Source organism: Aquificaceae bacterium, assembly GCA_037722135.1.
Taxonomy (GTDB): domain Bacteria; phylum Aquificota; class Aquificia; order Aquificales; family Aquificaceae; genus Pampinifervens; species Pampinifervens sericum.
This window is the reverse complement of the sequence record JBBKAW010000044.1, coordinates 1-41223: the sequence shown is the minus strand read 5'-3', so window position 1 is coordinate 41223 and position 41223 is coordinate 1. Positions and strand designations below refer to the sequence as shown.

Genomic DNA, 41223 nt, shown 5'->3' with positions numbered 1-41223 from the left:
AGCTTTTCCAGGATTTCAAGTTCCATTGGAATAAATATAGGATTTTTCCCAGTCTAAGGCGGTTTTTATGATGAACTCCAAGTTATCATATTGAGGTTTCCAACCAAGAATTTGTCTTGCCTTTTGACTATCCGCTACGAGCATGGGTGGGTCTCCTTCGCGCCTTGGTGCGTATCTCACCTCAAAATCCACACCAGAGACCTCTTTTACCTTTTGCACTACTTCAAGCACCGAGTATCCTCTACCATATCCCACATTAAAGACGTCGCTTTGCCCTCCACTCCTTAGATAGTCTAACGCCTTTAAATGAGCCTCGCATAGGTCCATAACATGCACGTAGTCTCTTATGCACGTCCCGTCAGGTGTTGGATAATCTGTTCCAAAGACCTCCATGTAGGGAAACTGCCCAGTTGCAGTCTTTACTGCTCTTAGAATGAGATGTGTTGGTTCTTTGCTTACTTGTCCTATCTTTCCCTCTGGGTCTGCACCCGCTACGTTGAAATACCTGAGGATGGCATACTTTAAGCCTGTGGTATAGGAGAAGTCTTTTATTGCCTGCTCTGTAAATAGCTTGCTCCAGCCGTAGGGATTAATAGGCTTTGTTGGGTCATCCTCTTTTACTGGGACTTTATCTGGTATGCCATAAACTGCAGCGGTGGATGAAAATATGAGATACTGCGTCCCAGCTCTTTGCATAGCCTGAAGAAGGTTGAGAGTTCCCAGAAAGTTGTTCTCGTAATATAGCAGTGGCTTTCTAACGCTTTCTGGGACTTTTACCTTTGCAGCAAAGTGAATAACCGCTTCCGGCTTAAACTCAAGCAGGACTTCCTCAAGGGCTTTGTAGTTGAGAAGGTCTACCACCTTGAGGTCTCCGTATAGCACCGCCCAAGGGTTGCCATCTGAGAGGTTGTCTACAGTAAGGACTTGGTATCCCCTCTCACCTAAGAGCTTTACCATATGAGAGCCTATATAGCCTGCTCCTCCCGTTACTAATATTCGCATAGTGCAATTATATATCAATCCTCAAGGTTTTGTGCCAGATAGTCCGCCAAATGCAAGACCTCCTGTCCAGTTTTGTGTTTTTTAACTCCATCCTTTAAATTAAGCACACAGCCTGGGCAGGTGGTAAGCACCACATCCGCTTGAGTTTTCTGAAGGTCTTGGACCTTTTCCTTCTGTATTTGGTCTGACATTTTGGGGTTTGTTATGGAAAAGAGCCCTGCAAAGCCACAGCAAGACTTGTCCTTTTCCGCCTTTCTCACTTCGTCACCTTCAATCCTTTCCATTACACCGTAGAAGACCTTGTCGCTTGTTTTCATGGCACTATAAGAGTGGCAGGGCACGTGGAAGGTAAGCCTTTTTCCAGAGCCTTTGAATTTCAAAGGGCTTTTGAAGACTATTTCCGCAAAGTCGTAGACGGGTTTTTGCAGTTTATAGTCTTCCTGCAAAGCTCCACCACATGTGGGACAGGCAACCACCACTGCGTCAAACTCATACTTTTCCATCTCTTTGAGGTTATGGTCTCTTAATCTCTCAAAGGCAGGAAGGTTTCCAGAGTAGTAATGGGGTGCACCACAGCACTTTATATCCTCTGGGACAACCACCGTGTAGCCTGCTTTGTTCATTAGCCTTATGACGTTCTCACCCGTCTTTCCATAAAAGGCATCTATCATACAGCCTGTGAAAAAAAGGAGCTTTCCCTTTTCTTCCTGAGCCTTAAAGACCTTACCTCTTAGTCCAAAAGCCTCTGCAGTAGGCTTTGGCATAAACTTCACCGCACCGGTGGGAAAGGGCGTTTTTATCTCTCCAAAAGGCAAGGGACTAAGAAGTTTACCAGCCAGTTTTAACACCTTTCTACCTGCCTTTGACTGCAAGAGCTCCAAAGACTTCAGACCAAGACTTTTTACCATTCCCTGTCCCAAATTTTCCCTTTGCATATCTCTTGCATGGACCAAAATCTCCTTATATTCCACGTTATTGGGACATATCCACTCACATCTTCTACACATGGCACACTGGTCCCATTGCTTGGCAACCTCTTCAGAGAGGGGTAGCTCTCCCTTTACCACCATCTCCGCAAGGGCAAGCCTTCCACGTGCAAAGCCAGCCTCCTCTTGTATGTATGGATATGTGGGGCATACGGACTTACAAAGTCCACATTTTACGCACTTTTGAGCAAGGTCAAGAGGCATCTCTATAAACTTCTCCATAGTCCATGTAAATATAGGGCTTTTGTAAAAGGTTGAATTGACCAAAAGCAGGTTATAATTTTGTATTCTTGAGCGGGTGTGGCGGAACTGGCAGACGCGCAGGACTTAGGATCCTGTGGGCTTACGCCCGTGAGGGTTCGACTCCCTCCACCCGCACCAAAAAAAATAGGAGGTGTGTATGAAGGTAAGCGTAGAGGATAGACAAGGACTTTTTAAAAACCTTAAAGTGGAAGTGGAAGGTGATGTGGTAAAGTCCGCACTTGATGAGGTATACAACTACCTTAAAGAGAATGCGGAAGTGGAAGGCTTTAGAAAAGGTAAAGCACCCCTTTGGATTATAAGAGCCAAGTTTAGGGAATACATAAAAGAAGAGGTAGGTAAAAAGGTAGCAAACGCCACTTTGGCAAGTGCAATACAAGCAAGTGGACTAAAGCCTGTGGCGGACATATACCTTGAAAAGGTGGAGTTAGAAGAAAAAGAGCAAAGACTAAGCTACAGCGTATACTTTGAAGTGCCTCCTGAGTTTGAATTGCAAAAAGTAGAAGGTCTTGAGGTGGAGATAAAAAAGCTTGAGTTCAGTGAAGACCTCGTAAAGCAGAGGATAGAGGAAATAAGGCAAGAGCACGTAGTTTGGGAACCCGTGGAAAGAGAGGTAAAGGAAGGAGACTTAGTAGTTGTGGAATACAAGGTTCAAGAGTTAGAGAGTGGAGAATCCACAGAAGGAGAAACTTCTGGAGTTATCGGCACAAAGACCTTTAGGGAAGAGATAGAGAAGGAGCTTATAGGCAAAAGGGAAGGCGATAGCTTTGTGCTTGAGGATTTAACCCTTTACGATGTGGAAGGTAAACCCGCTGGAAAGGCAAGGGTAGAAATCACCGTGAAGAGTGTAAAGGAAAAAGTGCTTCCAGAGTTAAACGATGACTTTGCGAAGGAGCTCGGACTTGGTGAGACCTGGACAGAAGCGGAGGAGAAGATAAGGCAAGAGGTAAAAGCCAACTTAGAAAACTTAAAAAAGGCTATGATATCGGATGCGGTAGCCATAAAGTTAGTTCAGCTCCACGAGTTTGAGATACCTCAAACACTCCTTCAAAGGGAGCTATCACACCTTGTGGAAAGAAGGGTAAGGGAGCTATCTCAATGGGGTATAGACCCTAAGTATCTGGATTACAGAGCTATAGCTCAAGAGCTAACACCACAAGCGGTCTTTAACATAAAGCTAAGATACATCTTAGATAAATACGCTCAACAAAAAAACATAGAGGTTAGCAATGAAGAAATCCAGCAAAGGATAGAAGCCTTGGCACAAGCTTATGAACGCACGGCAGAAGAAATGAGGGAGTTTTTGGAAAGGGAAAACCTACTGCCAGTCCTTGAGGAGGACATAAAGAGAGAAAAGGCGTTTGAAGACATAATTTCAAAGGCGGTAGTAAAGGAGATAGAAGAGAAGAAGGAGGAGAAAAATGAGAATACTTGACCAGCTTGTTCCTATAGTAATTGAGCAAACTCCGAGAGGTGAAAGGGCTTACGATATATACTCAAGGCTCCTGCAAGATAGAATAGTTTTGCTCGGTTTCCCCATAGATGACCATGTGGCTAACCTCATTGTTGCTCAGCTTCTTTTTCTTGAAGCTCAAGACCCAGAAAAGGACATATACATGTATATAAACTCACCCGGTGGGTCTGTCACTGCAGGCATGGCAATATACGACACCATGCAATACATAAAGCCTGACGTGGTTACCATATGCCTTGGTCAAGCAGCATCTATGGGTGCGGTTTTGCTCGCTGCGGGTGCAAAGGGTAAAAGATATGCACTGCCTCACGCAAGGATAATGATACACCAACCTCTCGGAGGCATATCGGGTCAAGCAACGGATATAATAATCCATGCGGAGGAGATAAGAAGGATAAAGAACATGCTCAATGAAATCCTTGCAAAACACACAGGACAGCCCTTAGAGAAGATAGAAAGGGATGTGGAAAGGGACTATTTTATGTCCGCATATGAGGCTATGGAATACGGTATAGTGGACAAAGTTATAGAAAAAAGGAGCTAAAATGTCAAGGAAAAGGCAAGTAAACCACTGCTCTTTTTGTGGAAGGTCTCAGAGCGAAGTTTTGGTGCTGATAGCAGGACCAAACGACACCTTTATATGCGACCGGTGTGTAGAGGTATGCAACAACATAATAAAGGAGCAGAAAAAGCACCTCAGCTACAGCTTTTCAAGGGAAATTCCAACACCTGAAGAAATAAAGAGACAGCTTGACCAATATGTTATAGGTCAAGAAAGAGCCAAAAAGGTTCTCTCTGTGGCGGTATACAATCACTACAAGAGAATAAGGGCGAAGGAACTCGGTCTCAATCTTGACGACGTGGAAGTGGAAAAAAGCAATATATTACTGATAGGTCCCACTGGCTCTGGAAAAACTCTACTGGCAAAGACTCTGGCAAAGATATTAGACGTGCCCTTTGCCATATCCGATGCAACCACCCTTACAGAAGCAGGCTATGTGGGTGAGGATGTGGAAAACGTCCTTGTAAGGCTTTTGCAAAATTGCGGATATGACGTAAAAGCTGCACAAAGAGGCATTGTATACATAGACGAAATAGACAAGATAGCAAAAAAGACAGGTATAAACCCTTCTATAACGAGAGACGTTTCTGGCGAAGGCGTTCAACAAGCCCTCTTGAAGATAATAGAGGGGACCATCTCCAACGTGCCACCACAGGGAGGAAGAAAGCACCCTCACCAAGAGTTCATACAGGTAGACACCACAGACATTCTCTTTATCTGCGGTGGTGCCTTTGTGGGGCTTGAAGACATAATAAAAAGAAGACTTGGAAAGTCTGTGGTAGGCTTTGAGGCGGAGATAAGAAAGTTTGACAAGGGAGAAAACCCACTCCACTTTGTGGAAGTAGATGACCTTATACACTATGGGCTCATACCAGAGTTTGTGGGCAGGCTTCCTGTAATTGCGGTCCTTGATGAGCTAACAGAGGAAGAGCTAATAAGGGTGCTTGTTGAACCAAGAAATGCACTTGTTAAGCAGTATAAGAAGCTTTTTGAAATGGAAGGTGTAGAACTTGAGTTTACAGAGGATGCACTGGTGGAAATAGCAAGAGAAGCTATAAGACGGAAAACTGGTGCAAGAGGTCTTAGGGCTATCATGGAAGAGATAATGCTTGATGTGATGTTTGAAATACCCTCTAAGCGTGATGTGAAAAAGGTGCTTGTAAATGCACAAGTAGTAAAAGACAAGCTAAAGCCTATATACATAATGAAAGAAGCGGTATAAAGGAGATGAGTCATGAGGTATATGGAGCTTACTCCAGACTTGTATACGGGCGTAAAGGAAATGGATGACCAGCATCAAGGCATAGTGGACAGGATAAACACTCTTGCAAACCTTTTTACCAAATTGGATAAGGAGATGCAGGATAAAAAGCAGGCAAGACAAGCCTTAGCAATACTTACAGGATGGCTTTATGGTCATGTGGGTAGGGTAGACAAAAGATACGGAGAGTTCCATTCAAAACTTTACACGTCTGCCTAATTTAGTGGTATGCTTTTTAGTAAGGAGGTTATGGTTATGAAAAAAGCTCTTCTTGTAGTTGCCCTCTTTTCTGGTTTTAGCTTTGCCCAGCAAAAGTTTGCTTGCATTGACCCAAATAGGATTCTTTCAGAATCCCAGCTTGTAAAGGACAAGGAATCTCAGCTAAGAGCCAAAGTGGAAGAGTATCAAAAACAGCTTGACCAGATAAACAAGAGGCTTGAAGACCTTCGAAAACAGATAGAAAGCAGGGGAATAGCTCAAAATGTAAGAGAACAGAGGATAAGGGAATATCAGAGAGTGGAAGCTGAAGGAATAGAACTACAGCAAAAGGCACAAAGAGAAATTGCGGAGATGAGGGAAAAGTTAGAAGGAGAGATAGTATCAAGAGTAAGGAAAATATCCGAAGACATAGCAAAGAGGGAAGGCTTTACAGGTGTTATTGACTGCACTGTATTCATATACAGGTCTGCGGAGATAGACATAACTGCGGAGGTAATCCAAAGGTTAGACCAGCAAAGATGAAGCTCTTAGACCTTGCAAAGCTTTTAGAGGGTGAAGTTGTTGGAAACCCTCATATGGAGGTAGAGGGTATATCATCACCAGAAAATCCAAAAAAGGGGACGCTTGTCTTTCTGCAAGACGTAAAGGTTTTGGAGGATTTAAAGGGTATGCAAATAGTCCCAGTGGTATCTCAGAGCATTGACTTTCCCACATACATAAGGGTTAAAAACGTGAGGCTTGCCCTTGCACGCTTTTTGTCTTACTTCTACCAAGAGAGACATCCCTCTGGCATATCCGATAAGGCTTACATAGAAGAGGGTGTAAAGTTAGGGAAGGATGTGTATGTGGCACCCTTCGTTTATTTGGGGAAGAATGTGGTGCTTGAGGATGGGGTAAAGGTTTATCCCTTTTGCTACATAGGGGAAGGTGTGAGGATAGGCAAAAACAGCGTGCTTTTCAGCGGAGTTCATGTGTATCCCTACTGTGTGATAGGTGAGGGTGTGAGGATTCATAGTGGTTCTGTTATAGGTGCGGACGGCTTTGGCTACTATGTGGGTCCAGAGGGCGTTTTTAAGCTAAACCACATAGGTAAAGTAGTCATCCAAGACCGTGTGGAGATAGGTGCAAACACCTGCATAGATAGGGCTCTTATAGACCAGACAATTATAGGCGAAAATACCAAGATAGATAACTTGGTGCAGATAGGACACAACTGCAAGATAGGTGAGGGTAATATTATAGTGTCCCAAGTGGGACTTTCTGGTAGTGTAAGGACAGGCAAGGGAGTAGTCTTGGCAGGACAGGTGGGTGTGGCAGACCATGTGGAGATAGGAGATGGTGCTGTTGTATCTGCAAAGGCGGGGGTATCAAAGAGCCTTGAAGGTGGAAAGGTATACGGTGGAAGTATTCCAGCTATGGAGTGGTCTAAATGGAAAAGAATTTACGCCTATATTTTAAAACTGCCAGAACTCTTTAAGGAGAAAAGGCATGAGGATAAGGATAGCCCACAGCCCTGACTCGGACGATGCCTTTATGTTTTATGCTCTGACCGCTGGCAAGATAGACACAGAGGGTTTGGAGATTGAGCATGTGCTTGCGGACATTGAAACCCTTAATAGGGAAGCTCTAAAAGGGACTTATGAGGTCTCCGCCATATCCTTTCATGCCTATCCTTATGTGGCAGACAAATATCTGGTGCTACCCAGTGGTGGAAGTGTGGGAGAAGGCTACGGACCTATAGTGGTCGCCAAGGAGCATTTAGAAGACTTAAGGGGTAAAAGGGTCGCAATTCCAGGAAGGCTTACCACTGCATATCTTGTCCTAAAGCTCTACGAACCAGACTTCGAGGAAGTCCTTTTCCCTTTTGACAAGGTCTTAGATGCGGTTGCGGAGGGTATAGTGGACGCAGGGCTTGTTATACATGAAGGACAGCTTAGTTATCAAGATAGGGGTCTAAAAAAGGTTGTTGACCTGGGTCAATGGTGGATGGAGAAGACCAATCTTGTGCTTCCTCTTGGTGGCAATATTATAAGAAAAGACCTCGGTGTTGAGATAATAAGGAAGATGGAGAGGTTAATGAGAAGGAGTATAGAGTATGCATTACAGCATAGGGAAGAAGCCCTAAGCTTTGCCAGAGAGTATGCAAGGGATATAAAAGAAGACACAGAAAGAACCAACAGGTTTGTAAGCATGTATGTAAACCACAGAACCTTAGATTATGGAGAGGATGGCAGGCGTGCGGTAAGACTTTTGCTACAGATGGGAATAGAAAGGAATATAATAGAAGCTAATATGCCAGAAGTGATATTCAGCGACGAGGTGAAAGACTAATGAGTGTCTTGCCACAGGAACTAATGGAAAAGCTAAGGGAACATGTGGAGTATTTTCCAAGAAAGGAACAGGCGGTGTTGCTTTGTCTCCATGAAGTCCAAGACTACTACGGACATATACCCTTTTTTGCCTTGGAGGAGGTGGCAAAACTCTTGGAAGTGCCACTAAGCCACGTGGAAAATGTGGTCTCCTTCTACGATATGTTTGACAGGGGAGAACCTGCAAGACATAGGATAAGGGTTTGTGTAAGCGTTGTGTGTAATCTTATGAACTCTAACAAGGTGCTAAATGCCTTAAGGGAGCTACTTGGCATCTCCTTAGGTGAGACCACAAGGGATGGAAGGTTTAAGCTCATAGGGGTGCAATGCATAGGTGCATGCTCAGAGGCACCTTGTTTCATGGTAGATAACGACACCTATAAATTTGAATCAAAGGAGAAGCTACATGAGATCCTATCCCGTTATACCTGAAATATACGCAGAAACAACGCTTAACCTTTTGTTAAAAAGGGCTAAAAAGCCAAGAGTTCACACCATAGAGGATTATCTAAAAGACGGTGGCTATCAGGCTTTGGAAAAAGCACTTAACATGAAACCTGAGGAGATAATAGACTGGGTGGACAAAAGCCAGCTCAGGGGCAGAGGAGGTGCAGGCTTTCCCACAGGTAGAAAGTGGAAGTTTGCGGTTCAAAACCCAGCACCGAGATATCTCATATGCAATGCGGACGAATCTGAACCCGGCACCTTCAAGGACAGAATACTCATAGAAAGAGACCCACACCTTCTCATAGAAGGTATGATAATCTCTGCCTACGCCATAGGGGCAAATGAGGCTTTCATATACATAAGGGGTGAGTATCCTGCGGGATACTATATCCTCAGGGATGCCATAGAGGAGGCAAAGAAGAAGGGTTTTCTTGGGAAAAACATACTGGGCTCTGGCTTTGACCTTGAGATTTATGTGGCAAGAGGTGCAGGTGCCTACATATGCGGAGAAGAGAGTGCACTCATTGAATCTCTTGAAGGTAAGAGAGGCTTTCCAAGGATAAAACCACCCTTTCCTGTTCAATATGGTCTTTGGGGAAGACCTACTGTGGTAAACAACGTGGAAACCCTTTGCAACATTCCTCTCATAGTGGGTATGGGTTGGGAAGAGTATCGCTACATAGGACCAAGCGACTATCCGGGTCCCAAGCTCTTTCCTGTAAGTGGAAAAGTGAAAAAGCCAGGGGTCTATGAGCTCCCCATGAACACCACCCTCAGAGAAGTTATCTTCAAGTATGCGGGAGGAACTATTGGAAACAAGAAGATTAAGGCAGTATTCTCCGGAGCCCTTGACTGTTTTTCCGCAGAGGAGTTAGACACACCCATGGACTACTCGCCCTTTGGCTTTGGCGGGACGGGAACGGTTATAGTCCTGACAGAAGAAGACGATATAGTCCAAGCTTGCCTGTGGGTAGCAGAGTTTTACGCTCATGAGAGCTGTGGTCAATGCACGCCCTGTAGGGTTGGCACTTATGAACAGGCTAATCTCCTTGAGAAGATAGTGCACTACGAAGCGGATGAAAGAGAATGGGTAGGCTTTGAGTTTGTGAACTCACACATACAGCCCACTTCTATCTGTGGTCTTGGTGCAGTTGCAGGTAGGCTAATTCGTCAAGCTATGCAGAAGTTTCCACAAGAATGGGAAAAATACAGAAAGCAAGTAAAATTAGGAGCATGAGGCTCTTTCTCTTGTCTTTCTTTGCCATTTACCTTGCTTACGCCTCAGAAGGGCGAAAGTGCGAAAGCAATCCTTTAAAGGATAAGGAATACTGTAGATACTTTTGGAGTATATGCAAAAATCTTGGTTTAAAGAGGCTTGATGGTATAAGAAGCTGTTTAGAAAAGAGCCAAAGTTATGAAGAAGGCGTAAAGTGCTTTGAAAGGTCTTGGCTTGAAGACCTCTTTAAAAGATGAAGACTTTGAAGCATACTATAAGGTCTCTTATAGAAATTGGCTTTGACGTTTTGTATATAGAAAAAGAAGCTCCGCAAAGTCAGGTAGAGCCTTCACAAAAGCTCAAAGAACCTACCCAGAGCAAAGAGGAAATGTTGAAGGCTTTGTATAGAAAACTTGAGGAAGAGAGAAAGTGCATCCTCTACGAGGGGGCAAGCGGTTATGTCTTTGGGGAAGGGAATCCCTATTCGCCTGTGGTCTTTGTAGGCGAAGCACCGGGAGAAGAAGAAGACCAACAGAAAAGACCCTTTGTGGGTAGAGCGGGAAGGTATTTAAATCAAAAACTCCAAGAGGTGGGTCTAAGACGAGAGGAAGTATACATAACCAACGTGGTAAAGTCCAGACCGCCCGGCAATAGAAAGCCTACTCCAAAGGAAATGCAAACCTGCCTACCCTACCTTAGAAAGGAGATAGAGATAATAAACCCAAAGCTGATAGTTTGTCTTGGTGCGACCGCCCTTGAGGGAATATTAGGAAAATCTCTACCCATATCCAAGTATAGAGGTCAATTTTTTGAATATCCATACAACAGAAGAATAAAAGTCTTCCTTACATACCATCCCGCTTACATCCTTAGAAACCCCAGTGGAGAAAAGGAGTTTGTGGAGGACCTAAAAAGAATAAAGGAATTTCTAAGTAGCCTTTGAGAGAAAGACCTTCAAATAGCCTTCTTCAATCTTTGCACCCACTGGCTCGTAGTCTCTGAGCTTTCTTGGTAGGAGTATGTGGCTCTTGAAGTTTCTCCACCGGATAACTATCTCACCTTCGCTTTTAAGGACAGACAAACCATCCTTTGTGAGGAAGGGTGCCTTAAGTTTTATCATATAATCTCCATTTTGCTCTATAAACTCATAGGGCTTTTCCTTGTGGAAAACTCTTATGGGGTCTGTATCACCATATATAAGGTCAGAGAGTATTTTCAATCTTTCTTCACCTACTATTTCATCCTCCATAAGTGGAACTGTAAAGACTGGAACTGGATGAAAGAGGGCATGCATATCCTCAAGATGTTTTTTCTGTGTTAGCACCCATTTTGAAAAGTGCTCGCAGTCTTCCACAAAAGGTGGTAAAACCTTGTTGACCACCACCGCATCCACGTTTACCCCAAACAGGTTAAAATACATAAAGGCTCTCTGGCTTTCTTTGAGAACCATCTTTTCTGGGTTTGCCACAAGCCTTACAGAGGTTATCTCGGGGTCAACAAGAAGCTCGTCCACTCCCTTTAGCTTTTCGTAGAAATTTTCAAGGGCTTTGAAGTATTCGTCATCGGGTATGGGGACATCGGTAAGGCGTCGTGCTACAGGTCTTGCCACTTTGAGTATAGTCCTTTCCACGTTAAATATCTTTCTCATATACCACTTAAGCACTGTAGGCATGGACACAAAGCGCAAGGACTCGCCAGTAGGCGGTAGGTCAAGCACCAAGGCGTCAAACTCTCCATCTTTGTAGTATTTGTTTACATATAGAAGGCTGGTGACCTCCTCCATACCCGGCAGTATGGCAAGCTCCTCGGATACTACTTGGTCAAGCCCGGTGGTATTGAAAAGAAGCTCCAAAAACCTATAAACATCTCCCCAATATCTGTCCACCTCTTCCTGTATGTCTATCTCCTGTATGTATAGGTTTTCAGAAATCTTTATAGGTAGTCCCTTTGCTTTGGTCTTTTCTTCCTCTGGAATATCAAAGGCATCTCCCAGACTGTGAGCTGGGTCAAGAGAAACCACTATAGTCTTATAGCCAAGAGTTGACAGCTTATAGGCGGTTGCTGCGGAAATTGTAGTCTTGCCTACTCCACCCTTGCCGGAAAAGAGGATAACTCTCATAACCTATAAGTATAATACTCAACAAAGAACTTTTAGGGCTTTTCTTAGCCATTCGTGCCTTTATTTTACCTCTTGACAAAAAGCTATAATTTAGGTTAAAATGGTAAGCCTTAGCTGGAAGTCCCATAAGTAGGGGCTAACTTGTTGTATAATTCTTAGATTGTAGTAGAGGTGGAAACCATGTTGCAGAGGCAGAGTTATGCAAACGTGGCGGATAATTCAGGAGCTAAAAAGGTTCAGATAATAGGTATACCCTATGCACCAAGAAAGTATGCAACCTTGGGTGATGTAGTGACTGTTACTGTAAAAGTGGCAGCACCCAATAGCCCTGCAAAGAAAGGCAAGGTATACAGAGCTGTAGTGGTTAGAACGAAAAAGGAAGTGAGGCGCCCAGACGGTAGCTATATAAAGTTTGACGACAATGCGGTAGTCCTTCTAAACCAGTATGGAGAACCTCTTGGGACCCGTATACTTGGACCCATAGCCAGAGAGGTTAGAAACAGAGGTTTTACCAAATTGGCATCTCTTGCTCCGGAGGTAGTGTGATGGCTCATAAGATAAAGAAGGGTGATACAGTGGTTGTCCTAAGAGGAAAGGAAAGGGGTAAAACAGGAGAAGTAATAAAAGTCCTCAGAGAAGAAAACAGGGTTATAGTAAAGAATGTAAACCTTGTGAAAAAACATGTAAAGGGAATTCCCAACGTAAGAGAAGGTGGAATATACGAAATAGAAGCTCCTATACACATCAGCAACGTTATGCTTATCTGTCCAAAATGTGGGAAACCTACAAGGGTTGGAATAAGGACGGTGGTGGAAGGAGAGGTCCTAAGAAAATACAGATACTGTAAGAAATGCAACGAAAATATTGACCTCATAAGAGAAAAAGCGAGGGTTAGAGCATGAGCGTAGAAACCAAGTATGTTCCAAGACTTTACAGAAAGTATAAGGAAGAAGTTGTTCCACAGCTCATAAACCGCTTTGGCTACAAAAACCCAATGGAAGTGCCAAAGATAGTCAAGATAGTGGTTAACATGGGTGTTGGTGAAGCGGTTAACGACATAAAATACCTTGAAAGGGCTATAGAGGACCTCAGGGCTATAACTGGTCAGCATCCTGCAATTAGAAGGGCAAAGAAATCTGAGGCTGGTTTTAAGCTTAGAAAGGGTATGCCGGTGGGTCTAAAGGTAACCCTCAGAAAGGAAAGGATGTGGGACTTTTTAGATAAGCTTATATGTGTTGCACTGCCAAGGGTGAAGGACTTTAAAGGTCTCAATCCAAGGTCCTTTGATGGCAGAGGAAACTACGCCTTTGGTATTGCAGAGCAGATAGTCTTTCCGGAGATAGACTATGAGAAGGTGGATGCCATAAGGGGTATGGATATTATAATTCATACCACAGCAGAAACAGACGAGGAAGCCTTTTGGCTTCTTTCTTTGCTGGGGCTTCCCATAAGAAGTGTAGGAGGTTAATATGGCAAGGAAAGCAAAAGTTGCAAAGGATGTGCTTCACTTCCCTAAATATGTGGTAAGACAGAAAAACAGATGTCCTTTGTGTGGTAGACCAAGAGGTTTTATAAGACAATTTGGTATGTGTAGGCTTTGCTTTAGAGAGCTCGCCCTTAGGGGTGAAATCCCAGGTATTAGAAAAGCAAGTTGGTAAGGAGGTAGAAGATGGACCCAGTAGCGGATATGTTTTCTGCGATAAAGAACGCCATAAGAAGAAGGAAAGACTACGTGGATACACCCTCCTCAAAACTAAAAGAGGCTATTTTGGAGCTCCTTAAAAAGGAGGGTTATATAAGGGACTGGGAAAGGCTTGAGGAAAACAAAAAAGGCACACAGTACACACTAAGGATACACCTTAAATACCTTGACCCTAAAAAGGAGAAAAGTGTCATTTCTGAAATCAAGAAGGTTTCCAAACCTGGAAGGAGGGTATACGTTCCAAAGCATAAGATACCTTACGTGCAAAAGGGTCTTGGTATAGCTATACTTTCCACAGACGCTGGCATTATTACAGACCACGATGCAAGGAAACTTGGTAAAGGTGGAGAATTAATAGCATATGTTTGGTGAGGTGCGGACATGTCAAGAATAGGCAAGAAACCAATTGAAATTCCCGCAGGTGTTAAGGTAAGCATCCAAGAGGGTGAAATTAGGGTTGAAGGACCAAAGGGCAAGCTGTCTATGAAGCTCCATCCGGACATAAGTGTAAGGCTGGAAGGCAACACCATAAGGGTAGAAAGACCCACAGACCTACCCTTTCATCGGGCTATGCATGGCACCACTGCAGCACTTATCAGAAACATGATAAAAGGGGTTACTGAAGGCTACACAAAGGTGCTTGAGGTGGTGGGTCTTGGTTATAGGGCTGCGGTCAAGGGTAATAACTTAGAGCTTAATCTTGGATTTTCTCACCCTGTGATTTACCCTATTCCCCCAGACGTGAAGATAGAGGTCAAGGAAAACAAAATATATGTAAGTGGTATAGACAAAGCCAGGGTAGGTCAGGTGTGTGCTCAAATAAGAGCCTTCAAAAAACCCGATGCATATAAGGGTAAAGGTATAAGGTACGAAGGTGAAGTTCTCAGACTAAAGGCAGGAAAGGCTGCTGGAAAGGGTAAGGGTGGTAAAAAGTAAGGAGGTGAAATATGGCAAAGCTAAATAGACATGAGAAAAGGGAAAGGAGACACAAAAGAATAAGGAAGAAGATATCTGGAACTCCTGAAAGACCAAGGTTGTGTGTCTACAGAAGTCTTAATGCCTTCTACGCACAGATTATTGATGATTCTGGAGGACAATCAAGGACTTTAGTCTCCGCTTCCTCTATAGACCGTGAGTATGTTCAACTAACAGGCAAAAGGGGTGGAAAGTCTATACAGGACGTGCAAAAGGTTGCGGAGCTCCTTGTCAAAAGGGCTATGGAGAAGGGTATAAAAAAGGTGGTTTTTGATAGAGGTGGTTTCCTTTACCACGGAAAGATAAAGGCTTTTGCAGATAAATGCAGAGAACTTGGTCTTGAATTCTAAAGGAGGCAAAGATGGGTGGCGTATCTATTGAAAGTTTAATTGACAAGAAAAGAAAAGAGCAGGGTATAGCGGAGCTTGAAGACCAGCTCCAAATAGAAGAGAGACTCATTTATGCAAGGAGGACCACGAGGGTTACAAAGGGTGGAAAGAGGTTCTCCTTTAGTGCCCTGGTGATAGTAGGAGACAGGAGAGGTTTTGTAGGCTTTGGGCTCGGAAAGGCAAGGGAAGTGCCAATAGCAATAGCCAAAGCTATAGAGGATGGGAAAAAGCACATAATAAGAGTGCCAATAGAAAACGGCACTGTCCCACACGACGTGATAGGACATTATGGTCCTACTATGATAAAGGTTATGCCTGCAAGGCGTGGAACGGGTATAGTGGCTGGTGGTGCTGCAAAACCCATCTTTGAATTAGCAGGCTACACAGACGTGCTTACCAAGCTCCAAGGAAGCACAAACCCCAACAATGTGGTAAGGGCAGTCTTTGACGCACTTCTCAAGCTAAGGTCCATAGAAGAAGTGGCAAAAGCAAGGGGCATAGATATAGAAGTGCTAAGAAAGCGATATAACATCTACGCAAGAGACCTGCGTATCCCATAAGGAGGCAAACCATGGCAAAGCTCAGAGTAAAGCTTGTTAGAGGTCTTGCGGGAAAGTCAGAAGCTCAAATAAAGGCGGTAAAAAGCCTTGGGCTAAGGAAGGTGGGTCAAGTGGTTTTGCTTGAGGACAATCCTATGGTAAGAGGCAATATACGTAAAGCAATTCATCTTCTTCAGGTAGAGGAGGTAGAGGAATGAAACTGCACGAGCTTGCACCCAACGAAGGAGCGGTAAGGGAAAGAAAAAGGGTAGGAAGGGGTATAGGCTCTGGACGTGGTAAAACCTGTGGAAGGGGTCATAAGGGTCAGAAGTCAAGGTCTGGAGACAGAAAGCTCCCTTCATGGTTTGAAGGTGGACAAACACCGCTTCACAAAAGGGTGCCAAAAAGAGGTTTCAAACCTGTAAACAGGGTGGAGTATACGGTAGTAAACCTCAAGACCTTAGAGAAATACTTTGATGCAGGTCAAGAGATAACTCCAGAGCTTCTCCTTCAAAAGGGGCTTGTGAAGAAGGGTATGCCAGTAAAAGTGCTCGGAGACGGAGAACTCACCAAGCCACTCAAAGTAAAAGCTCACGCCTTCTCTCAGTCCGCAAGGCAGAAGATAGAAGCAGTTGGTGGAAGCTGTGAGGAGATAAAGTGGTAGAGTATATAAAACAGCTTCTTTCCATTGAGGATTTTAGGAAGAAGTTTCTATACACCTTGTTTATGTTAGCCATATACAGGTTTGGTAGTCATATACCCTTACCTGGCATAGACACCGACGCTCTTCAGGAGTTTTTCAAGAGCTTTGAGGGAACACTTTTCTACCTCTATGACATATTTTCGGGTGGAAATCTAAGTAGGATGACCCTCTTTGCCCTTGGAGTTATGCCTTACATATCTGCCTCCATAATGATGCAACTTCTTACTGTGGCTGTGCCAGAACTCCAAAGGCTCGCAAAGGAGGAGGGAGATTACGGAAGGTATAAGATAAACCAATATACAAGGTATCTGACTCTTTTTGTTGCTTTTGTTCAATCCATAGGTATTGCAATATGGCTTCAAGGTCAAGTTTCACCAAGAGGAACACCTATAGTATTAGATGCGGGTTTCCTCTTTTCCATAACCACAGTAATAGCCCTTGTTTCTTCCACCATGTTTCTTGTATGGGTGGGTGATAGGATAACTGAAAAGGGTATTGGCAACGGCATGTCCTTGCTTATCTTTGCGGGTATAGTGGCAGGCTTTCCCAGTGCAGGCATAAGACTGTGGGATATGCTAAGGAACGGAGATATCTCACCCTTTGCCTTTGTGGGTGCTATACTTTTTATCTTGGCTGTGGTTGTTGCTATCGTATTCATACAAGAGGCAGAAAGAAGGGTGCCAATCCAGTATCCAAGAAGGCAGGTAGGTAGGCAGGAAATTGTTGGCACTTCCAGCTATCTCCCTATAAAGATAAACCCTGCAGGTGTTATACCAATCATCTTTGCCCAGTCTCTTCTTATAATACCTTCAACTATTTTAGGCTTCATACAGCACCCTATTGCGAAAGCTCTACACGACGCCTTTAATCCAACCACACTGCCTTACAACATACTATACGTAGCCTTCATAATCTTTTTCACCTATTTCTACACTGCAGTGCTTATAAACCCTGTGGATGTGGCGGATAATCTAAGAAAGGCAGGTGCCTTTATCCCAGGGGTGAGACCTGGTCAAGATACACAGAGATACCTTGAATACATAATAAACAGGCTCGTCTTTGTAGGTGCCCTTTTCCTCAGTGTGGTGGCGGTTGTGCCCATCTTTGTAAGTCTTTGGCTTAATGTGCCCTTCTATTTTGGAGGAACAACAGCACTTATAGTGGTAGGTGTTGCCCTTGATACCATAAATAAACTTGAAGCACAGCTCCTTCAACAGAAATATACCAAATACAGGAGGAAGGTAAGGTGATAGTGGTCTTTTTAGGACCTCCTGGGTCTGGTAAGGGGACGCAGGCAAAAAAGCTCTCTCAGGAGCTTGGTCTTTTGCACATATCCACAGGAGACCTACTAAGGGAAGCGGTGAAAAACCAAACTCCTTTGGGCTTGAAGGCAAGGGAATACATGGAAAGGGGAGAGCTTGTCCCAGATAGTATTATGATATCCTTAATAGAAGAGGTTATGCCTAAGGAGGGTGGTTTTATACTTGACGGCTTTCCAAGAACTGTGCCACAAGCTCTCGCTCTTGAGGAAATGCTAAAAGCTTACAACAAACAGGTGGATAGGGTCTTCCTTTTTGACATTTCTGAAGAGGTGGTAGTGGAGAGACTCTCTGGAAGGCTTACCTGCTCTCAATGTGGCGCGGTATACCACAAGAAATACAATCCACCAAAGCAAGAAGGTATATGCGACCTGTGTGGTGGAAAGCTTATCCAGAGAGAGGATGACAAGGAAGAAGTCATAAGGAAAAGATATAGGGTATACGTGGAACAGACAAAACCTCTTGTTGAATTTTACCAAGAAAGGAATAAATTAACAAGATTGGACGCAGAGCAGGATATACAGGAAGTAAACAGAAGGCTTTTAGAGGTATTAAAGAATGGCGGTTGAGCTATATTCCTTTAAGGAGATTGAAAGGATAAAGAAGGCGTGCGCTGTAGTAGTTGAGGTCCTGCAGGAAGTTGTAAAAGCGGTAAGACCGGGCATATCTACCTATGAGTTGGAGTTGATAGCGAGAGAGGAAGTAAAGAAGAGGGGTGCAAAGCCTGCCTTTCTCAACTACAAGCCACCCTTTAGCGACGAAAGGTTTCCAGCCTGCCTGTGCGTTTCTGTAAACGAGGCGGTGGTTCATGGCTTACCAAAGAAGGAGCAAATAATAAGAGACGGTGATATCGTGAGCCTGGACTTTGGAGCTTATGTGGAAGGCTATGCAGGTGATTCAGCCATCACCGTAGCGGTAGGAGAAATAAGCAAGGAAAAGGCATTGCTTATGAAGGCAACGAAGGAAGCCCTTGAAGAGGCGGTCAAGGTATGCGTGCCTGGCAATTGGGTCTCAGATATAGTGGAAACTATCTACAAGGTAGCAAGAAAGTATGGTGTATATCCGCTTAAGAACCTCGGAGGTCATGGCATAGGTAGAAAGGTGCACGAAGACCCCTTCATACCAAACCATCCTGAAACTCTAAAAAGGGAAAAAAAGGACTACAAGCTAAGACAGGGTATGGTATTGGCTATTGAGCCCATGTTTTCTCTCGGAACAGAGGAGATATCTCATGATGGCGACCGTTGGACTGTTATAACCGCAGACAGAAGCCCCGCAGCACACTATGAATATGTGGTTGCGGTAACAAAACAAGGACCTATAATATTGACGGAGTTTAAAGATGGCTAAGAAGAAGGGAGAAGAAAAACAAAAGGAAAAGGGTATAGTGCTTGAGGGTGAGGTCATAGAGGCTCTGCCTAATGCCATGTTTAAAGTAAGGTTGGAAACGGGACATGAAGTGCTTGCCCATGTGTCTGGTAAAATGAGGATACACTTTATCAGGATACTACCCGGCGACAAGGTTAAGGTGGAGCTATCCCCCTATGACCTCACAAGAGGAAGAATAATATACAGAGGATGATTTTGTGCTATAATTTTTAGCTTACAAGGAGGTAAGCATGAAGGTAAAGCCCTCTGTTAAACCCATATGCGACAAGTGTAAGGTGATAAGGAGAAAGGGAAGAGTTATGGTAATATGCGAAAACCCAAAGCACAAACAAAGACAGGGTAATTGAGGAGGTAGAAGATGGCAAGGATAGCGGGTGTTGACCTTCCTGATGGAAAAAAGTTAGAGGTTGCCCTTACATACCTTTATGGCATAGGATGGTCAAGGGCAAGGGAGATATGTGAGAAAACCGGTATACCCTGCACCAAAAGGCTTGGAGAGTTAACACCAGAAGAGTTAAATACCATAAGGAAGTTTATAGAGCAAAACTACACCGTGGAAGGTGACCTCAGAAGGGAAGTTCAAATGAACATTAAAAAGCTCATAGACATGGGATGTTATAGAGGTATAAGGCATGCAAAGGGTTTGCCAGTAAGAGGTCAGCAAACAAGGACCAATGCAAGAACCAGAAAGGGTAAAAGAAAAACCGTTGGTGGAACTAAGAAAAAGATAGTAAAGTAAGGAGGTAATTGATGGCGAGAAGGCAACAACCTAAAAAACAAAAAAGAACCGTAACAGAAGGTATAGTTCACATACTTAGCACTTTTAACAACACCATAGTAACCATAACCGATAAGCAGGGCAACGTCCTTGTTTGGGAAAGCGGTGGCACTGTAGGTTTTAAGGGAACGAGGAAGAGCACGCCCTATGCAGCACAGCTTGCAGCACAAAAGGCGGCAAAGAGGGCTATGCAAGAGTATGGACTTCAAGAAGCGGAAGTTAGGATAAAAGGAGCAGGTGCAGGAAGAGAGTCCGCTCTCAGAGCCATATACGCCGCTGGTATAAAGATAAAAGCAATAAGGGATGTGACGCCCATACCTCATAATGGATGCAGACCACCAGCCAAGAGGAGGGTTTAAGGCATGGGTAGGTATATAGGACCTCTGGTAAGGATAGATAGAAGATTTGGGGTGGTTGTATCGGGTAAAAAGAGTGCACCAAAAATCTTAGCCAGAAGAAACTTTCCACCCGGTCAGCACGGAAGGATAAAGGGTAGAAGAAGAAAGCTTACCGAATACGGCATAAGACTTATGGAAAAACAAAAGCTCAAGTTTCTTTATGGAGGTCTAAGAGAGAAGCAGTTCAAAAGATATTTTGACGAGGCATCCCGCTCCAAAGGGAACACAGGACAGGTTCTTCTCCAACTCTTGGAAAGAAGACTTGATAATGTAGTCTATAGGTTAGGTTTTGCCTGCACCAGAAGGCAGGCAAGACAATGGATAGTGCATGGGCACTTTTTAGTAAATGGTAAGAAGGTGGACATACCCTCCTACAGGGTTGAGGTGGGAGACGTAATAGAGGTAAAGCCCTCCTCAAGGGATATACCACAGCTTTTGGAAAACCTACAAAACGTGGACCCAAGAAGCATACCACCTTGGCTTGAATTAGATAAGGAGAACTTCAGAGGGAAAGTGGTAGACCTTCCAAGAGACATTCAGTTGGAAGTTCCTATAAATCTCCAATACGTAATAGAGTTCTATTCAAGAGTTTAAGGAGGTTAAGAGTATGCTTAGAGAGTTTCTTTTTCCTTCTAAGGTCTATTGGGAAGAGAGGACAAAGACATATGGTCGCTTTGTTGTGGAACCATTAGAAAGAGGCTTTGGTATAACCATAGGCAATTCCCTTAGAAGGACCTTGCTCTCTTCCATACAAGGGGTTGCCTTAACTGCGGTAAAGATATACGGTGTTTATCATGAGTTTTCCGCCATAGAAGGTGTTCAAGAGGATACCATTGAAATAATAGCAAACCTCAAAAGGATTAGATTTAAGCTCCACAATTCTGACGTGGAAGTCCTATATCTTAAAAAGAAGGGAGAGGGTGTGGTATACGCAAAGGATATAAGCCTTCCCCCCAACGTAGAGATAGTAAACCCCGAGCAAAAGATACTAACTATAACAAGCCCAGATAAGGAGATAAATATAGAGCTAAGGATTGAAAGGGGCTTTGGATACGTCCCCACTGAGGAAATGGAAGTTCTTGGAGAAACTGGATGGATATTGGTGGATGCGGACTTTTCACCAGTTCGCCAAGTTGCCTTTAGGGTGGAAAAAACAAGGGTAGAAAAAAGGAGTGACTACGACAGACTTATAATGGAAGTTTACACAGATGGCACAAAGACACCTGATGAAGTCATAAAAGAGGCGGTAGGTTTAATAGTGAAAAACTTCACACTGCTTGAGAATATATCCTTTGAAATTCCAGTTGTGGAAGAGCCTGTGGGTGTAACAGAAGAGTTTGTAGAAAAGCTGAGCCTTCCCATAGAAGAGCTTGATATTTCTCAAAGGGCGCTCAATTCCATAAAGAGGATGGGCATATCCACTATAGGAGACCTGGTAAAGCTTACAGAAGAAGACCTAAAGGCTACAAAGAATGTGGGTAGAAAAGCGATAAACGAGATTAAAGAAGCATTAAAACAAATGGGACTTCACTTGGGTATGGACATAGAAAGCAGGAGGTAAAGGAGATGAGGCACAGGGTAAAGAAAAAACACTTTGATAGAACAAAGGAACAAAGGCTTGCACTTTACAGGTCTCTTGCAAGGGCACTCATAATGGAAGAGAGAGTAGAAACTTCCCTCCAAAAGGCTAAGGCGGTAAGACCCTTTGTGGAAAAGCTTATAAGCCTTGGTAAAAGGGGAGATCTATCCGCCAGAAGGCACGCTCTTTCCCTCCTACCTGATAGAAAGGTGATTAAAAGGCTTTTTGAGGAAGTTGCTCCAAGGTTTGAAAACAGGAATGGAGGCTACACAAGGATAATAAAACTGCCTGAAAGAAGAAAAGGTGATGGATGCGAGCTTGCTATCCTTGAGCTTGTAGAATGATAAAGGGATTTTTATCTTTCCTCATAAACTTGCTTATACTGTTGGTTTTTATCCATGCCATAGGTTCGTGGATACCAAAGGTTAGAGAAAGCAAACTTTACGAAATGTTAGACAGTCTCATATCGCCCCTTCTTGAGCCTATAAGAAGAGTTCTTCCACCCATTGGTGGCTTTGACTTTTCTCCTCTTGTTCTTCTCTTTATACTCTATTTCATAAAGCATCTTTTTAGACTTTGAGGCTTGACCAGTATTTGGTTGAAAAGGGCTATGTCTCCAGTAGAGAAAAGGCTCAAGCCATAATAATGGCAGGGCTTGTGTATGTGGATGGCAGACCTATTACAAAACCCGGGACAAGGATAAAAGAAGGACAGACCGTAGAAGTTAAAGAGCCTCCTAAGTATGTATCCAGAGGTGGCTATAAGTTAGAGTGGGCTATTCAGAGATTTGGACTTGATGTAAAAGATGCGGTAGCACTTGATGTTGGCTCTTCTACGGGAGGCTTTACCCAGTGCCTTCTTATGCATGGTGCAAAAAAGGTATACGCAGTGGACGTGGGAAAGGGTCAAATGGACCCAAAGCTAAGGTCAGACCCAAGAGTGGTGCTTTATGAACAAACAGATGCGAGAGAACTTACAGAAAGGCATATACCAGAGCTTGTAGACATAATAGTGATGGACGTTTCCTTCATATCTGCAACAAAGTTGATTCCTCACGTGATAAAATTCTTAAAGGAAGAGGGAGTTTTTCTGGTATTAGTAAAGCCACAGTTTGAAGTTGGTCCTGAGAAGGTAAAGAAAGGAATAGTTAGAGAAGAGGAGGAGAAAAAGAAGGCTGTGCTAAAGGTTGCAAAGTTCCTAACTTCCTTAGGTTTTAATATAGCTGGAATAATAAAGTCAAAGCCAAAAGGTGCGAAAGGTAATGAAGAGTTTTTTCTTCTTTCAGGAAAGCATCTAAAAGCTATAGAAAACTTAGAGGAGGTGGTAGAAGGTGCACTCAAGGAAGTTGTTTGAGGAAAATTGTCTGCAGGGGAAAGTGGGACTATTCCCCTTTACTCCAGAAAACCTCATGAGAGTTGGTCTTGCACTTTGCACTTACCTTAAGGTAAGCAGGAATATTGAAAAACCCAAGATGAAAGTGGATACTTTGAGCTTTGTTACGCTTTCTGTAGCGGTGGGCTTTATGGCGGGTGGTGGTGATGTATATACGCAAGAAAATGGTGATATAATTCTAAAACATACCATCGAAGAAGGAAAGGCGAGACTATGGATAGAGAACCTGCAGGACTATGAGCTTAAAATGGTTGAATCTATACTATTTAGTAGGTATAATATGCCAAGGTCAGAAGGAGAGGAGGTAGGTAATATATGGATACAAAAAAACCCGCTTTAGAACTCTCAGAAGAAACCATTAAAGCTCTTCTAAATTTTGGCACAGAGGTGGATGAGTTTTACAGAAGGTTTAGAGAGCTAAGGCTTCTTGAAGACGACCTATCCTTCCAGTCCGCACTTTTAAATGTGGAACACGCCTTTTTCATGTTGGTGCAAGCAATGAACATTCTCAGAGAGCAGTTAAGACTTCTAAAAGTAGCAGCTCAAAAGAGGGAGGTTTATTAATGGGTGTTTTTTGTATGCTTTTAGACAAAAAGAAGCAATACTTTTCTCTTCTTGCGGACATATTTAATATAACTGGACATAAACTCCTCATAGCCTTTGATGAGGAAAAAGCCCTTGAACTCTTGAAAGTGTCAGAACCTGAGGTAATAATAATGCCAGAAGAAGATATAGATTTCTGGTTCAAGCTACTGGAGCTCGGGAAATATATAATGCCCATTCTGTTTGTAGAAAGCTATGAAGAAGCTGAGAAATTATTAAAATATGGACTAAAGGAAGTTAACTACGAAGTTCTTCCCTTCAATCCAATAGAGCTTTTAACCAAAGTAGTTAGGCTAAGCAAGGACCCACAAGATACCGCATCCTTGTCAAGATTAGGTCCTATGAATTTATTAATTAAACTTTTGCGTAAAGGCATCACTTCAGTGCTCATAATAGAGGGTGAAGGAAAAGCCTGCGGTATATACATATACAAGGGTATCATAGAAGGTTGCAGTTGTAGAATAGAAGATTTGTCTGATTTGTTCTCAAAAGACGTAAAAATCAAACTGGATATCTATCAAAAAGAAAAGGCTGTTATTAACTATAAATACAAAGACAACTGGGAGCTCTTCTCCAGTCTTGTGTATGGTTATACGCCAAAGCCATCTATTTCACAACCCGCTTTAGGGGTAGAAAGGGTTCCTCCAACAAAGCCTGTCCTTGATTTAAGTCAGCCCATAGAAATATCTCATGGGCTTTTCTGGGTAGGTTCTCCTCAGAGGTATGGGCTAATTCAAAGAAACGCATATTTACGTATATACGAAAGGGATAACATAAAAGTCCCAGTGCTTATAAACATAGGCACGGTCCAAGATTATGTTCTTATAAGGTCAAAGCTGGAACAAGTGGTTGGCACTGTAGAAGCGGTAAAGGCGGTGGTGGTGCTCAGCTCTGGTGTGGATGATTGTTCAGGAATTGTAAATTTCTTACAGTCTAACCAAAAGGCTTTTGTGATAACCTCCCTTAGCATTGCTCAACGATTAAGGACTCTTGGTATTCCGCAGGCAAGAATAAGGACTTTTGAAACCTTTCCCAACAAAAGGCTTAGGTTAGCCACAGGAGATGTTCTAAGGTTTCTGTCTTTGCCCTTTCTTCCTGAAAAAGGCAGTTTTGCAGTATTGGAAGAAAGTAAAGGTTTTCTGTTTACCGGTAGCTTCCTGAGTTCTTTTTGCACTTATGAAGAGCTTAATCCCTTAGAGGATGTAGATACAGAAGATGTGCTTGTGTATGCAAACCTTATCATACCTTCGCAAGACCTTCTCAACAGATCTCTGAAGCGTATTAATAGGGAAGAAATAAATACCATACTACCAATGTTTGGAAATCCCATACACTCAAAAGACAGAATAAGAGAGATATTTGATAAATTGGAGAGTGGGATTTTGGCGGTTCCTGAGGTCAGAGATAGCCAAGTGTTTTTGGAAGCTTGCAACGGTCTCTTGACTTTTCTCAGAAACAACTTAGAAGCACAGGAATTTCAAAGCTTACTTGAGGGACTGGGTAGCTTTGTATACATGGAAGACAACAAGATAGTAGAGCCTTTTGTGGACCCAGAGGATATACCCTCTCTTATATTAAGCCTTATGTATGCAAAGGACACAAACCCTGCTGTTATAAAGAAAGCAATAAACTACCTTCATACTGCGGGCATTTCCATTACCATATAAGAGGCTTGCCTATCCTTTCAAATCTCGGGTTTAGCAGAGCAAGAAAAAGTTGTTTAAAGCCAGTAAATATACTTACATCTGTGCTGTCAAGAGGAGGTATATCTCCAGAAAAGTAAACCACAAAAGCCTTCCCCACTATATTTTCCCTTGGCAGAAGTCCCCAATATCTGCTGTCCTCACTGTTGTCTCTGTTGTCTCCCATCACAAAGTAGTATCCTTCAGGTATTTTGGCATAATAGACATCCTTTCTTTGGATAAAAGGGTTTTGGTAAAGGGCTATGTGGTACTTTACTCCATTGGGAAGTGTTTCTTCATAGATAAGCTTTAGATTTCCATCCTCAAAAACCTCTTTCACAAACTTCAAGGGTAATTCTTGACCATTTATAAAGACTCTTTCACCTCTTATCTCAAGGGTATCTCCAGGCATACCTATTATCCTTTTTATGAAGTCTATTCTTGGGTTCTCGGGCCACTTAAAGACCACTATATCTCCTCTTTGAGGTTCAGAAAATCTGTAAACAAGCTTGTTTACAAGTATAAAGTCGCCTACAAGAAGGGTGGGTTTCATAGAACCCGACGGTATGTTGTAAGCCTGAACGAAAAAAGCCCTAATAAAAAGAACCACTATTATAACTACTATAAGCTCTTTGAACCACTTGGGAACTGCCTGCACCCTTTTATTTTACCATAAGTTCAAGTCTTCTGCTCCTTAGTTGTCCGCATGCTCCAAAAACCTCAATACCCTTGCTAAATCTTATAAAGGTGGCTATGTGGTGTTTCCTTAGCACCTCTTGAAAGGCGTATACGCTTTCCATAGATGGTCTTTCAAAGGGGATGGATGGGTCTGGATTGTAAGGGATTAAGTTAACTTTAAATTTCCTCCTATAAGGAGCTATAAGTTTGGCTAAAGCTTCTGCTTGTTTGGGTGAATCGTTTAATCCTTTTATCAGAACATATTCAAGCATTATTCTCCTGTCGGGAGGATAAGGGAATTCTATAAGAGCTTGAAGAATCTCCTTAAGGCTGTTGGTTTTGCTTATGGGCATAAGGGTTTCTCTAAGTTCTTGAGAGGGTGCGTTTATAGAAACCGCAAGGTTTAGCTCTTTCATGAGAGGGTCCTGCGCCATTCTTCTTATCTGAGCGACAAGACCGCTTGTGGATATACTAACCCTCCTTTTGGAGAGGTCTATACCCCATGGGCTTACCATTATCTCTACAGCCTTTCGGACTGCTTCATAGTTTGCCAAGGGTTCACCCATACCCATAAAGACCACGTTCCTTATTTTGTTTGGTGTCTCTTTTTGCACGAGGAGATACTGGTCAATTATCTCGGAGGTTGTCAGGTTTCTCAAAAGCCCATCCTTTGCAGTGGCACAAAACTTGCATCCTACCGCACAACCAACTTGAGAAGATACACAAAGTGTTAAATGGTCTCTTTCAAATATGAGAACCGTCTCTATGAGATGACCATCTTCGGTCCTAAATATATACTTTACCGAGTCTTCCGCAGGCACTTTACCAACGAGTTCAAGGGTATGCACTTTAAAATGCTCGGAAAGCATATTCCTGTGTGCCTTTGAAAGGTTTGTCATATTCTGGAAGTCTGTTTCGAACTTTTTATAAACCCAGTCAAGGACCTGATTTGCCCTATATGGCTCAAGCCCAAGCTCTTTGAAGATGTCCCTTAACTCTGTTAAATTGAAGGACGTAAGCACGCGCATAGTGTATAAATTTATAACCTTGACCGCAACAATTGTATAATAAAAACCTATGAAAAAGGGGGGTTTACTCCTTTGGCTATCGTGTGTCTTACTGAGCTCTTGCACTCCTACTGTAAGGCAAGCGGTGATGCCAAAGGTAGAGCATCAAGTAAGTTTCGTGCAAAGGGGAAGTTTTTACTTTACAGAGGAAGAAGAGAGGTTCATAGAAGAAGAGGCAAAAACCTTTGGCATACCTATACCAGATAGAGAAGAGATAAAGAGGTTTATAGATTACTACCTTAGAAATAGAAGGTCCTTTGAATTAGCCTTGCAAAGAGCAAACTACTATATGCCCATAATAAAACCCATTGTGCAGAAACATGGTCTTCCCGAAGAGCTTGCATTATTGCCTGTTATAGAGAGTGCTTTTAACAACTTTGCAGTTTCAAGGTCCGGTGCAGCAGGGCTCTGGCAGTTTATTCCATCTACCGCAAGAAGATATGGGCTAAGAGTTGACCAGTTTGTGGACGAAAGATTTGACGTGGTCAAGGCTACGGACGCAGCTATGAGGTATCTAAAAGACCTATACAACATGTTTGGAAACTGGGAGCTTGCACTCGCCGCTTATAATTGTGGTGAGGGTTGTGTGGCAAGAAGGACAGGTGGTGTAGATTTTTGGATAACACAGAGGTTCTTGCCAGATGAGACAAGAAACTATGTTCCTGCCTTTTTTGCAGTATTGCTTCTTGCAAGAGACCCCGAGAAATATGGTCTGTCTGTTAGGGTTGAGGGTATAAGTGTGGACAGAAGGCTTGTGGAAAGGGATACATTAGTTGAGGAGATACTCGCAGAAAAAAACTTAAGGGTAAGCACCTTTAGAGACCTAAACCCTCACATAAGAAGTGAAGTGGTTCCTGCAGGGACATATGTATACATACCGAAGGAGCATAATACAAAAGATAGGGTTGAAAGACTTCCAAACGGTGCAAAACTTATAATAAGAGAATGATAGAATGCTTCGTGCTTGCAGGTGGTCTAAGTAGACGATTTGGCGAAGACAAACTTCTCTATCAGATAGGTGGGAAGAGGGTTATAGAGTATACGCTCGAAGCCTTAAGGGGCGTATGCGGAAGGCTGTGTTTAGTGGTAAAGGATAAAGAAAAGTTTTCTTTTTTAAAGGAAGTGGAAGTAGTTAAGGATGTGATTGAAAAACAATTTGCTCTTGCAGGGCTCTATACAGCGTTGGAAAACTTAAAAGGAGATAAGGCTCTCATCGTAGCTGGGGACATGCCACTTATAAAGAAGGAAGTAGTGAGCCTTCTGCTGAGAAGAGCAAATCCTCCCATAACCCTTTTTAATATAAACGGAAAGCTCTATCCTCTTTTTGCAGTTTATTACAAACAGGTCCTGCCAGAGTTAAAGCTATATATAAAAGCGGGTGGTGAAAAAGTGTTGGACTTTGTAAAAAGGTTTCCATATAAGGAGATTGCTGAAGGAGAGGTTTTAGAATACGACCCTACCCTTTTGTCCTTTCTGAACATGAACACAAGGACGGATGCCAATAATATAATAAAAGCTATAGGCTACTCGGATACATAGGAGATGCCTTATATTAGAAAGTATGATGAGAAAAACGCTAAAGGTTGAAGGTATGACCTGTGCACATTGTGTGGAGAGTGTAAAGAGGGCAATATACTCCATCGAAGGTGTCTCCCATGTTGAGGTAAGCCTTGAAGAGGGTAAGGTGCAGGTCCATATGGAAAAGGAAATACCTTTTCATGTCCTTAAGTCCGCAGTGGAAGAGTGGGGCTATAGGGTCGTTGGTGAAGTTTGAGGAGTTTAAAAAGGAAGTGGAAGGGCTTGAACTTTTTAGCAAAGGTTGGAGAGGGTATGTCTATAGAGGTGTATGGAAAGGGCAAAGGGTAGCCATAAAGGTAGCCAAAGACCAAGAAAGAGTTTACGCTATACAAAAAGAATGTGAGATATTAAAAAGGCTCTTGGGATATAGAGGTTTTCCACAAGTTCTTTTTTGTGGAAAGGACTTTATAGTATATCCTTTTATTGAAGGTGTTCCTCTTCAAAAGAAAAAGCTTTCTCCTAAGGAAAAGGCAAGGGTTTATCTGAAAGTATTGGAGCTCATTAAGCTTTTGGACTCTCTTGGTATAAACAAGGATGAGTTTCATAGCCTTGACAAGAATGTCCTTTTAGGTGAGGATGGAGAAGTCTATATGCTTGATTTTGAAAGGGGTAGCCAAAAGTCCCAAAAGTTGCATAACCTTACACAGTTCCTCCAACTGCTGGTAAGAGAGGGCTTCCTTGAAAAGGAAAAGGCGATAGATTTAGGAAGAAGATATTCAAAAGGAGAGAAGGTATACGATGAGGTTGTTGAAATTATACGAACTTTTACTTGACCTTTACCACTTTCAAGGATGGTGGCCAGTGGATATTCAATACCATAAAAGTAAAGGCACAGACCCCAGGGATGAGATAATAATTGGTGCGGTGCTTACTCAAAACACAAGCTGGAGGAATGTGGAAAAAGCCTTAGAGAACTTGAAAAGATATGGTGAGCTCTCTCTTGAATTCGTGAGAAAGGTCAATATGGAAAGGTTAAAAGAACTTATTAAACCCTCTGGTTTTTACAATCAGAAATCCATTAGATTAAAAAGGGTAGCTGAGCTTATAGACCCTACAGACAAGGTAAAAACCCTATCAAGGGAAGAACTGCTACGAATAAAGGGCATAGGACCAGAAACAGCGGATACCATACTACTCTATGCAGGTGATAGACTAAGCTTTGTTATAGACAAGTATACTCAGAGATTTATGAAGAGGTTTATGGGGATTGATATGAACTACGAAAAGCTTAAGAAGTTTTTCGAGGAGAACCTACCTAAGGAAATTGAAATTTATAAGGAATTCCATGCGCTCATAGATGAGCATGCAAAGAGGTATTGCAGGAGCACCCCCCTATGTGGGGAGTGTCCTTTGAATAGCTTTTGTATTAGTGCAAACCCATCCTCTTGAGTATTCTGCCTCTCCATATCCAAAGGAGAACTCCCATAACCACAAAATAGGCTATTGTGCCAACACCCATAAGAACCCTCTTGTTTTTCTCCTCTGGAGGAGGCTCAGCCACAGATTTAAGGTAAGCTATTATTTTTGCGGTCTCCTCGGGCATTCCTGCCACAACCGCTGGCATGGAGGTGCCAGGTATGACTTTATCAGGCTCAAGAGTGAAGGCGAAGAGATATTCTTTACCTTTAACTAAATATATGGTGGAGAGGTCTGGTGGCACTTTACCAAAGGATTCTTTCAAAGCCATTAGGTCTTCATAAAATACCGCTTCGTATACATCTCTTGGAAGCACCTTTCCATACTTTTCTTGAAGTGTTTGGAGTTTAGGGTTTGCTTGCACGGAGCTTATATACACTCCATCATACCTGACAGAGTGGCATGCCTGACAGTATAGTTCAAAGAGCTGTTTACCTTCTTTTGCATAGCTCTTCACATCGTCAGCTATCCTTGCATACTGTGCAGGCATTTCATAACGCTTGTGAGGAGCAAAAATGTTGTTTATCCATATTATGTAGAAAAAGAGAACTGTGATAACCGTAAAGAACACAGTCTTTATCATTGCTTTTCACCTCCTTTTGCTTTATACAAACGCCACTCTATGATGGAGATTATTGGTAGAGAGAGGAAGAAAGCAAAAAGACCTCCAGTGAATATAAGACCAAGCAGTGCGTTGGTAGGTGTGGGAGGCATAGTGCCAAGTATGGTAAGAGCCATAGAAGAAATTACAAGCACTATAAACATTATAAAGAAGAGAGGTCTATTCCTTGCACTCCTTAGAGGAGAAAAGTCAAGGAAAGGTAGTATAAGAAGGAAAATAAGGGTAAGGTTAAAGGCTACAAAACCGAGGAACTTGTCTGGTATGGACCTAAATATGGTGTAGTAGGCAAGCAGATACCACTCTGGAGCTATGTGCTCTGGTGTCTTAAATGGGTCTGCAGGGTCGTAGTTGTCTGGTGGCAAGAAGTGGTGCATGTAGAAGAAGACAAAGAAGAAGAACACCGCAAGGTATCCCATCACATACGCACCTTCTTTGAGGGTCATGTAGGGGTGGAAAGGCACTCCTTCTTTTTTCTTGTCTATCTCTCTTCCCTCTGGGTTGGATATGCCCGCAGCACGCACCAAATAGAGGTGAATGCTCACAAGAAGCAGAAGTATAAGTGGCAAAAGCCATATGTGAAGACCAAAGAACCTTCCAAGAGTTATCTGTCCTATTTCATATCCACCTTTCATCCATATGGAAATAGTTTCTCCTATCTTTAGATTACCTATCAGGGGAGCAGAGTCTATGGATGTAGGTATTTCTGCTGTGACCACCATGCCCCAATAGGAGAGCTGTCCCCAAGGCAAGAGATATCCTGTAAGGGCTGTAGTGATTAGAACAAAGTATATGAGCCAACCTACTATCCAGGTTAGCTCTCTTGGCTTTTTGTAGGCGTTGTAGTATATGCCAGTGAATATATGGAGGTATACTATTGCAAGGAAGAAGTTAGCTCCCGCTGCGTGCACGTGCCTTATAAGCCACATGAAGGGAACTTCCTTCATTATGGTATAGTTGGCACTGTCAAAGGCGGTATGGACGTTTGGTTGATAATACATGGTGAGGAATATACCGGAAATAACCTGAATGACAAAAGCAACAAGTGCCATTATACCAAAGGCATAGGGGAATGTAAGGTTCTTGGGGACTCTATAGTCCACCATCTGAGACTGCCATAGCTCAGAAATATGTGCTCTTTCATCAATCCATCTACCAATCCTTCCAAGCATGTTTATACCTCCTTATGTAAGTTCCTTTACAAACCCAGGTTCACCTATTACTAACTTATCACCATCTCTCTTTTGTGGAGGCACGTATAGGGGTCTTGGAGGAGGTCCAGCTACAACATCACCCCACGGAGAATAGAACCCACCATGACAGGGACAATGAAAAACAGGATAGTTAAAGCCTGCTTCACCTTGAGGTTTCCATAGAGGAACACAGCCAAGATGGGTGCAAACTGCTACTACTGCATAGGCATCTTGACCCTGAAGTAGCTTGGCGTTTTTGTCTTCCCTTGTTTTACCTGCCCACTGGAAGTCCTGAGGGAGTTTGACCACAAAGACAGGTTTGCCTTTCCATGAGACAACCCTTACCTGTCCTTCGGGAATTGAAGCCACGTCCACTTCCACCACAGCACCCGCAAGAGAAGCTTCACTTGGTGCAAGGGTTTTAACAAGCGGGTATAGAACCCCAAGGACTCCTACTACTCCTAAACCGCCTATGGCGAGACCTAAAAGGTCCCTTCTTGAGGTCTCCATGACATTACCTCCTGACATAGTGCATAACTTACACTTTTTAATTATATCAGAAATACTTTTTGGTAATGTAGTATGCAAACCTTCCTTGCATTTTTGTTTGACCTGTACAACATTTTGCATATATCTTATAATAATTATTAAGCTACTACCTATAAAACTCAGGAGGTTGTGCTATGAGCAAGCATGTAGTGATAATTGGTGGCGGTATAGGAGGAATAGCCACCGCCTACGACCTGAAAAAGTTGGACAAAAACCTTAAAGTCACGGTCATCTCGGGAAGGCCCTATTTTGGCTTTACGCCCTCTTATCCTCACCTTGCCTTAGGATGGAGAAGGTTTGAAGACATAAGCATCCCGTTGGTAGGTCTGCTTCCAAAGCACGGTATAGACTTCATAAACGAGGATGCAGAGAGCATTGACCCAGAAGCCAACAAGGTAAAGACAAAGGGTGGCAAGACTATAGAATATGACTACCTTGTGATAGCAACGGGTCCCAAACTGGTTTTCGGTGTAGAAGGTCAAGAACAGTATTCTACTTCTGTCTGCACCGCAGAGCATGCTATGGAACTAAACAAAAAACTTGAGGAGTTTTACAGAAACCCTGGACCTGTAGTGGTTGGTGCTATACCCGGTGTTAGCTGTTTTGGTCCCGCTTATGAGTTTGCCTTTATGCTACACCATGAGCTTAAAAAGAGGGGTATAAGACACAAGGTCCCTATAACCTACATAACCTCTGAACCTTATGTGGGACATTTAGGTCTTGGTGGTGTTGGACCTTCCAGAAGGCTTATGGAAGACCTTATGGAAGAAAGGAGCATAAAGTGGGTAGCAAACGTGAAGATAACAAAGGTAGAGCCTGATAAGGTAATATACGAAGACCTTGAAGGCAAGACCTACGAAGCTCCTGCAAAGCTCTCCATGCTCATGCCAAGGTTTATGGGACCAGAGGTAGTTCAGTCTGCAGGGGACAAAGTGGCAAACCCTGCTAACAAGATGGTTATAGTAAACAAATGCTTCCAAAACCCCACCTATAAAAACATCTTCGGAGTTGGAGTTGTTACCGCCATACCTCCAGTAGAGCAAACACCCATACCCACAGGTGCACCAAAAACGGGTATGATGATAGAGCAGATGGCTCTCGCAGTAGCCCATAATATAGTTAACGACATTAGAAACAACCCAGACAGGTATGCACCGGAGCTATCCGCCATATGCGTCGCAGACTTGGGTGGCGACGCCATAGGATTCTTTGCCTCTCCAGTGATTCCCCCAAGGTCAAGGGTTCTTTACAAGAAGGGTGTCATAATGCACTACATAAAGTCCGCTTTTGAAAAATACTTCATGCGAAAGGTAAAACATGGAGATGTAGCACCATGGTTTGAAGAAAAAGGACTCGGGCTTTTCCTAAAGGTTCATCCTATACATCTTTGTGCTGACTGTTCGGGTTCACCAGGTCATCCATGTTAATCCCTGCTTAGGTATACGAGGGAGGTCCCAGCACCTCCCTCCTTTGGGTATCCCTCTCTGTGAAAAACCACAAGAGGTGAAGAGGAAAGGAATTCCTGAACCGCCTTTTTAAGGGTTCCATACCCATGGATGACCTTTACTACCTTTATACCCATGCTGTGAGCCTCTTGAAGGAACAGCTCAAGTTTTGTAAGGGCTTCCTGAACACTAAAGCCTATAAGGTTTATCTCCGACGGTAAACTCTTTCTTATCTCATAGACCTTCTTAGGTTGTTCCTCTTCGGGTGGTTGCTCTATTCTTTTAAGCTCCGAAAGCCTCACCCAAGCCTTTACATTCCCAGATACGACGCACGCTCTATCATCCTTTATCTCAAGCACCTTACCCTTTGACCCAAACATATCCACCCAATCACCAACCTTTATAGCCTCTTCTTGTTCTTTTATGTAAACGCTCTCTATCTTCTCTCTAAAGAGTTCTCTTAGTTTCTGCCTATCCTTAAGGCTTCTCATATGCTTTTCTGCTTCAAGGAGAAACTCTTCAAAACGTTTTTTCACCTCCTCCACCGCTTTTCTTATTTCCTCCCTTTTTCTGTTTTCAAGCTCTTTTAGCATAGCTTCTTGCTCTATAGCTAATTTTTCAAGTCTTTCCTTTTCCTCCTGCAGTTTTCCTAACTTCTCATGATACTCCTTTATGTAGCCTTCAAGGATTTCTCTTGCGGTGAAATATTCCTCAAAACCAACAGGTAAAAACCTTTTCGCCTTTTCTATAAGTTCCTGCGGTAAACCACATCTTTGTGCTACAAAAAGAGCCATACTTTCACCTACCGCATCGTAGACTATTTTGTAAAGGGGTTTAAGGCTTTCTTTATCAAAGAGAGTAGTAGCTGGTGTGTAGTAGCTGGAGTTTAGAGCATAAACCTTTATAGGTGTGTGATGGGTATTAACGAGCACAAAGGAGTTCTTTTCTTTGAGGTATTCAAGAATAGCAATTCCGAGGGCTGAGCCTTCCACCGGATCTGTTCCTGCACCAAGTTCATCAAGGAGCACAAGACTTTTACTATTTACGTATGGTAAAAACTCGGCTATGTTTGTAATATGAGAGGAAAAGGTAGAAAGACTCTGCTCTATGCTTTGTTCATCTCCTATATCTACGAAGATATTCTCAAAAACTGGTAGTGTGCCTTCCTGCACAGGTATAGGTATAGCGGATTGGAAAAGAAGACAGCAAAGTCCGAGGGTTTTGAGAGCTACGGTTTTACCACCCGTATTAGGTCCTGTTAACACAAGACCTTTCTTTTCTTTTATTACTATATCAATAGGAACCACCTCTTCCTTTAGAAACACCAATAGAGGATGTTTCACTCCAAGAAGCTCTATGTGGTCTCCTATCTTCGGAAACTTACCTCCATAGGACTCAGAAAACTCCGCTAACGCCTTTAGATAGTCTACCTTCACTAAGGTCTTGAAGGCTTCCATGAGTCTTTGTGCCTGTTCACCTATCATGGAAGATAATTTCCTAAGTATCCTTTTTACCTCTTCCTCTTCCTCCTCTCGCAAAGTTATGAGTCTATTGTTAAGGTCTATAACGCTTTGAGGTTCTACATAGGTTGTATAGCCAGAGGAAGAAGTCCCATGAACCACACCTATAATCCTTTTGACCTCTGTAGTCCTTACTGGTAGGACATACCTGCCGTTTTTATAAGCCACGAACTTATCAGAAAATATCCTGTCCGCATCAGGTCTTGAAAGAACCGCCTCTAACCTTTTTAACACTTCCTTCTCCGTATCCCTTATCTTTTGTCTTATTTCTCTGAGGTCTTCACTGGCAAAATCCTTTACAAAGCCCCTCGGGTCTATGGTAGATTCAATAAGGGTTTCAAGGCTATTAAAGAGATGTAAGCCTTTTACGAGGGGGACAAGAGTCTTGTAGTTTTGCACCACTTCACCAAGAGAGCGCCTGACTTCCTTAATAAGTTTTATGACCTTTAAAAGGGAGAGGGCTTCTTCTACACTAAGGGCGTAATCTTTTATGGTAGTTTTCTTTATAAGGTCTTCCACATCTTCAAAAGGGTATATTAAAAGCCTGTGTGAAATTTTAAGGAAGTCTTCCAGGAGGTTAATCTCTTCCCTAAGGAGCGTTGCGTCTTTGATGGGTCTTATTTGGTCAATGTAGCGTTCTGTCGCCTTTGAACGAGCGTGTGTTTTTATCCTTTCCAAAACCTGAAAAAACTCAAGCCTTATAAGGTCTCTATCTCTCATCAGTAAAATATTTTAGTAGCTTTCCTATTGCCAAAACTCAAGTCTGAAGCCTATAGCCCTGTTGCCCTCTCCTTTGCCTTATGGCTTAGAGATAGCAGTTATGATTTCTATCATCTTGCAAAAAATTTGCATGTAGTTATAATATTCAATAACAAAACTGAAAAGGAGGTAAGACATGGAAGCTTTGAAGGTAGGACAGAAGGTTCCGAACTTTGAGATGGAGGTTTACGACCCCAAAACCCACAGCTTTGGAAAGGTTTCTTTAGAAGACCTTCTCAAAGAAAGGAAATGGGTAGTGCTATTTTTCTATCCTGCGGACTTTACCTTTGTATGTCCCACAGAGCTTGCGGACCTCGCAGATTACTATGAGGAACTCCAAAGAATGGGTGTGGAGGTAATATCTGTTTCCACAGATACAAAGTATACACACCTCGCTTGGCAAAAGACGGAAAAACTCCTTGAGAAGGTGAAATACCTTATGGGTGCGGACCCTACAGGGAAGGTTTCAAGGCTTTTTGGAGTTTATGATGAGAACACGGGGCTTGCTCTAAGGGGGACTTTCATAATAAACCCAGATGGTATTCTCGTCGGCTCTGAAGTAAACTTCTATAACGTGGGAAGAAATGCGGAAGAACTTGTAAGAAAGATGAAGGCAAACGCCTACCTTATGAGTCATCCAGATGAAGCATGCCCAGCAAAGTGGAAAGAAGGAGATAAAACTCTCAAGCCTTCTCAAGAGCTCGTAGGAAGAGTTTATGAAGCTTTTCAAACTTGAGAGCTCCCCCCTGCAGGGGGATATATTTTAAATTTAGGAGGATAAAAAATGGAGCTAACTTTGGACTTTAGCACGGATAAGATTTATGATGTTGTTATAATAGGTGCTGGTCCTGCAGGTTCGTCCGCAGCCATTTATACCGCAAGGGCAGGGCTTTCCACACTGGTTCTATATAGGGCTGAAGCGGATGGAGCACTTGGAGTAACCCAGCAAATAGAGAACTATCCAGGCATAAGGGGACCCATATCCGGTTATGAACTTTTAAAGCTCATACGCGAGCATGCTAAAGCCTTTGGTGCTGAATTTGTAAGAGGCAAGGTGATAGCCACAGACCTTCTTGGTGAAATAAAAAAGGTCTACACCATAGATGGAAGAGAGTTTAGGGGCAGAGCGGTAATAATAGCTTCTGGTGCCATGGAAAGAACAAACAAGTATAAGGGTGAAGAAGAGTTTCTTGGCAGGGGTGTGTCCTACTGTGGAGTCTGCGACGCTGCCTTTTTCAAAGGTAAACCAGTAGCGGTCATAGGGGATGATGACTACGCTCTTGAGGAGACCGAGTTTATAGCTCGCTTTGCAAGTAAGATATATTTGGTTGTGCCCTCAAGCAGGATAAAAGCACCACGAGAGATAGTTTCCGAAATACAATTCAACCCAAAGGTAGAAATCCTTTTGCATCACAGAGTCTTGGAGATAGTGGGCACTTCTCTTGTGGAAGGACTTTGGGTTCAAAACATAGACACTAAGGAGAAAAAACTATTACAGGTAGACGGTGTTTTTATCTTTCTTGGTGGCAACAAGCCTTCTGTAGACTTTTTGATGAACCAGGTGGAGATGACAGGAGACCAATGTATAGTAGTTAACGAAGAGATGATGACCTCGGTCCCAGGTGTTTTTGCCGCAGGAGATGTGCTCTGCAACAATATAAAGCAGGCGGTTATAGCCGCAGCAGATGGAGTAAAGGCTGCACTTGCGGTGGATAAATACCTTAACAAAAAGACAAAAATTACCGCCCAGTGGTAAAGCTGTTTTATACTATTTTAGCCTATGATAAGCACACAGGATATAAGAGAAAGAATATTATCTTATCTTGAGCCAGAGGTAAGAGAAGTATATGATATAGGGTCATACATCATATCCTCGGGTGGAAAGGGCGTAAGACCTCTTCTTACCATCATGGTATGTGAAGCTTTGGGTGGTGATGTGGAAAGGGTTATTCCTCTGGCAGTAGGCATTGAATATGTGCATGTAGCTTCCTTGCTTCATGACGATGTGGTGGATGGCGCACAGACAAGAAGAGGCAAAAGGAGTGCAAACCTTGTCTTTGGCAATCAAGCATGCGTATTAACAGGTGATTACATGTATGCAAAGGCACTTTCTCTATACGCACAGTATGGAAATCTTGAAAGCATACAGGTCCTTAGTGATGCGGTGATGAAAATGTCTCAGGGACAGCTTCTTGAACTTGGAAGCCTTGGGAAGATTATTGACCAAGAGACCTACTTTAGAATAATAGACTATAAAACAGGTGCACTCTTTGGAGCTTGTATGGCAGTTGGAGCTCTTATGGCTGGAAGAAAAGACTACTGGGATTTTTATCAAATAGGTATTCTTGCTGGTAGGGCATTTCAACTCATTGATGATGCTCTGGATTATGAGGGCATTGAAGAGAAAATAGGTAAGCCTGTGGGCTCCGACCTTGCGGAAGGAAAATGCACCTACCCTCTCCTTAGCGTGCTTGATAAACTGAATGAAGAAGAAAAACAGCTCTTTTACAAAAGGGAGCATAAAAAACTCAGAGATATTGTTTTGAAACTCGGTGGAGTGAAAAAGACGAAAGAAAGGGCAGAGGTTGAACTTGAAAAGGTCTTAAAGTTTGTAAAGGGCTGGGATAGCGTTGGTAGTATAGAAAACTTCATAAAGAAGTTGGTATACAGAGAAAGTTAAGCTGTGTATGTTTCTCCAGGTCTTTTTACTGTTATTCTTAGAGAGAAATCTTTCCAGGTTATAGTTAGTATCTACATCTCTCTTGTGCATTTTCTGATGCGGAGGCTATTAAAATTTTTCAGTCAGGTGATATAGCTATCTTACTTCTGTGATGCTAAATTATAGGATATGAAAGCGCTTACTGGTTTTTGTATGAAAACTTCTCTTAAGCCTGCAGGAGACCAACCAAAGGCTATAAAAGAACTTCTTGAAAACTTGGAGTCTGGAGTAAAGGAGCAGGTGCTTTTGGGTGCCACCGGCACAGGCAAAACCTTTACTATAGCCAATGTAATAGAGAAGTATAACAAGCCTACCCTTATAATAGCTCATAACAAGATACTCGCTGCACAGCTATACAGGGAGCTAAAGGAGCTCTTTCCAGAAAACGCAGTAGAATACTTCATTTCCTATTACGACTACTATCAGCCAGAGGCATACATACCAGAAAAAGACCTCTACATAGAAAAGGATGCGAGCATAAATGAGATTCTTGAGAGATACAGGCATTCCGCCACCGTATCGGTTCTTGAAAGACGGGATGTTATAGTGGTTGCCTCTGTCTCTTGCATATACGGTCTTGGCTCACCGGAGGCTTACTATTCCTTGAGGATATCTCTTGAGGTGGGGCAGAGGTATAGCCTAAGTAAACTCACAAGGAAGCTGGTAGAGATAGGCTACGAAAGGAGCGACTATGCCATAAGGAGGGCAACCTTCGCTGTAAAAGGCAACGCCCTTGAGGTTGTCCCTTCAGATATGGAAGACCAGCTTATAAGGATTGAGTTTTGGGATGACGAAATAGACTCCATTAGCTTAATGGATGCCTTAAACAGACATAAGATAAAAGACCTTAAAAAGGTTGTTCTCTTTCCCGCAAGCCACTATGTGGCACCAAGGGATACCATAGAGGAAGCCCTAAGAGAGATTGAGAAGGACCTAAAGGAAAGGGTTGAGTGGTTTAAGGCTAATGGAAAACTTGTGGAAGCTCAAAGGCTCTATCAAAGAACCATGCACGATATAGAGATGATAAGGGAACTTGGACATTGTAAGGGAATAGAAAACTATTCCAGATACTTTGATGGTAGAAAACCGGGAGAGCCACCCTTTACCCTTCTTGACTATTTTCCTGAGGATTTTCTGCTTATAGTGGATGAATCCCACGTGACTATTCCTCAAATAAGGGCTATGTATAACGGAGACCGTTCAAGAAAGGAAAAACTTGTAGAATACGGCTGGAGACTTCCTTCCGCTCTTGACAATAGACCTCTTAAGTTTGAGGAGTTCCTGCAAAAGCTCAACCAAGTTATATACATGTCCGCAACCCCTGGAGATTGGGAGGTCCAAAGGAGTAAAGGTATAATAGTGGAGCAGATTGTCCGACCTACTGGGCTTCTTGACCCTGTGGTGGAAGTGCGTCCCACAAGAAACCAGCTTGAAGACTTAATAAGGGAAATTCAAGAAAGGAGAAAGAGAAGTGAAAGGGCTTTGGTTTTGACTACTACCAAAAGGCTTGCGGAGGAGGTCTCCGAGTATCTAAACGAAAGAGGCATAAGGGCAAAATACCTGCACTCAGACCTTGACGCCATAGAAAGGGCAAAGGTGGTAAAGGAGCTAAGAGAAGGCACTGTTGAGGTTATAGTGGGTGTTAACCTACTAAGGGAGGGGCTTGACCTGCCAGAGGTTTCCCTTGTTGCCATACTTGAGGCGGACAAGGAAGGCTTTCTCAGAAGCTATACCTCCCTAATCCAAATCATAGGACGCGCTGCGAGAAACATCAACGGCAAAGCTATCCTTTATGCGGACAGGATTACAGAGTCTATGAGAAGGGCAATAGAAGAGACAAACAGAAGAAGACAGCTTCAAGAGAAATACAACCAAGAGCATGGCATAACTCCAAAGAGTATAGTAAAGCCTATAAAGGAGCTTTTGGCTATAGAGGAGCTGGACTATGTAAAGCTCCCCCTAAAGCTACCCAAGGGCATATCCTCAGAGGAAGACCTAATAGAAAGGATAAGCAAGTTGGAAAAGGAGATGTGGGAATGTGCCAAAAGGTGGGAGTTTGAAAAGGCTGCAAAGCTAAGAGACGAGATAAAACAGCTCAGAGAACTTCTAAAGCTAATATAATCTTTCTCATGGGACATAAATTTGACCCCTCAAAACTGCAAAAACTTGACGACCCCAGCAGGCTTGAGCTCTTTGACCCCCAGAAGGTCCTAAGGGAGTTTGGGTTAAGAAAAGGTATGAAGGTGCTTGATGTGGGCACTGGTGCAGGCTTTTACCTGCCATACCTTTCAGAGGCGGTAGGCTCAGAGGGTAAGG

Annotated in this window: 56 protein-coding genes and 1 tRNA gene; 48 read left to right on the top strand and 9 right to left on the bottom strand. The window is 43.0% G+C overall.

All coding sequences use genetic code 11. The features are described 5' to 3' along the window. Nucleotides 1–15: 15 nt before the first annotated feature. Both galE and WKI49_03380 read right to left on the bottom strand, forming a co-directional pair. Complete coding sequence (galE, locus tag WKI49_03385) at nucleotides 16–1002, bottom strand: UDP-glucose 4-epimerase GalE (GenBank protein MEJ7621548.1); 987 nt, start codon at nucleotides 1000–1002, stop codon at nucleotides 16–18. Between the two features lie 14 nt (nucleotides 1003–1016). After that, complete coding sequence (locus tag WKI49_03380; protein ID MEJ7621547.1) at nucleotides 1017–2210, bottom strand: (Fe-S)-binding protein; 1194 nt, start codon at nucleotides 2208–2210, stop codon at nucleotides 1017–1019. Nucleotides 2211–2282: 72 nt separating this feature from the next. On the opposite strand from WKI49_03380, the gene WKI49_03375 reads away from it, so the two are divergent. From WKI49_03375 to WKI49_03320, 12 genes are all read left to right on the top strand, one after another. Next, nucleotides 2283–2369 (top strand) — tRNA-Leu (locus WKI49_03375). 19 nt (nucleotides 2370–2388) lie between these two features. Beyond that, a complete protein-coding gene (tig, locus tag WKI49_03370) occupies nucleotides 2389–3684 on the top strand; it encodes a trigger factor (protein ID MEJ7621546.1) in 1296 nt (431 codons plus the stop codon). Continuing rightward, a complete protein-coding gene (gene clpP / locus WKI49_03365) occupies nucleotides 3671–4267 on the top strand; it encodes an ATP-dependent Clp endopeptidase proteolytic subunit ClpP (GenBank protein ID MEJ7621545.1) in 597 nt (198 codons plus the stop codon). Before tig ends, clpP begins: the two co-directional genes overlap by 14 nt. A gap of 1 nt (nucleotide 4268) precedes the next feature. Continuing rightward, on the top strand, nucleotides 4269–5507 hold the full coding sequence (clpX, locus tag WKI49_03360; protein ID MEJ7621544.1) for an ATP-dependent Clp protease ATP-binding subunit ClpX: 1239 nt from the start codon (nucleotides 4269–4271) through the stop codon (nucleotides 5505–5507). A 12-nt stretch (nucleotides 5508–5519) separates the two neighbouring features. After that, nucleotides 5520–5765, top strand: a complete 246-nt coding sequence (locus tag WKI49_03355) for a hypothetical protein (protein MEJ7621543.1) — start codon at nucleotides 5520–5522, stop codon at nucleotides 5763–5765. Nucleotides 5766–5801: 36 nt separating this feature from the next. After that, nucleotides 5802–6287 carry an OmpH family outer membrane protein gene (locus WKI49_03350; GenBank protein ID MEJ7621542.1) on the top strand — a complete coding sequence of 162 codons (486 nt, stop codon included), beginning with the start codon at nucleotides 5802–5804 and terminating at the stop codon, nucleotides 6285–6287. Further along, nucleotides 6284–7282, top strand: a complete 999-nt coding sequence (gene lpxD, locus WKI49_03345; GenBank protein ID MEJ7621541.1) for a UDP-3-O-(3-hydroxymyristoyl)glucosamine N-acyltransferase — start codon at nucleotides 6284–6286, stop codon at nucleotides 7280–7282. The genes WKI49_03350 and lpxD overlap by 4 nt, the downstream gene beginning before the upstream one ends. After that, nucleotides 7254–8096 carry an MqnA/MqnD/SBP family protein gene (locus tag WKI49_03340; GenBank protein MEJ7621540.1) on the top strand — a complete coding sequence of 281 codons (843 nt, stop codon included), beginning with the start codon at nucleotides 7254–7256 and terminating at the stop codon, nucleotides 8094–8096. The genes lpxD and WKI49_03340 overlap by 29 nt, the downstream gene beginning before the upstream one ends. Next, on the top strand, nucleotides 8096–8566 hold the full coding sequence (gene nuoE, locus WKI49_03335) for an NADH-quinone oxidoreductase subunit NuoE (GenBank protein MEJ7621539.1): 471 nt from the start codon (nucleotides 8096–8098) through the stop codon (nucleotides 8564–8566). Before WKI49_03340 ends, nuoE begins: the two co-directional genes overlap by 1 nt. Beyond that, entirely contained in the window at nucleotides 8541–9818 is a 1278-nt protein-coding gene (locus WKI49_03330) for an NADH-quinone oxidoreductase subunit F (protein MEJ7621538.1), read from the top strand. The genes nuoE and WKI49_03330 overlap by 26 nt, the downstream gene beginning before the upstream one ends. After that, a complete protein-coding gene (locus WKI49_03325) occupies nucleotides 9815–10054 on the top strand; it encodes a hypothetical protein (GenBank protein ID MEJ7621537.1) in 240 nt (79 codons plus the stop codon). Before WKI49_03330 ends, WKI49_03325 begins: the two co-directional genes overlap by 4 nt. Beyond that, entirely contained in the window at nucleotides 10051–10740 is a 690-nt protein-coding gene (locus tag WKI49_03320; GenBank protein ID MEJ7621536.1) for a uracil-DNA glycosylase, read from the top strand. Before WKI49_03325 ends, WKI49_03320 begins: the two co-directional genes overlap by 4 nt. On the opposite strand, the gene WKI49_03315 is transcribed toward WKI49_03320, so the two are convergent. Further along, complete coding sequence (locus WKI49_03315) at nucleotides 10726–11916, bottom strand: TRC40/GET3/ArsA family transport-energizing ATPase (protein MEJ7621535.1); 1191 nt, start codon at nucleotides 11914–11916, stop codon at nucleotides 10726–10728. The genes WKI49_03320 and WKI49_03315 overlap by 15 nt on opposite strands. Before the next feature lie 180 nt (nucleotides 11917–12096). On the opposite strand from WKI49_03315, the gene rplN reads away from it, so the two are divergent. The 25 genes from rplN to WKI49_03190 are packed head-to-tail and all read left to right on the top strand — an operon-like array spanning nucleotide 12097 to nucleotide 25349. Next, nucleotides 12097–12462, top strand: a complete 366-nt coding sequence (gene rplN, locus WKI49_03310) for a 50S ribosomal protein L14 (GenBank protein MEJ7621534.1) — start codon at nucleotides 12097–12099, stop codon at nucleotides 12460–12462. Further along, the gene (gene rplX, locus WKI49_03305; protein MEJ7621533.1) at nucleotides 12462–12818 is read left to right on the top strand and encodes a 50S ribosomal protein L24; all 357 of its coding nucleotides are present in this window, start codon (nucleotides 12462–12464) and stop codon (nucleotides 12816–12818) included. The genes rplN and rplX overlap by 1 nt, the downstream gene beginning before the upstream one ends. Continuing rightward, nucleotides 12815–13384, top strand: coding sequence for a 50S ribosomal protein L5 (gene rplE, locus WKI49_03300; GenBank protein ID MEJ7621532.1), 570 nt, complete (start codon nucleotides 12815–12817; stop codon nucleotides 13382–13384). The genes rplX and rplE overlap by 4 nt, the downstream gene beginning before the upstream one ends. A gap of 1 nt (nucleotide 13385) precedes the next feature. Continuing rightward, a complete protein-coding gene (locus WKI49_03295; protein MEJ7621531.1) occupies nucleotides 13386–13574 on the top strand; it encodes a type Z 30S ribosomal protein S14 in 189 nt (62 codons plus the stop codon). An 11-nt stretch (nucleotides 13575–13585) separates the two neighbouring features. Beyond that, a complete protein-coding gene (rpsH, locus tag WKI49_03290; GenBank protein ID MEJ7621530.1) occupies nucleotides 13586–13990 on the top strand; it encodes a 30S ribosomal protein S8 in 405 nt (134 codons plus the stop codon). Nucleotides 13991–13999: 9 nt separating this feature from the next. Next, a complete protein-coding gene (rplF, locus tag WKI49_03285) occupies nucleotides 14000–14554 on the top strand; it encodes a 50S ribosomal protein L6 (GenBank protein ID MEJ7621529.1) in 555 nt (184 codons plus the stop codon). Nucleotides 14555–14565: 11 nt separating this feature from the next. Further along, nucleotides 14566–14943 carry a 50S ribosomal protein L18 gene (gene rplR, locus WKI49_03280; GenBank protein ID MEJ7621528.1) on the top strand — a complete coding sequence of 126 codons (378 nt, stop codon included), beginning with the start codon at nucleotides 14566–14568 and terminating at the stop codon, nucleotides 14941–14943. A gap of 11 nt (nucleotides 14944–14954) precedes the next feature. After that, the gene (rpsE, locus tag WKI49_03275) at nucleotides 14955–15542 is read left to right on the top strand and encodes a 30S ribosomal protein S5 (protein MEJ7621527.1); all 588 of its coding nucleotides are present in this window, start codon (nucleotides 14955–14957) and stop codon (nucleotides 15540–15542) included. Nucleotides 15543–15553: 11 nt separating this feature from the next. After that, on the top strand, nucleotides 15554–15739 hold the full coding sequence (gene rpmD, locus WKI49_03270) for a 50S ribosomal protein L30 (GenBank protein ID MEJ7621526.1): 186 nt from the start codon (nucleotides 15554–15556) through the stop codon (nucleotides 15737–15739). Continuing rightward, nucleotides 15736–16185 (top strand): 50S ribosomal protein L15, encoded by a 450-nt coding sequence (gene rplO, locus WKI49_03265; GenBank protein ID MEJ7621525.1) that lies wholly within the window; start codon nucleotides 15736–15738, stop codon nucleotides 16183–16185. The genes rpmD and rplO overlap by 4 nt, the downstream gene beginning before the upstream one ends. Beyond that, the gene (gene secY / locus WKI49_03260; GenBank protein MEJ7621524.1) at nucleotides 16179–17474 is read left to right on the top strand and encodes a preprotein translocase subunit SecY; all 1296 of its coding nucleotides are present in this window, start codon (nucleotides 16179–16181) and stop codon (nucleotides 17472–17474) included. Before rplO ends, secY begins: the two co-directional genes overlap by 7 nt. Next, entirely contained in the window at nucleotides 17471–18112 is a 642-nt protein-coding gene (locus WKI49_03255) for an adenylate kinase (GenBank protein MEJ7621523.1), read from the top strand. Before secY ends, WKI49_03255 begins: the two co-directional genes overlap by 4 nt. After that, nucleotides 18102–18893 carry a type I methionyl aminopeptidase gene (map, locus tag WKI49_03250; protein ID MEJ7621522.1) on the top strand — a complete coding sequence of 264 codons (792 nt, stop codon included), beginning with the start codon at nucleotides 18102–18104 and terminating at the stop codon, nucleotides 18891–18893. The genes WKI49_03255 and map overlap by 11 nt, the downstream gene beginning before the upstream one ends. Next, entirely contained in the window at nucleotides 18886–19125 is a 240-nt protein-coding gene (gene infA / locus WKI49_03245) for a translation initiation factor IF-1 (GenBank protein ID MEJ7621521.1), read from the top strand. The genes map and infA overlap by 8 nt, the downstream gene beginning before the upstream one ends. 37 nt (nucleotides 19126–19162) lie before the next feature. Then, nucleotides 19163–19279, top strand: a complete 117-nt coding sequence (gene rpmJ / locus WKI49_03240; GenBank protein MEJ7621520.1) for a 50S ribosomal protein L36 — start codon at nucleotides 19163–19165, stop codon at nucleotides 19277–19279. 11 nt (nucleotides 19280–19290) lie between these two features. Beyond that, nucleotides 19291–19671, top strand: a complete 381-nt coding sequence (gene rpsM / locus WKI49_03235; protein MEJ7621519.1) for a 30S ribosomal protein S13 — start codon at nucleotides 19291–19293, stop codon at nucleotides 19669–19671. Nucleotides 19672–19682: 11 nt separating this feature from the next. Next, entirely contained in the window at nucleotides 19683–20069 is a 387-nt protein-coding gene (gene rpsK, locus WKI49_03230; GenBank protein MEJ7621518.1) for a 30S ribosomal protein S11, read from the top strand. A 3-nt stretch (nucleotides 20070–20072) separates the two neighbouring features. Continuing rightward, nucleotides 20073–20702, top strand: a complete 630-nt coding sequence (rpsD, locus tag WKI49_03225) for a 30S ribosomal protein S4 (GenBank protein MEJ7621517.1) — start codon at nucleotides 20073–20075, stop codon at nucleotides 20700–20702. Between the two features lie 13 nt (nucleotides 20703–20715). Beyond that, nucleotides 20716–21669, top strand: a complete 954-nt coding sequence (locus tag WKI49_03220; protein ID MEJ7621516.1) for a DNA-directed RNA polymerase subunit alpha — start codon at nucleotides 20716–20718, stop codon at nucleotides 21667–21669. 5 nt (nucleotides 21670–21674) lie between these two features. Beyond that, on the top strand, nucleotides 21675–22031 hold the full coding sequence (gene rplQ / locus WKI49_03215) for a 50S ribosomal protein L17 (protein ID MEJ7621515.1): 357 nt from the start codon (nucleotides 21675–21677) through the stop codon (nucleotides 22029–22031). Beyond that, nucleotides 22028–22267 carry a YggT family protein gene (locus WKI49_03210; protein ID MEJ7621514.1) on the top strand — a complete coding sequence of 80 codons (240 nt, stop codon included), beginning with the start codon at nucleotides 22028–22030 and terminating at the stop codon, nucleotides 22265–22267. Before rplQ ends, WKI49_03210 begins: the two co-directional genes overlap by 4 nt. After that, the gene (locus tag WKI49_03205) at nucleotides 22264–23040 is read left to right on the top strand and encodes a TlyA family RNA methyltransferase (protein MEJ7621513.1); all 777 of its coding nucleotides are present in this window, start codon (nucleotides 22264–22266) and stop codon (nucleotides 23038–23040) included. Before WKI49_03210 ends, WKI49_03205 begins: the two co-directional genes overlap by 4 nt. After that, complete coding sequence (locus WKI49_03200; GenBank protein ID MEJ7621512.1) at nucleotides 23018–23419, top strand: hypothetical protein; 402 nt, start codon at nucleotides 23018–23020, stop codon at nucleotides 23417–23419. The genes WKI49_03205 and WKI49_03200 overlap by 23 nt, the downstream gene beginning before the upstream one ends. Further along, nucleotides 23395–23643: a hypothetical protein gene (locus WKI49_03195; GenBank protein MEJ7621511.1), complete on the top strand. Its 249-nt coding sequence runs from the start codon at nucleotides 23395–23397 to the stop codon at nucleotides 23641–23643. The genes WKI49_03200 and WKI49_03195 overlap by 25 nt, the downstream gene beginning before the upstream one ends. After that, nucleotides 23643–25349 carry a hypothetical protein gene (locus tag WKI49_03190; protein MEJ7621510.1) on the top strand — a complete coding sequence of 569 codons (1707 nt, stop codon included), beginning with the start codon at nucleotides 23643–23645 and terminating at the stop codon, nucleotides 25347–25349. The genes WKI49_03195 and WKI49_03190 overlap by 1 nt, the downstream gene beginning before the upstream one ends. Here the strand turns inward: WKI49_03190 and lepB are convergent. Continuing rightward, nucleotides 25339–26022 (bottom strand): signal peptidase I, encoded by a 684-nt coding sequence (lepB, locus tag WKI49_03185; protein MEJ7621509.1) that lies wholly within the window; start codon nucleotides 26020–26022, stop codon nucleotides 25339–25341. The two genes, WKI49_03190 and lepB, sit on opposite strands and share 11 nt — an antisense overlap. 4 nt (nucleotides 26023–26026) lie before the next feature. Then, the gene (rlmN, locus tag WKI49_03180; GenBank protein ID MEJ7621508.1) at nucleotides 26027–27070 is read right to left on the bottom strand and encodes a 23S rRNA (adenine(2503)-C(2))-methyltransferase RlmN; all 1044 of its coding nucleotides are present in this window, start codon (nucleotides 27068–27070) and stop codon (nucleotides 26027–26029) included. 49 nt (nucleotides 27071–27119) lie between these two features. Between rlmN and WKI49_03175 the strand changes: the two genes are divergently transcribed. From WKI49_03175 to WKI49_03155, 5 genes are read left to right on the top strand one after another with little or no spacing between them, the layout of a single operon-like run. Continuing rightward, nucleotides 27120–28058 carry a lytic transglycosylase domain-containing protein gene (locus WKI49_03175; protein MEJ7621507.1) on the top strand — a complete coding sequence of 313 codons (939 nt, stop codon included), beginning with the start codon at nucleotides 27120–27122 and terminating at the stop codon, nucleotides 28056–28058. Beyond that, complete coding sequence (gene mobA, locus WKI49_03170) at nucleotides 28055–28648, top strand: molybdenum cofactor guanylyltransferase MobA (protein ID MEJ7621506.1); 594 nt, start codon at nucleotides 28055–28057, stop codon at nucleotides 28646–28648. The genes WKI49_03175 and mobA overlap by 4 nt, the downstream gene beginning before the upstream one ends. Nucleotides 28649–28670: 22 nt before the next feature. Continuing rightward, nucleotides 28671–28883, top strand: a complete 213-nt coding sequence (locus WKI49_03165) for a copper ion binding protein (protein MEJ7621505.1) — start codon at nucleotides 28671–28673, stop codon at nucleotides 28881–28883. Beyond that, nucleotides 28873–29460: a hypothetical protein gene (locus WKI49_03160; GenBank protein ID MEJ7621504.1), complete on the top strand. Its 588-nt coding sequence runs from the start codon at nucleotides 28873–28875 to the stop codon at nucleotides 29458–29460. Before WKI49_03165 ends, WKI49_03160 begins: the two co-directional genes overlap by 11 nt. Then, the gene (locus tag WKI49_03155) at nucleotides 29426–30076 is read left to right on the top strand and encodes an endonuclease III domain-containing protein (GenBank protein MEJ7621503.1); all 651 of its coding nucleotides are present in this window, start codon (nucleotides 29426–29428) and stop codon (nucleotides 30074–30076) included. The genes WKI49_03160 and WKI49_03155 overlap by 35 nt, the downstream gene beginning before the upstream one ends. On the opposite strand, the gene WKI49_03150 is transcribed toward WKI49_03155, so the two are convergent. The 3 genes from WKI49_03150 to petA are packed head-to-tail and all read right to left on the bottom strand — an operon-like array spanning nucleotide 30054 to nucleotide 32425. Next, nucleotides 30054–30686, bottom strand: a complete 633-nt coding sequence (locus tag WKI49_03150; GenBank protein ID MEJ7621502.1) for a c-type cytochrome — start codon at nucleotides 30684–30686, stop codon at nucleotides 30054–30056. The two genes, WKI49_03155 and WKI49_03150, sit on opposite strands and share 23 nt — an antisense overlap. Next, complete coding sequence (locus tag WKI49_03145) at nucleotides 30683–31894, bottom strand: cytochrome bc complex cytochrome b subunit (protein MEJ7621501.1); 1212 nt, start codon at nucleotides 31892–31894, stop codon at nucleotides 30683–30685. Before WKI49_03145 ends, WKI49_03150 begins: the two co-directional genes overlap by 4 nt. 12 nt (nucleotides 31895–31906) lie before the next feature. Next, a complete protein-coding gene (petA, locus tag WKI49_03140) occupies nucleotides 31907–32425 on the bottom strand; it encodes a ubiquinol-cytochrome c reductase iron-sulfur subunit (GenBank protein ID MEJ7621500.1) in 519 nt (172 codons plus the stop codon). A 173-nt stretch (nucleotides 32426–32598) separates the two neighbouring features. Here petA and WKI49_03135 point away from each other — a divergent pair, with 173 nt between their 5' ends. Further along, the gene (locus WKI49_03135) at nucleotides 32599–33891 is read left to right on the top strand and encodes an FAD-dependent oxidoreductase (protein ID MEJ7621499.1); all 1293 of its coding nucleotides are present in this window, start codon (nucleotides 32599–32601) and stop codon (nucleotides 33889–33891) included. On the opposite strand, the gene WKI49_03130 is transcribed toward WKI49_03135, so the two are convergent. Beyond that, entirely contained in the window at nucleotides 33888–36149 is a 2262-nt protein-coding gene (locus WKI49_03130) for an endonuclease MutS2 (GenBank protein ID MEJ7621498.1), read from the bottom strand. The two genes, WKI49_03135 and WKI49_03130, sit on opposite strands and share 4 nt — an antisense overlap. 175 nt (nucleotides 36150–36324) lie before the next feature. Here WKI49_03130 and WKI49_03125 point away from each other — a divergent pair, with 175 nt between their 5' ends. The 5 genes from WKI49_03125 to WKI49_03105 form a co-directional block, all read left to right on the top strand. Next, complete coding sequence (locus WKI49_03125; protein ID MEJ7621497.1) at nucleotides 36325–36924, top strand: redoxin domain-containing protein; 600 nt, start codon at nucleotides 36325–36327, stop codon at nucleotides 36922–36924. A 48-nt stretch (nucleotides 36925–36972) separates the two neighbouring features. Then, nucleotides 36973–37944, top strand: a complete 972-nt coding sequence (trxB, locus tag WKI49_03120; protein ID MEJ7621496.1) for a thioredoxin-disulfide reductase — start codon at nucleotides 36973–36975, stop codon at nucleotides 37942–37944. A 24-nt stretch (nucleotides 37945–37968) separates the two neighbouring features. Further along, complete coding sequence (locus WKI49_03115; protein MEJ7621495.1) at nucleotides 37969–38868, top strand: polyprenyl synthetase family protein; 900 nt, start codon at nucleotides 37969–37971, stop codon at nucleotides 38866–38868. Nucleotides 38869–39036: 168 nt separating this feature from the next. After that, on the top strand, nucleotides 39037–41028 hold the full coding sequence (gene uvrB, locus WKI49_03110; protein ID MEJ7621494.1) for an excinuclease ABC subunit UvrB: 1992 nt from the start codon (nucleotides 39037–39039) through the stop codon (nucleotides 41026–41028). 8 nt (nucleotides 41029–41036) lie between these two features. Next, the coding region (locus WKI49_03105) for a methyltransferase type 11 (GenBank protein ID MEJ7621493.1) at nucleotides 41037–41223 on the top strand (187 nt) is incomplete at its 3' end.

Bases quoted from the DNA above. Each gene is read 5' to 3' on its own strand.
- galE (MEJ7621548.1), bottom strand. From the start codon at position 1,002: ATGCGAATATTAGTAACGGGAGGAGCAGGCTATATAGGCTCTCATATG.
- WKI49_03380 (MEJ7621547.1), bottom strand. From the start codon at position 2,210: ATGGAGAAGTTTATAGAGATGCCTCTTGACCTTGCTCAAAAGTGCGTA.
- tig (MEJ7621546.1), top strand. From the start codon at position 2,389: ATGAAGGTAAGCGTAGAGGATAGACAAGGACTTTTTAAAAACCTTAAA.
- clpP (MEJ7621545.1), top strand. From the start codon at position 3,671: ATGAGAATACTTGACCAGCTTGTTCCTATAGTAATTGAGCAAACTCCG.
- clpX (MEJ7621544.1), top strand. From the start codon at position 4,269: ATGTCAAGGAAAAGGCAAGTAAACCACTGCTCTTTTTGTGGAAGGTCT.
- WKI49_03355 (MEJ7621543.1), top strand. From the start codon at position 5,520: ATGAGGTATATGGAGCTTACTCCAGACTTGTATACGGGCGTAAAGGAA.
- WKI49_03350 (MEJ7621542.1), top strand. From the start codon at position 5,802: ATGAAAAAAGCTCTTCTTGTAGTTGCCCTCTTTTCTGGTTTTAGCTTT.
- lpxD (MEJ7621541.1), top strand. From the start codon at position 6,284: ATGAAGCTCTTAGACCTTGCAAAGCTTTTAGAGGGTGAAGTTGTTGGA.
- WKI49_03340 (MEJ7621540.1), top strand. From the start codon at position 7,254: ATGAGGATAAGGATAGCCCACAGCCCTGACTCGGACGATGCCTTTATG.
- nuoE (MEJ7621539.1), top strand. From the start codon at position 8,096: ATGAGTGTCTTGCCACAGGAACTAATGGAAAAGCTAAGGGAACATGTG.
- WKI49_03330 (MEJ7621538.1), top strand. From the start codon at position 8,541: ATGAGATCCTATCCCGTTATACCTGAAATATACGCAGAAACAACGCTT.
- WKI49_03325 (MEJ7621537.1), top strand. From the start codon at position 9,815: ATGAGGCTCTTTCTCTTGTCTTTCTTTGCCATTTACCTTGCTTACGCC.
- WKI49_03320 (MEJ7621536.1), top strand. From the start codon at position 10,051: ATGAAGACTTTGAAGCATACTATAAGGTCTCTTATAGAAATTGGCTTT.
- WKI49_03315 (MEJ7621535.1), bottom strand. From the start codon at position 11,916: ATGAGAGTTATCCTCTTTTCCGGCAAGGGTGGAGTAGGCAAGACTACA.
- rplN (MEJ7621534.1), top strand. From the start codon at position 12,097: ATGTTGCAGAGGCAGAGTTATGCAAACGTGGCGGATAATTCAGGAGCT.
- rplX (MEJ7621533.1), top strand. From the start codon at position 12,462: ATGGCTCATAAGATAAAGAAGGGTGATACAGTGGTTGTCCTAAGAGGA.
- rplE (MEJ7621532.1), top strand. From the start codon at position 12,815: ATGAGCGTAGAAACCAAGTATGTTCCAAGACTTTACAGAAAGTATAAG.
- WKI49_03295 (MEJ7621531.1), top strand. From the start codon at position 13,386: ATGGCAAGGAAAGCAAAAGTTGCAAAGGATGTGCTTCACTTCCCTAAA.
- rpsH (MEJ7621530.1), top strand. From the start codon at position 13,586: ATGGACCCAGTAGCGGATATGTTTTCTGCGATAAAGAACGCCATAAGA.
- rplF (MEJ7621529.1), top strand. From the start codon at position 14,000: ATGTCAAGAATAGGCAAGAAACCAATTGAAATTCCCGCAGGTGTTAAG.
- rplR (MEJ7621528.1), top strand. From the start codon at position 14,566: ATGGCAAAGCTAAATAGACATGAGAAAAGGGAAAGGAGACACAAAAGA.
- rpsE (MEJ7621527.1), top strand. From the start codon at position 14,955: ATGGGTGGCGTATCTATTGAAAGTTTAATTGACAAGAAAAGAAAAGAG.
- rpmD (MEJ7621526.1), top strand. From the start codon at position 15,554: ATGGCAAAGCTCAGAGTAAAGCTTGTTAGAGGTCTTGCGGGAAAGTCA.
- rplO (MEJ7621525.1), top strand. From the start codon at position 15,736: ATGAAACTGCACGAGCTTGCACCCAACGAAGGAGCGGTAAGGGAAAGA.
- map (MEJ7621522.1), top strand. From the start codon at position 18,102: ATGGCGGTTGAGCTATATTCCTTTAAGGAGATTGAAAGGATAAAGAAG.
- infA (MEJ7621521.1), top strand. From the start codon at position 18,886: ATGGCTAAGAAGAAGGGAGAAGAAAAACAAAAGGAAAAGGGTATAGTG.
- rpmJ (MEJ7621520.1), top strand. From the start codon at position 19,163: ATGAAGGTAAAGCCCTCTGTTAAACCCATATGCGACAAGTGTAAGGTG.
- rpsM (MEJ7621519.1), top strand. From the start codon at position 19,291: ATGGCAAGGATAGCGGGTGTTGACCTTCCTGATGGAAAAAAGTTAGAG.
- rpsK (MEJ7621518.1), top strand. From the start codon at position 19,683: ATGGCGAGAAGGCAACAACCTAAAAAACAAAAAAGAACCGTAACAGAA.
- rpsD (MEJ7621517.1), top strand. From the start codon at position 20,073: ATGGGTAGGTATATAGGACCTCTGGTAAGGATAGATAGAAGATTTGGG.
- WKI49_03220 (MEJ7621516.1), top strand. From the start codon at position 20,716: ATGCTTAGAGAGTTTCTTTTTCCTTCTAAGGTCTATTGGGAAGAGAGG.
- rplQ (MEJ7621515.1), top strand. From the start codon at position 21,675: ATGAGGCACAGGGTAAAGAAAAAACACTTTGATAGAACAAAGGAACAA.
- WKI49_03210 (MEJ7621514.1), top strand. From the start codon at position 22,028: ATGATAAAGGGATTTTTATCTTTCCTCATAAACTTGCTTATACTGTTG.
- WKI49_03195 (MEJ7621511.1), top strand. From the start codon at position 23,395: ATGGATACAAAAAAACCCGCTTTAGAACTCTCAGAAGAAACCATTAAA.
- WKI49_03190 (MEJ7621510.1), top strand. From the start codon at position 23,643: ATGGGTGTTTTTTGTATGCTTTTAGACAAAAAGAAGCAATACTTTTCT.
- rlmN (MEJ7621508.1), bottom strand. From the start codon at position 27,070: ATGCGCGTGCTTACGTCCTTCAATTTAACAGAGTTAAGGGACATCTTC.
- WKI49_03175 (MEJ7621507.1), top strand. From the start codon at position 27,120: ATGAAAAAGGGGGGTTTACTCCTTTGGCTATCGTGTGTCTTACTGAGC.
- mobA (MEJ7621506.1), top strand. From the start codon at position 28,055: ATGATAGAATGCTTCGTGCTTGCAGGTGGTCTAAGTAGACGATTTGGC.
- WKI49_03165 (MEJ7621505.1), top strand. From the start codon at position 28,671: ATGATGAGAAAAACGCTAAAGGTTGAAGGTATGACCTGTGCACATTGT.
- WKI49_03155 (MEJ7621503.1), top strand. From the start codon at position 29,426: ATGAGGTTGTTGAAATTATACGAACTTTTACTTGACCTTTACCACTTT.
- WKI49_03150 (MEJ7621502.1), bottom strand. From the start codon at position 30,686: ATGATAAAGACTGTGTTCTTTACGGTTATCACAGTTCTCTTTTTCTAC.
- WKI49_03145 (MEJ7621501.1), bottom strand. From the start codon at position 31,894: ATGCTTGGAAGGATTGGTAGATGGATTGATGAAAGAGCACATATTTCT.
- petA (MEJ7621500.1), bottom strand. From the start codon at position 32,425: ATGGAGACCTCAAGAAGGGACCTTTTAGGTCTCGCCATAGGCGGTTTA.
- WKI49_03135 (MEJ7621499.1), top strand. From the start codon at position 32,599: ATGAGCAAGCATGTAGTGATAATTGGTGGCGGTATAGGAGGAATAGCC.
- WKI49_03130 (MEJ7621498.1), bottom strand. From the start codon at position 36,149: ATGAGAGATAGAGACCTTATAAGGCTTGAGTTTTTTCAGGTTTTGGAA.
- WKI49_03125 (MEJ7621497.1), top strand. From the start codon at position 36,325: ATGGAAGCTTTGAAGGTAGGACAGAAGGTTCCGAACTTTGAGATGGAG.
- trxB (MEJ7621496.1), top strand. From the start codon at position 36,973: ATGGAGCTAACTTTGGACTTTAGCACGGATAAGATTTATGATGTTGTT.
- WKI49_03115 (MEJ7621495.1), top strand. From the start codon at position 37,969: ATGATAAGCACACAGGATATAAGAGAAAGAATATTATCTTATCTTGAG.
- uvrB (MEJ7621494.1), top strand. From the start codon at position 39,037: ATGAAAGCGCTTACTGGTTTTTGTATGAAAACTTCTCTTAAGCCTGCA.